The organism is Kitasatospora sp. NPDC088742 (assembly GCF_055584905.1).
Genome location: NZ_JBVJLD010000025.1, coordinates 41,459 through 97,348, shown reverse-complemented (window position 1 = coordinate 97,348; position 55,890 = coordinate 41,459). Strand labels below are relative to the sequence as shown.

The following is a 55,890-nucleotide window of genomic DNA, read 5'->3' as shown; positions in this document are numbered from 1 at the left end:
GTTAGCTGGTCAGGGCGGCCACGTTCACCTCCAGAGCCATCGTCAGGGCGCGATCAGCCGCGCTACGGCCGACCTCCACCGTGTACGTCCCGGGGCGCAGCTCCCACCCCTCGCTCCCCCAGGTCTGCACCGCCCGTTCGGCCAGCGTCACCCGCGCGGTGGCCTTCTCCCCCGCCCCGGCCTCCACCACGGCGAACCCGGCGAGCTGGCGGACGGGCCGGCTGCGGTCCACCCCGTCGGTGGCCAGGTAGACCTGCACCACCTCCCGCCCGGCCCGGGCCCCGGTGTTCCGCAGCCGGACGGTGACCTCGGCCAGCACGCCCGGCTCGGCGCTCAGCCGCGCCGACACGCCCTGGTACTCCCAGCTGGTGTACCCCTGCCCGGCGCCGAACCAGTACGCCGGCTCCGCCCCGGCCCGGCGCTGCCAGGCCCGGTAGCCGATGAACAGGCCCTCCTCGTACGGCAGTCGGCCGTCCACCGGCTCCACCGACCAGACCGGCACCTCGGCCTCCTCGGCCGGCCAGGTGGTGGGCAGCCGCCCGCCCGGCTCGCGCTCGCCGAGCAGCACCTCGGCCAGCGCGGCCCCGGCCTGCTGGCCCGGGAACCAGGCCAGCAGCAGCCCGGCGACCTGCTCGCGCCAGGGCATCAGCACCGGCGAGCCGGCGTTCACCACCACCACGGTGCGCGGGTTGGCGGCCGCCACCCGGGCCACCAGCTCGTCCTGACGGCCCGGCAGCCGCAGGCTGCCGCGGTCCACGCCCTCGCTCTCCACCTCCTCGGTGGTGCCGACCACCACCACGGCCACCTCGGCGGCCCGGGCCGCCGCCACCGCGCGCTCGATCAACTCGTCGGCGGTGCCCGCCGGTTCGGCGTGCCCGAGGGCGAAGGAGACCAGCCCGAAGCCGGCGAAGCCCCCGGCCTCCGGCAGGGTGTGCACCAGGGTCAGCCCGGCCGGTCCCGACAGCTCCACCGGGAAGCGCCGCTCCGGCGGGTTCAGGAAGGCCGCCGCCGGGTCCTCCCCCTCCGGCAGCAGCACGTCGTCGAAGAGCACCCGCCCCTCGCACTCCAGCCGGTACCGGCCGACGCCACGCAGCGCCACCAGGTGCTCGCCCGCGCGGCCCGGCAGCACGGTGGTGCGCAGCACCACCTCGCGCAGCACGTCGAAGCCCACCCCGCCGGGGAGCGCGCCGAGCCATCGCACGCTGCCGTCGGCGGTGGCCGCCGTACCGAGCAACTCACCGCCCACGCCGCGCAGTTCGGCCGCGCCGGGGAAGGCCACCGGCGGCACGAAGGTCCGCGGATCGGCGCCCACCTCGTACACCACCGCCTGCTCGCCGAGCGCGGCCCGCAGCCCCTCCAGCGGGGTGACCACCGAAGTCGGGAAGACCTGGGCGCTGCCCCCGCCGCCGATCCGGGCCTCGGCCGCGGCCGCCCCGATCAGCGCGATCCGGCCGGGCGCCGCGCTCGCCACCCCCGCCCCCTCGGCCGGGGCCAGCGGCAGCACGCCGCCCTCGTTGCGCAGCAGCACGAAGGAGCGGGCGGCCAGCTCGCGGGCCACCTCCTCCCCGTCCAGCTCCTCCGGCAGCCGCTCGGCCGGCACCACCGGCGGCGCCCCCGCCAGCAGCCCCACCCGGGCCGCCAACCGCAGGACCCGGCGGGCCAGTTCGTCCACCGTGGCCTCCGGCACCAGGCCCTCGCGGACCGCCCGCACCAGGTGCTCGCCGTAGACGGTGGCCGGGCCCGGCATGGCGACGTCCATCCCGCCGAGCGCGCAGCCGACCGTGGAGCGCGCCCCGGTCCAGTCCGAGACCAGCACCCCGTCGAAGCCCCACTCCTCGCGCAGCACCCGGAGGTTGAGCTCCTGGTGCTCCGTCATGGTGGTGCCGTTGACGGCGTTGTACGCGGCCATCAGGCCCCAGGGGTGAGCCTTGGCGACGATGGTCTCGAAGGGGGTCAGGTAGAGCTCGCGCAGGGTGCGCTCGTCCACCCGGACGTCCACGGTGTACCGGTCGGTCTCCGAGTCGTTGCCCACCCAGTGCTTGGGCGTGGTGGCCACCCCGCCGTCCTGCACCCCGGCCACCAGCGCGGCGCCCAGCTCCCCGGTCAGCAGCGGGTCCTCGGACCAGCACTCGAAGTGCCGGCCGCCGCGCGGGCTGCGGTGCAGGTTGACGGTGGGCGCCAGCACCACGTGGACGCCCTTGCGGCGGGCCTCCTGGGCCAGCAACCGCCCGGCCCTGCGCACCAGTTCGGGATCCCAGCCGGCCGCCAGCGCGGTCGGCGAGGGGATCGCCACCGAGGGGTCGTCGGCGGTCCAGTGCTCGCCCCGGACCCCGGCCGGGCCGTCCGACATCACCAGCCGTCCGAGGCCTATCGCCTCGTTCGCCGGCAGCGACCACATGTCGGCCCCGGCCAGCAGCGCCACCTTGGCGGTGAGGTCCAGCTTCGCGAGGGCGGCCTCGACGGCCGCCTCCCGGCTCTGCTCGGTCATGTCCCGTTCGGTCATGTCCCGCTCCTCGGTCGTCGTGTCGGTCATCTCAGATCCACCCCTCCAGCGAGCCCAGGAAGCCCGCGAAGTCGTCCCGGTGGATGGTGTGGCCGGCCCCGGCCACGGTGCGCACCTCGAAGCCCCGGCCGCGCAGCTGCTCGGCCTGCTGCTCGCTCACCAGGAAGCTGGGGTCGGCCAGTTGGACCAGCGAGGGCACCACGGGGGCCTCCGGCAGCCCGGCGTACCCGGTGTGCGCGGTGAGGGAGCGGGCGCTGTCCCGGTCCCAGAGCGCCAGGGTCTCCAGCTCGTCCCGGACGTCCTCGGCCTCCCAGCGCGGGTTCATCGCCGCCACCTGCTCGGCGGTCGCGGTCTCGGCGAAGCCCACGAACAGCTCCGGGTCGATGCCCGGCTGGTCGAACAGCCAGGCCGGGTCCGAGTAGACGGCCCGCTCCGGCGCCAGCCGCTCCACCGCCCAGCGCAGCGAGAGCCCGCCGAGCGAGTGGCCGACCGCCAGCTCCGCGCCCACCGGCAGGGTCTCCACCAGGTCGTCGGCGTACTGCCGCGGCCCGTACTTCTCGGCCGGGGTCTCCCCCTCGCCGCGCGGGCTGAGGCCGTGGCCGCGCAGGTCCACCGCGATCACCCGGTAGCCGCGGTCGGCCAGCGCCGGGCCGAACCGGCGCCAGGTGCGGTGGTCCGACATGATCCCGTGCACCAGCAGGGCGACCCGGTCGCCGGTGCCCCATTCATGGGTGTGCAGCTTCATTGCTCCATTGCCTTTCTGATGTGTCGACATGTCGGTACTCAGCGCACGCCCTTGATCGGCCGGACGGCGAGCGCCCCGGCCAGGGCGAGCACGGCGCCGAACACGAAGAGGGGGGTGTAGCCGCCGACGCCGACCACGGCGGAGGCGACGAACGGCGCGAGGATCTGCGGCCCGGCGTTGGCGATGTTCAGCACGCCCATGTCCCGGGCGGCGTCCTCGGCGCGCGGCAGCACCATGGTGACCAGCGCGGTGTCCACCGCCATGAAGCAGCCGAAGGCCAGGCCGTTGACGGCGGAGAAGACCAGCATCCCGCCCCAGGTGGGGCTGGCCACCGGGATCAGCAGCGAGACCCCGGAGAGGGCGGCCGAGAGCCCGACGAACAGCTTGCGCCGGTCCAGCCGGTCGGAGAGCACACCGCCCACCACCGTGGAGACCGCCATGGTGACGGCCGAGACCGGCGTCAGGATCGCCACCGCCTCGGCCGGCTCCAGGCCGGCGGGCAGCGCGATGTGGTCCTGCAGGACGTACAACTGGTAGCCCACCACGGCGAAGTAGCCGAGCACCAGCAGCCAGCGCCCGATGAAGGCCCAGCGGAAGTCGTGCTCGCGCAGCACCCCGAGGAAGGCCGCCACCTGCTCCCGGAACGGGACCGGGGCCTTCGGCTCCATCCGCCGCTCCTTCGCCCCGGCGGTGAAGACCACGGCCGCCACGGCCACGATCAGACCGAGCGTCAGGTAGCCGGTGCGGTAGTGGTCGGCGAAGGCCGAGGCCGTCACCACACCGAGGGTGGAGCCGACCGGCAGGCCGAGCCCGACCGCCGCCGAGGCGGCGCCGCGTCTCGCGGCCGGCACCCGGTCGGGCACCACCGAGGTGAGCGCGGCCTGGTAGGAGTTCATCACCGCCTGGCCGAGGCACCAGGCGACGGCCACCAGCAGCACCGTGTCCACGCTGCCGAGCAGCGCCATCGCGGCGACGGTGGCCAGCCCGCCGCCGAGGATCCACGGATTGCGCCGGCCGGAGCGGTCGGAGAGCGCCCCGGCGAAGGGGTTGAAGAAGGTCGCGAAGACGGCCGCGACCCCGGCCACCAGGCCCAGGTTGGCCACCTTCTCGGCCGGGTCGATCCGCTCGATCTGGATCGGCAGCAGCACCGAACCGACGCCGAGGTAGAGCGCGTACATCGCGGTGTTGCCGGTGAGCAGCAGCGGCAGCAGGCCGCGGGTCGTACGGGTGGGGGTGGGGGTGGGGGTAAGGGCCACAGTGCCCTCCATGACTCTTGTGGGGGAAAGTCGCTTGGCAGGTTACACGTGTAACGCTGACACGTGTAAGCAGCCATGTAACCTGGCTGCGCCTCCCCCGGCCAGCCCCCGGACGTGAAAAGATTCCAACCGTTATGAGCAGCCCCCAGCCCCCGACCAGCGCCGACGTCGCCCGCCTCGCCGGGGTCTCCCGCGCCACCGTCTCCTTCGTGCTCAACGACACCGCCGGCGGCCGGGTCGGCGAGGCCACCCGGCAGAAGGTCCGGGCCGCCGCCGCCGAACTCGGCTACGTCCCGCACGCCGCCGCCCGCTCCCTGCGGGCCGGCCGCACCGGCATCGTCCTGATCGGCGGCTCGGCCGCCCCGATCGGCCCGCTGTTCAGCGGCTTCTACCGCGAGCTCCAGGGAGCGCTGCGCGAGCGCGGCCACACCAGCGTGCTCTACGGGCCGACCGGCGAGGGGGACGAACCCGCCCGCGCCTGGGCCGAGTTGAGGCCCGCTGCGGTGCTCTGCCTGGAGCCGGTGCTCACCCCCGAAGGCGTCGAACTGCTCCGCCGCTCGGGCACCAGGGCGGTGCTCACCCTGGGCACCGCGCCCGTCCCCGGCGCGCACGCGCTGATCATGGACCAGCGCGAGGTCGGCGCCGCCGCCGCGGCCCGCCTGCTGGCCACCGGCCGCCGCCGCCTCGGCGTGGTGGTCCCCACCGACTCCGGGCTCGACCAGTTCAGCGGCCCCCGCCTGGCCGGAGCCCGGGCCGCCGCCGCCTCGGCCGGGCTGCCGGACGCCGTCACCCCGCTCCCGCTGGACTACACCGAGGAGTCCGGGGCCGCCGCCGCCCTGCGCTGCCGCGAGCTCGGCCTGGACGGCGTCTTCGCCTACAACGACGAGTACGCCATGCTGCTGCTGCGCTCCCTCCAGGACCTGGGCGTCCCCGTCCCCGAGCGCACCGCCCTGATCGGCGCCGACGACCTGCTGCTCGGCCGCCTGCTCCGCCCCCGGCTCACCACCGTCCGCCTCACCCTCCCCGAGGGCCGCACCCTGGCGGACCTGATCGACCTGCTGATCGCCGACCCCACCAGCACCCCGGCCGTGGACAACCTCCTGACGGCCCGTCTGGTCCCCCGCGAATCGGCCTGAGCCGGCCCGGCCCGCAGGACAGCGGGGAGCCCGGCGGAGCCGGAGCCCCCGCACGGCGCGGCGACGACCCGGCCGGAGGCCGGGCGGGGTCGGCGTGGAGCACCCACGCGTCCTCCACGGAGAGCCCGGAGCGCGCAGACGGCCCGCACCCCGGTGAAGGGGGTACGGGCCGTCGTCCGTCCTACGGGGCGTCAGAAGCCGAGCTTGCGCAGCTGCTTCGGGTCGCGCTGCCAGTCCTTCGCGACCTTGACGTGCAGGTCGAGGTAGACCGGGGTGCCGAGGAGGGCCTCGATCTGCTTGCGGGCGGTGGTGCCGACGTGCTTCAGGCGGGAGCCCTTGGCGCCGATCACGATGGCCTTCTGGGACTGCCGCTCGATGTAGACGTTGGCGTGGATGTCGAGCAGCGGGCGGTCCGCCGGACGGTCCTCACGCGGGATCATCTCCTCGACCACCACGGCCAGCGAGTGCGGGAGCTCGTCCCGGACACCCTCCAGGGCGGCCTCGCGGATCAGCTCGGCGACCATGATCAGCTCGGGCTCGTCGGTGAGGTCACCGTCCGGGTAGAGCGGCTGGCCCTCGGGGAGCAGCTTGGTGATCAGCTCGCCGACCAGCTCGACCTGCTGGTCGCCGACGGCCGAGACCGGGATGATCTCGGCCCACTCGATGCCCAGCTCGGCGCCGAGCTGCTGAACGGCGATCAGCTGCTCGGCCAGCTTCTTGGAGTCGACCAGGTCGGTCTTGGTGACGATCGCCACCTTGGGGGTCTTCTTGACCTCGGCGAGTTCCTTGGCGATGAACTTGTCGCCGGGGCCGAGCTTCTGGTCGGCCGGCAGGCAGAAGCCGATCACGTCCACCTCGGCCCAGGTCGAACGGACCAGGTCGTTGAGCCGCTCGCCGAGCAGGGTGCGCGGCTTGTGCAGACCCGGGGTGTCGACCAGCACCAGCTGGGCGTCGGGGCGGTGCACGATGCCGCGCACGGTGTGCCGGGTGGTCTGCGGACGGTCGGAGGTGATCGCGACCTTCGTCCCGACCAAGGCGTTGGTCAGGGTCGACTTACCCGCGTTCGGACGGCCGACGAAGCACGCGAACCCGGAGCGGTACGGGGAAGAAGGGCTACTCATGCGCACCATTCTCCCTGATCGTCCGGCCCGACTCGGTCAACGGGCCTTCTTGCCCGTCGCCGCGCCCACCAGGAGCAGCACGAACAGCAGCAGAGACCCGATCAGCCAGTACGGAGATCCGGTCTCGTGCCACCGCCCCAACCCCATCAGGGTCAGCAACACACCGGCGAGGAAAGCACACGCACCCATGCCGGTCAGATTATCGACATGCCGCCTTGTCCAGAAGCCCCGCCCGGTCCGCCCGCGTCAGAACGCCTGCCGGAAGGTCCCGTCCGGGCCGGCCAGCAGGACCGGGGCGGACGGGCCGCCCAGGTCGCGGACGGCGGCCAGGTCACCCGCGGCGGGGGTGTCGGCCGTGGTGACCACGGCAGCGGCCTCCAGGCCCTTGGCGCCGCTGGCCACGGCCATCGCCACGGCGGTCTGGAGCGCCGTCAGACGCAGCGAGGGCAGCTCCACGGTGCCGGCGACGTAGGTCCGCCCGGTCTCGTCGCGGACGGCGGCCCCCTCGGCCACGCCGTTGCGGGCGCGGGCCGAGCGGGCCAGCGTGATGATCTTCTTGTCCTCGGGGTCCAGCTCGGCGGTCTGCTCAGTCTGATCGGTCATGCCGCTGAGCATAGGAGACCCGCCGCGGGCCGCGCTCAGGCGTCCAGCAGGTCGCCCTTCCCGGCCGGTGCGAAGGCGGCCAGCGCCTCGTCCACCCGGGCCAGGTCGGCCGCCGAGAGCCGGACGCCGGCCGCCGCGCAGTTGTCGGCGATGTGCGCCGGGGTGCGGCTGCCCGGGATCGGGACCACGTGGTCGTCCTGGTGCAGCAGCCAGGCCAGCGCCAGCTGGCCCGCACTCAGGCCGAGCTCCCCGGCGATCGCCCGGACCGGCGCGTAGTGGTCGTTGTTGGCCTTGAGGTTGGCCTCGTCGAAGCGCTCCAGGTTCTTCCGGAAGTCACCGTCCCCCAGCTGCTGGACCGTCCCGGTCAGGAAGCCGCCGCCGAGCGGGCTCCAGGCCACCAGGCCGACGCCCAGCTCGCGGGCGGCCGCCAGCAGCTCCGGCTCGGCCGGCTGCCACATCGACCACTGCACCTGCACCGCGGCCACCGGGTGCACCGCGTGCGCCTCGCGCAGCTGGGCCGCGGTGACGTTGGAGAGCCCCAGGTGCCGCACCAGCCCGGCCTCGACCAGCTCGGCCACCGCGCCGACGGTGTCGGCCAGCGGCACCTGCGGGTCCGGGAAGTGCGGGTAGTAGAGGTCGATCACGTCGGTGGCCAGGTTGCGCAGCGACTGCTCCGCGTAGCCCCGGACGTACTCGGGATCGGCGTTGACCGCCAGCTCGCCGAAGGCGTAGCTGACCGGGAAGCGGTGCGCCTCGGCCCCCTCCGGTATCCGGAAGCCGAACTTGGTCGCCAGCACCACCTCGTCCCGCCGCCCGGCCAGCGCCCGGCCGAGCAGCCGCTCGTTGTGGCCCTCGGCGCCGTAGCCGTCGGCGGTGTCGAACATGGTGACCCCGGCGTCCAGGGCGGCCAGCACCGCCCGCTCGCCGCGGTCGTCGTCGGTCTCCCCGTACATGCCGGGCGAGAGCACCATCGCCCCGAAGCCGATCGGGGCGGTGCTGAGCGTACCCAGGGTGCGGGCGGTCATCGGGATCTCCTCGCGCGTGAAGACGTACGTGAAGATCCCTTCCTACCGGCAGAACTGACGGCTCGTCAGGTGAATTCCCGGAACCGCCCCGCCCGTCTCAGTGGCCGGGCACGGCCGGCGGCCCGGCCGGGCCGCGCAGGGCCTCGGTGTAGCGGGCGTGCCGCTCGCGCCAGTACGGGTTGTCGTGCGGCAGGTGCCGGCTGACCCGGCCGTACATGCCGAAGGTGGCGACCACCAGGCCGAAGGCGAAGCTGAAGATCACGTTGCTCATCGTGAAGGCCAGGAAGTTGGCGTCCGAGTCCAGGATCATCAGCCCGACGAAGCCCGCGACGACGAAGACCGCGCCGACCACCATGTTGATCCAGGACGCGAGGTTGCCGCCGATCGCGGCGCCGGCGATCAGCACCAGACCGACCACCACCGAGAGCAGCCCCAGCAGACCGTTGCTGCTCATGCCGGCCACCCGGTCCCCCTGGGTGTCCAGGAAGCCCGGGCGGTCCAACAGCCCGAGGATGCCGAAGAACAGCAGGAAGACCCCGCCGAGCCCGGCGCCGTAGCGGTAGACCTGCGCCAGCCGGTGGTCGACCGGCAGGTCGTCCTTGAGCTTCAACACGGCGTACCTCCCGGTGGGAACGCGGCGGCGGGACCCCGCTGTCCACGCTACTCCTCGGGGCGGTCGCCCTCCTCGGGCCCGTCCTTCTCCCGCAGCGGGGTGGCCAGCACGGTGCCGATCCGGTTGCGCCGTCCGGCCGCGCTCTCGGCGGTGAGCCGGATCGCGGTCAGGTCCGAACCGGAGTCCTCCGGCACCGGGAGGTCGACCGAGGAGCCCGGGATCGGCACCCGGCCGAGGTGCTTGGCCAGCAGACCACCGACCGTCTCCACGTCCTCGTCCTCCAACTGGAGGCCGAACAGCTCGCCGAAGTCCTCCACCAGCAGCCGGGCGGTGATCCGGTACGAGCCGTCGCCGAGGTCCTCGACCGGCGGCAGCTCCCGGTCGTACTCGTCGGTGATCTCGCCGACGATCTCCTCCAGCACGTCCTCGATCGTCACCAGCCCGGCGGTGCCGCCGTACTCGTCGATCACGATCGCCACGTGCGAGCGCATCTGCTGCATCTCCCGCAGCAGGTCCGCGGCCGGCTTGGAGTCCGGGATGAAGACCGCCGGGCGCATCACCGAGGAGACCGGCTCGGACTCCGACTCCCGGTTGATGTGGGTGCGCCGGACCAGGTCCTTGAGGTAGACGATGCCGACCACGTCGTCCTCGTTCTCGCCCACCACCGGGATGCGCGAGAAGCCGGAGCGCAGCGCCAGGGTGAGGGCCTGACGGACCGTCTTGTGACGCTCGATCATCACCAGGTCGGTGCGCGGCACCATCACCTCGCGGACGATGGTGTCGCCCAGCTCGAAGACCGAGTGCACCATCCGGCGCTCCTCGTCCTCGATCAGGTCGTCCTTCTCCGCCAGGTCCACCAGGGCCCGCAGCTCGGCCTCGGAGGCGAACGGCCCCTCCTTGTACCCCTTGCCCGGGGTGAGCGCGTTGCCCAGCAGGATCAGCAGCTTGGGGATCGGCCCGAGCACCCCGGCCAGCGGGAGCAGCACGAAGGAGGCCGCGGTGGAGGTGGTCAGCGGGTGCTGGCGGCCGATCGTGCGGGGCGAGACGCCGACCGCGACGAAGGAGACCAGCACCATCACGGCGAAGGCCAGCAGCACCGCCTGCCAGGCCGGGTGGACGCTGCGCACGCAGACCACGGTGACCAGGACGGCGGCCGCCATCTCGCTGGAGACCCGGATCAGGGTCGCCAGGTTGAGGTAGCGGATCGGGTCGGAGGCCAGCGTCAGCAGCCGGTCCGCCCCGCGCCGCCCGGCCCGGACGGCCTCCTCGGCGCGGAACCGGGAGACCCGCGAGATGCCGGCCTCGGCGCAGGCCGCCAACCAGCCGAGCACCACCAGGAGAAGAGCCCCGATCAGGAGGCTCGTACTGTTGCCACTCACAGGAGGCCGCGCCTCAGTGGGTGGTCGGGGCGGGCGAGATGGCGGAGAGGCCGCGGCCGGCCCGCCAGTCGTCCAGGATCCGCTTCTGGAGGCCGAACATGACCTCCTTCTCCTCCGGCTCCTCGTGGTCGTAGCCGAGCACGTGGAGAACGCCGTGGACGGTGAGCAGCTGCAGCTCGTCGTCCATGGCGTGCTTGGTCGGGGCGTCCAGGCCCTGCTGCTTGGCGACCTCGGGGCAGAGCACGATGTCACCGAGCAGGCCCTGCGGCAGGTCCTCGCCCTCCTTGCCGGGGCGCAGCTCGTCCATCGGGAACGACATCACGTCGGTCGGGCCGGGGAGGTCCATCCACTGGATGTGCAGCTCCTCCATCTGGGCGCTGTCGACCAGGATGACGGAGAGCTCCGCCTGCGGGTGGATCCGCATCTGGTCGAGGGCGTAGCGGGCGACGTCGAGGATGGACTCCTCGTCGACCTCCCAGTCGGACTCGTTGGCGATGTCGATCGACATGACGGGCTGGTTACTCAGCTTTCGGTGCGATGGGACTGGCGGGGGGCACGGGCGCCCTTCCGCTGGACGGGCTTTCGGGGTGCCGGGGCCTCGGCGGCCTCCTGCTGGGCGTCCCAGCGCTCGTAGGCGTCCACGATCCGGCCGACCAGCTTGTGGCGGACCACGTCGGTGCTGGTGAGCACCGAGAAGTGGATGTCCGGCACGTCGACGAGGATCTCCTGGACCACCTTGAGGCCGGAGCGGGTGCTGCCGGGGAGGTCGATCTGGCTGGTGTCACCCGTCACCACGACCCGGGAGTTGAAGCCCAGTCGGGTGAGGAACATCTTCATCTGCTCGGGCGAGGTGTTCTGCGCCTCGTCCAGGATGATGAAGGCGTCGTTCAGGGTCCGGCCGCGCATGTAGGCGAGCGGGGCGACCTCGATGGTGCCCGCGGCCATCAGCCGGGGGATGGAGTCCGGGTCCATCATGTCGTGCAGCGCGTCGTAGAGCGGGCGCAGGTACGGGTCGATCTTCTCGTAGAGGGTGCCGGGCAGGAAGCCCAGCCGCTCCCCCGCCTCGACGGCCGGCCGGGTCAGGATGATCCGGTTGACCTCCTTGGCCTGGAGGGCCTGGACGGCCTTGGCCATCGCGAGGTAGGTCTTGCCGGTACCGGCCGGGCCGAGGCCGAAGACGATGGTGTGCTTGTCGATCGCGTCGACGTAGCGCTGCTGGTTGAGCGTCTTGGGGCGGATGGTGCGGCCCCGGTTGGACAGGATGTTCGCGGTGAAGACCTCGGACGGGACCGGGTGGGCCGGGTCGTCGGCGGCGTTCCGCAGCATGGCGATCGAACGCTCCACGGCGTCCTCCGTCAGCGGTTGGCCGGTGCGCAGCACCAGCATCATCTCGTTGAACAGCTGCTGGACCAAGGCCACCTCGGCGCGGGCGCCGGTCGCGGTCACCTCGTTGCCGCGGACGTGGATGTCGGCGTCCGGGAATCCCTGCTCGATCACCCGGAGCAGCGAGTCGGTCGCCCCGAGCAGGGTGACCATGGGGTGCTTCTCGGGGATGGTGATCCGGGCGGTGGCGGCGGCGTCCCCGTGGGGACGCGACTGTCCATTGGTACGGGTCTGCGGTGTCTCAGTCATGGGTCGGCCGCTCGGGCCTGCCTCATCCCATCCGTCTTCTAGGGGTGCCGCTCGGTTCTCCGGGGTCACCAGGGTACGCCGCGCACCGGGTCACTGCGGTGACGCGGCTTCCGATGGTCCGGGAGGAAGCGTGCGGATGCGAGTGGTTTTCCGTGTGCTTCCGCGGCCCGTCCGGTCACCGGCGCGGCGGTACGGCTACCCGGGCCAGGTCCTGGGCAACCACCAGCTCACCGTCGAAGTGCGCACGGGCCTCGGCGAGATGACCGCTCAGGTCCGGGTAGCGCTGGGAGAAGTGGGTCAGCACCAGCGTGCGCACCCCCGCCTCGGCGGCCGCCCGGGCGGCCTGGGCGGCGGTGAGGTGGCCGTGCTCCTCGGCCAGCCGGGCCTCGGACTCCAGGAAGGTCGCCTCGATCACCAACAGGTCGGCGTCCTGCGCCAGTTCGCCGACCCCGTCGCAGAGCCGGGTGTCCATCACGAAGGCGAACTTCTGCCCCGGGCGGGGTTCGCTGACCTCGGCCAGGGTGACGGTCCGTCCGGCCGCCTCCACCGCGCCGTCCCGCTGGAGACGGCCCACCGCCGGGCCTGCGATGCCCAGTTCCCTGAGCCGGGCCGGGATCAGCCGGGTCGAGTCCGGCTCGGCGAGCCGGTAGCCGAAGGAGTCCACCGGGTGCGAGAGCCGGACGGCGCTCAGCTCGAAGGCGGCGCCCGGGGCGGGCAGCGGGCCGGGCTCCTCGATCGGCCGGGGGCGCAGCTCGGCGGTCTCGTGGAAGGCGGTGGCCTGCCGGAGCCGGTCGAAGTAGACCTGGCCGGTGGCCGGGTAGTAGGCGTCCACCGGGTGCGGCACCCGGTCCAGGTTGATCCGCTGGATCACCCCGGCCAGGCCCAGCGAGTGGTCACCGTGGAAGTGCGTGACGCAGAGCCTGGTCAGCTGGGTGGCGGAGACCCCGGCGTGCAGCATCTGACGCTGCGTGCCCTCGCCGGGGTCGAACAGCAGGCCCTCGCCGTCCCAGCGGAGCAGGTAGCCGTTGTGGTTGCGGTGCCGGGTGGGCACCTGGCTGGCGGTGCCGAGGACGACGAGTTCGCGCTGGGACACCGGATCAGACCAGGCCCTCGTGGAGCTTGCGGCCGCCGAGCACGTGCACGTGGGCGTGGAAGACGGTCTGGCCCGCGCCCGCACCGGTGTTGAAGATCAGGCGGTACGAGTCCAGGCCCTCGTCCCTGGCCACCTCACCGGCCTCGGCGAGCAGCTCGCCGGCGATCTCCGGCTCGGCGGCGGCGAGTTCGGCCGCGTTCGGGTAGTGGGCGTGCGGGATCACCAGGACGTGGGTGGGCGCCTGCGGGCTGATGTCCCGGAAGGCGAGCGTGCGCTCGGTCTTGCGGACCACGGTGGCCGGGATCTCCCCCGCCACGATCTTGCAGAACAGGCAGTCGGGCTGCGGCTCGCCGGCCATCTCGGTCTCCTCGCTGATCGTTCCGGGGTACGGGTCGCAGCCTAGTGCCTTCCGGGCGGGGCACCGTGGTAGGTTTCCGGGCCGTCCACCGCGCCTCGCCCACGGAGCGTCACATGCGCCGCCTGCCCGCCCTGTTGAGCGCCACCGCTCTGGTCGCCGCGGTACTGTCCGGGGCCGTCCTGCCCGCCGAGGCCAAGACCGGGGGCAGCAGCGGCAGCAAGAGCAGCAGCGGGAGCAGCGGAGGGTCGAAGAGCCGGACCACCAGCTCGGGCGGCTCGTCCGGCAGCGGGTCGTCCACCGGCTCGAGTGGTTCGTCCGCCGGCGGTACCAGCGGCGGGGTGTCCAAGCCCTCGACGGGAAGCGGAAGTTCGGACAGCACCCCGCCCACCTCCAACCTGAGCGGCGCCACCACCGGACTCGGCGCGACCCGGCAGCCCGCCCCCGCGTCCTCCTCCGCGTCCCCGTCCCCGCTCCTGGTCAGCAAGCAGCCCGCCAAGGCCGAGAAGAAGAAGTCCTCCTTCGGCGGCCTCGGCGGGCTGTTGGTCCTGCTGCTCCTGCTACCGCTGCTGCTGATCGGCGGCCTGGTGCTGTTCCTGGTCAGGCGCGCCCGGCGCCGCTAGCCGAGCTCGGGCAGCGGCGGGGCGGTGGCGGCCGGGCGTTCGGCCAGTGCCGCGAGTGCGAGCCGGACTCCCTCGGCGAGCTGCGGGTCCTCGCCGTTGGCCCACTGGTGCGGGGCGATCGGGACCTCGACGTCCGGGTCGACGCCGTGGTTCTCCACGCCCCAGCCGTAACCCTCCAGCCAGAACGAGTACTTGGGCTGGGTGACGCCGGTGCCGTCGACCAGGCTGTAGCGGCCGTCGATGCCGATCACGCCGCCCCAGGTGCGGGTGCCGACCACCGGGCCGATGCCGAGCGCCTGGATCGCCGCGTTGACGATGTCGCCGTCCGAGCCGGAGAACTCGTCGGCCAGCGCCACCACCGGGCCGCGCGGGGCGTCCTGCGGGTACGGGGCGGGGGTGGCCAGGTCGCGGGCGTAGTCCCAGCCGACCACCTTGCGGGTGAGCTTCTCGATGATCAGCTGGGAGGTGTGGCCGCCGCGGTTCTCCCGCAGGTCGACGACCACGCCCTCCTTGGACATCTCGACCCGCAGGTCGCGGTGGATCTGGGCCCAGCCGCCCACCTGCATGTCCGGGACGTGCAGGTAGCCGAGCCGCCCGTCGGAGAGCGCGCGGACGGCGGCCCGCCGGCCGGCCACCCAGTCGTGGTAGCGCAGCGCCTCCTCGTCGGCCAGCGGCACCACCACCGGGTGGCGCTCGGTGCCGTCCGGGCCCGCGACGGTGAGCTCGACCGGCTGGCCGGCCGTGCCCGCGAGCAGCGGGGCCGGGCCGGTGACCGGGTCGACCGGGCGGCCGTTCACCGCGAGCAGCGCGTCGCCGGGCCGGACGGCGGCGCCGGGGGCGGCCAGCGGGGAGCGGGCGCGCGGGTCGGAGGACTCACCGGGCAGCACCCGGGCCACCCGCCAGACCTCACCGTCCTTCACCAGGTCGGCGCCGAGCAGGCCCTGACGGCGCGCCGCCTCGGTACCGCGGCCGGGCGGCATCACGTAGGCGTGCGAGGTGCCCAGCTCGCCGACGGTCTCCCAGAGCAGGTCCACCAGGTCGTCGTGGCTGCCGAGGCGGTCCACCAGCGGCCGGTAGCGGGCCAGGACGCCGTCCCAGTCCACCCCGCCCAGGTCTGCGCGCCAGAAGTTGTCGCGCATCAGGCGGCCGTTCTCGTCGAACATCTGCCGCCACTCGGCGGCCGGGTCGACGGTGATCCGCAGCCGGTCCAGATCCACCGTCAGGTCGTCGTCCTCGCCCGCCTTGTGGTCCGCCGGGACCACCCGGACGGTGCCCTGGTCGAGGACCACCACCCGGCCGGCGTCGCCGCTGAGCGTGAAGCCGTCCAGCTCGGAGACCAGCTCCTCGGCCTTGCGCTTCTTGAAGTCGAAGCGCTCCAGGACGGGGCGGGCCTCGTCGTCCTCCAGCGAGGCGGCGTTGTCGCCGAGCATGCCGAGCAGCGGGTACCTGGTCCAGAGCACGCCGTCCTTGACCGCGCGCAGGCCGCCGAACTGGCCGCCCTCGACCGGGAAGGGGATGATCCGGTCGGCGATCCCGTCCAGGTCGACCCTGGTCTCCGGGGCCTTCTCCTTGTCCTTCTCCTTGCCGTCCTCGCCGTCCTTCTTCTCCTCGTCCTTCTTGGCCACCGGCTCCTCGTCCTCGCCGGTCAGCGAGCGCCCGGCCCGCTGCGGGCCGAAGGGTGACGGGGTGTCGGCGGCCAGGGTGACCAGGAACGGGCGGGCACCGGTCGGGAAGGAGAGGTCGAAGACGTGCGCGTCGTAGACCGGGTCGAAGTTGCGGACCGAGAGGAAGGCCAGGTGCTTGCCGTCGGTGGTGAACGCCGGGGCGTAGTCGACGAAGCGCTGCGGGGTGACCTCGGCCACCGAACGGTCCGTCAGGTCGGCCAGCACGATCTGCCGCAGCGACTCGGCGCCCAGGGTCGGCTGCGACCAGGCCAGGTGGCGCGAGTCCGGCGAGAAGGCCAGGCCGGTGACCTCGCCCTGGCCGCTGCGGGCCAGCTCGTGCAGGGTGCCGTCGGCCAGCACCAGTTGGAGCACCCGGCCGTCGTGCACGGCCAGCGCCAGGCTGGCGCCGTCCGGGGAGACCACCATCGAGTGCACCCGGCCGAGCTGCCCGGCGGCCAGCACCCGGCGCTCGGCGCCCAGCACCTCGGGCGCGTGCACCAGGGCGTCGTCGCCCTGGGCATCGGTGATCCACACCGCGCCCTGCGGTCCCCTGACGCCGTCCTCGCCCTCGGCCCCGGGCACCACCCGGGCCAGCCGGTTCCGCACGCCCGGGGTCTCGTCCAGCACCCGGGCCGGGCCCTCCTGGTGGGTCAGCCAGTGCACCGAGCCGCGGACCACCACGGCGCTGGCGCGGCCGGTGCGGTCCGGCGCGACGGTCTCCAACTGCCCGGCGGCGGCGACCGGGTGGGGGCGGCGGCCGGAGCGGGGCCCGGCCGGGCGGACGTCCAGACGGCGCGGCTCGGCACCGTCCAGGCCGTCCAGGATCCACAGCTCACCGGCGCTGTGCCAGACCACCCGGGTGCCGTCGGTGGTGGCGTTGCGGACGTAGAAGCCGCCCTGGTCGGTGGTGTGCCGGCGCAGGTCGGAGCCGTCCGGGAGGCTGGACCAGAGCTGGCCGGTGCCCTCGTGGTCGGAGAGGAAGGCGATCCGGCCGCCGACCCAGAGCGGGGAGTCGATGTTCGCCCGACCGTCCAGCTCGGTGTGCAGGCGGGTGAACTCGCCGCCGCGCTCGCCGATCCAGAGCTTCCCGGCGGTGCCGCCCCGGTAGCGCTTCCAGTAGGCCGGCTCGGTGGTCAGCGGGGCCAGCAGCAGCGTCCGGGGGCCGCCCGGCTCCTCGGCCAGCCCGCCGACCGGCCCGAACGGCAGCCGCTCGGGCTCGCCGCCGTCCAGCGGGATCGCGAAGGCCCAGCTGCGGCGCGTGGTCTCCTGCCCGGCGGAGCTGACCGCGACCGGGCGGCCGTCGGCGGTCCAGCCGCGCAGCCGGGTGCGGGGCGCGCCCCAGTGGGTCAGCCGCCGGGACGGGCCGCCCTCGGTGGGGGCCACGTGGATCTCGGGCGCACCGTCCCGGGTGGAGGTCCAGGCGACGTGCCCGCCGTCCGGCGAGAACCGGGGATGGCTCACCGGCACCTGATCGGCCGTCAGGCGCCAGGCCCGGCCCCCCTCGATCGGGGCCAGCCAGATGTCGTCCTCGGCGACGAAGGTCAGGAGGTCGCCGTGCAGGTGAGGGTGGCGCAGGTAGGCGCCGGCAGAGGTCGTCACGGCGGCCACCCTATGCACGGTGTCGCCCCTGGGCCATGCGTTTCTTTGTCAGCGAACCCTCGTGCGCCGGCAGGCGGGTGGAGGTCAGCTCCAGCGGCCGGTGCGGCCCAGCAGCAGGGCGCCGGCCGCGACGCCCGCAGTGGAGGTGCGCAGCACCGAGGGGCCCAGGCGGTGCGGCTTGGCACCGGCCTCGGCGAAGGCGGCCAGTTCGTCCGGGGAGACCCCGCCCTCCGGGCCGACCACCAGCACCAGGTCACCGGTGGCGGGGAGGGCGGCGGTGGCCAGCGGCTCGGAGCCCTCCTCGTGCAGCACGGCGGCGAAGGCCGCGGCGGAGAGCAGCGGGGCCAGCTGACGGGTGGTCATGAGGTCACGGACCTCCGGGAAGCGCAGCCGGCGGGACTGCTTGCCGGCCTCCCGGGCGCTGGAGCGCCACTTGGCCAGCGCCTTGGCGCCGCGGTCGCCCTTCCACTGGGTGATGCAGCGGGAGGCGGCCCAGGGGATCACCACGTCCACGCCGACCTCGGTCATGGTCTCGACCGCGAGCTCGCCCCGGTCGCCCTTGGGCAGGGCCTGCACCACCACGATCCGGGGCGCCGGCTCGGCCTCCTGACGGACCGCCAGCACCTCGACGTCCAGCGCGTCCTTGCCGTGCACGGCGCGCACCGCACCCTCGACGCCGAGCCCGAGGCCGTCCGCCAGCGTGACGGCCTCGCCCGGCTCCAGCCGCTTCACCGCCGCCGCGTGCCGCCCCTCGGGCCCGTCGAGGCGCACCACCGAACCGGGGGCGGCCCCGGCGAGCAGTGCGGACTCCACGACGAACACGGGGGCGGTCATGCGGTGCTACTCCTGTCAGGTCGCTTCTCAGCGGCCGTTGAACGCGTCCTTGAGGCGGGAGAACAGGCCCTGCTGGCCCGGTGCGAACTGCCCCGACGGCCGCTCCTCACCGCGGAGCACGGCGAGCCGCCGCAGCAGCTCCTCCTGCTCCGGCTCGAGCTTGGTCGGGGTCTGCACCTCGACGTGCACTATCAAGTCGCCCCGGCCGCCGCCGCGCAGGTGGGTGATGCCCCGCCCGTGCAGCGGGATCGACTGGCCGGACTGGGTACCGGGCCGGATGTCGACCTCCTCCATCCCGTCCAGCGTCTGCAGCGGCACCTGGGTGCCGAGCGAGGCCGCCGTCATCGGGATGGTGACGGTGCAGTGCAGGTCGTCCCCACGGCGCTGGAAGGTCGGGTGGGCGGTCTCGGCGATCTCGACGTAGAGGTCACCGGCGGGGCCGCCGCCGGGGCCGACCTCGCCCTCACCGGCCAGCTGGATCCGGGTGCCGTTGTCCACACCGGCCGGGATCTTGACCGTCAGGGTGCGGCGGGCGCGGACCCGGCCGTCGCCGGCGCACTCGGGGCACGGGGTCGGGACGACGGTGCCGAAGCCCTGGCACTGCGGGCAGGGGCGGGAGGTCATGACCTGGCCCAGGAAGGACCGGGTGACCTGGGAGACCTCGCCCTTGCCGCGGCACATGTCACAGGTCTGCGCCGAGGTGCCGGGGGCCGCGCCCTCGCCGTTGCAGGTCGTGCAGGTGACGGCGGTGTCGACCTGGAGTTCCTTGGTGGTGCCGAAAGCGGCCTCCTCCAGGGTGATCTCCAGCCGGATCATCGCGTCCTGGCCGCGCCGGGTGCGCGAGCGCGGGCCGCGCTGGCCCGAGGCCGCGCCGAAGAACGCGTCCATGATGTCGGAGAAGCCGAAGCCCGCCGCCCCGGCGCCGAAGCCGCCGGCCCCGCCGCCGTTGGGCGAGAGCGGGTCACCGCCGAGGTCGTAGACCTGGCGCTTGGCCGGGTCGGACAACACCTCGTAAGCGGCGTTGATCTCCTTGAACCGCTCCTGGGTCTTGGGGTCCGGGTTGACGTCCGGGTGCAGTTCGCGGGCGAGGCGCCGGAACGCCTTCTTGATCTCGTCCTGCCCCGCATCCCGTCGGACGCCGAGTACCGCGTAGTAGTCCGTGGCCACCAAATGCTCCGCTTGTTCCGCCTCTAGAAGTGCTGCGACTGGTCCTGAACAGTGCTGTTCTTCGAGCTGTTCCTACGACTCGCCTACGACTCGGCCAGGATCTGGCCCACGTACCGTGCCACCGCTCGCACCGCCCCCATTGTGCCCGGGTAGTCCATCCGGGTCGGTCCGATCACGCCCAGCTTCGCCACACTCTGATCGCCCGAACCGTAACCGACCGAGACCACCGAGGTGGAATTGAGGCCCTCGTACGCGTTCTCGTGGCCGATCCGGACCGTCATCCCCGCGTCCGCCGTCTCACCCAGGAGGCGGAGCAGGACGACCTGCTCCTCCAACGCCTCCAGCACCGGCTGGATGGTGAGCGGGAAGTCGTGGCCGAAGCGGGTCAGGTTGGCCGTGCCGGCCAGCATGATCCGCTCCTCGTTCTGCTCCGCCAGGGTCTCGAACAGGGTGGCCAGGACGGTGGAGACCGCCGGCCGGTCGGCGGGCTCGAAGGTGGACGGGAGGTCCTCCAACAGGCCCGGGACCTCCGGCAGCGGCCGGCCCACCGCCTGGGCGTTCAGCCGCGAGCGCAGGTCCGCCAGGACCGTCTCGCCGACCGGGCCCGGACAGTCCACCATCCGCTGCTCGACCCGGCCGGTGTTGGTGATCAGGACCAGCATCACCTTGGCCGGGGCCAGTGCCACCAGCTCGACGTGACGGACCGTCGAACGGCTCAGCGAGGGGTACTGGACCACCGCGACCTGCCTGGTCAGCTGCGCCAGCAGCCGGACCGTGCGGGCCACCGTGTCGTCCAGGTCCACCGCGCCGTCCAGGAAGTGCCGGATGGCCCGGCGCTCCGGAGAGCTCATCGGCTTGACCTCGGCCAGCCGGTCCACGAACAGCCGGTACCCCTTGTCGGTGGGGATCCGGCCGGCGCTGGTGTGCGGCTGGTGGATGTAGCCGTCCTCCTCCAGGGCCGCCATGTCGTTGCGCACGGTGGCCGGGGAGACCCCGAGGTTGTGCCGCTCGACCAGGGCCTTGGAGCCGACCGGCTCCTCCGTCCCGACGTAGTCCTGGACGATGGCGCGCAGCACCGCGAGCTTGCGGTCGTCCAACGGCCGCTCGCCGTACATGGCACCCACCTCCCTCTCGGCCAGGTCTGCTGGCACTCAGACGGTCAGAGTGCCAGGGCAGTACCAGCCAGTGTAAGGCCCATGGGTGACGGCAGGAACGGGGCGCTCAGGTGATCCTCGTTGCTCCGTCAGTTGGGCCTCACCCCGGGGGCCGTTCGGTAGTGGCAGCATCGAAAGCGGACACACCGGGACATAGGGAGCAGACATGTCATCAGGACCGCACACCCGCTTCGCCCCGGACCGAGGCCTGACCGGCCGGATGGTCGTGACCATGTTCGTCATCGGGCTGCTCTACGTGGGCTTCACCGGGGTGCTGATCGTGCTGCTCCGCGGGGCCTGGCCGCTGGTGGTGCTGATCTCCGGCGGGCTCTTCGTCGCCCAGTTCTGGTTCAGCGACCGGATCACCCAACGCGCCATGGGGGCCCGCGAGGTCACCCCCGAGGAGTACCCGCAGCTGCACGGCACCGTCGACCGGCTCTGCGCGCTGGCCGACATGCCCAAACCCCGGGTGGCGGTCACCGACACCGACATGCCCAACGCCTTCGCCACCGGCCGCAACCCGCAGAACGCGGTGGTCTGCGTCACCACCGGCCTGCTGCGCCGGCTGGAGCCGGAGGAGCTGGAGGGCGTGCTCGCCCACGAGCTCTCGCACGTCGCCCACCGGGACGTCGCGGTGATGACCATCGCCGGCTTCCTCGGCGTGCTGGCCGGGGTGATCACCCGGGTCGCGCTCTACGGCGGCTTCCTGAACGGGCGCGGCGGCAAGGACAACAACGCCGCCCTCGCGATGATCCTGATCCCGCTGGTCAGCATGGTCGTCTACGCGGCCAGCTTCCTGCTCACCCGGCTGCTCTCCCGCTACCGCGAACTGGCCGCTGACCGCGCGGCCGCCCAACTCACCGGCCGGCCCAGCGCGCTGGCCTCCGCCCTGACCAAGGTCACCGGCCAGATCTCCGCCATCCCGACCGAGGACCTGCGCAAGGCCCAGCCGTACAACGCCTTCTACTTCGCGCCCGCGCTGAGCGCCCGGGAGACGGCGAGTCAGCTGATGTCCACCCACCCGTCGTTGGAGCAGCGGCTCGCCCAGCTCGGGCGGATCTCCGCCGAGCTCGGCCGCTGAGAGGAGCCGCACGCGCCATGGGATTCCTCGACTCGCTCTTCGGCCGCAGCAAGCCCGTCCGACCGGACCTGGACCAGCTGTTCGCCGTCCCCTCCGCCGCCCTCACCCTGGAGGCCGGGGCCGGCTTCCGCCCGACCGGCCTCGGCTCGGTCTGCTTCGCCGCCGTCGAGGGCGGCGCCTTCACCGAGGTGACCCGCCAGGTCACCGCCCTGCTCGACGCCGACACCGGGAGCGGCGGCACCCCGGTCGAGGCCTCCCGGGACTCCTACGGCTACTCCTGGCTGCTGGCCCGGCACACCCCCGAGGAGCTCCCCGAACTGGTCAACGACCTGCACGCGGTCAACAGCGAGCTCGAGGCCAACGGCTTCGGGCCCCAACTGCTCTGCTCCCTGGTCTCCTTCCGCGACCCGGGCGGCCGCCCGCTCGGGCTGGTCTACCTCTACAAGCGCGGCACCTTCTACCCCTTCGCCCCGCTCCCGGGCGGCGGCGAACGGCGGGACAACGCGCTGGAACTCCAGGTCAAGGCCGTGCTCGGCAGCGACCTCAGGGTGGAGCCGGAGCTCAACCGCTGGTTCCCGGTCTGGGGCGCGCCGGGTCTGTGACGGGGCGTCAGGGCTGGTCGTACCAGGAGAACGCGGTGATCCTCCAGCCGTCCTGCGGGGTACGGACGAACTGGATGGTCTTGGTGCCGGCGCCCTCGTACACCTCCCCGTCCAGGAAGCCCGACTTGGCGTACTCCCCGAACCGGCAGGCGACGTCCCCGGCGATGTCGGTCCGCTCACTGGTCTCCCACTCGTGGAACTCGGTGAGCCTCCCGTTGGAGAGCAGCACCTCCCGCGGCGCCACGAACTCCTCGACCGAGTAGACGGTGTACCCCGGCCCGGTCACCACGATCACCCCGCCCGGCACCATCAGCCGCCGGATCCGCCCGACGTCGGCGGGCTTGCCGTCCCGGTTGTCGAAGGCGGAGAAGAACTCGGCGGTCAGGGCATCGATCTCGCGCTTGGCGTCGTCGTTGGAGGACATGCCCAGACGGTAACAGTGCAATGGCACCCAGCGGGAGGGGTCGGCGGGGCACGCTCTACCCTGACGCCCCATGAGATCCGAACTGCCCGAACTGCTGCACGCCCTCCGCTCCCTCGACCCCGCCGTCCGGGACGACCACGCCTACGCCCGGCTGGCGGAGCTGATCCCCGGACTGGACGAGGCGGAGCGGCTCCGGCTCGGGGACGAGCTGGCCGGGTGGTTCGGTGACCCCGAGGTGCACGTGCGGAGCTTCGCCGCGCTGGTGCTGGCGCGGTTGGTGGAGGCGGGTGCCCACCGGGCGGAGTGGGCGGAGGAGTTCGCGCGCTGGTACCCGGCGGAGCGGGATCTGCGCGGGTACGACGCCGAGCTCGGCTGGCTGCACGCCGCCGCGCACGGGGCGGACCTGCTGGCCGCGTTCGGTCGGCATCCGGCGGTGGAGCCCGCTCCGCTGCTGGAGCTGGGGGCACGGCGGCTGCTGGCCCCGACCGGGCAGGTCTTCGACGCGATGGAGGACGACCGGATCGGCTGTGCGCTCGGGGTGGTGCTGACCCGGGCGGAGCTGACGGAGCGTGAGTCGGTGGGGTGGCTCGACCTGGTGACGGAGGAGTTCGGGCGGGCGGAGCCCGGGCCGGTGCCGCCGTTCGCGTCGAACACCATCCGGACGCTGCGGGTGGTCTACCTGCTCGCGGAGCGCGGGGTGCGGCCGCGCGGGCACCGGGACGGGCCGCTGACGTTCCGTCATCAGGTGGCGGTACGGGAGGCGGTGGCCGGCGTGCTGGCGATCGCCGCGCCGTATGCGGGGTGACCGGCGGGGGTGGCTCGTAGACTTCGGGGAATGCGGAGCAAGGAGTACGGACCCGATCTGACCCCGCCGTGGAAGCGGCAGCAGCCGGCGCCGGAGGTGGCGGCGGAGCGGGAGTTGGTGGTGGAGGAGGCGGCCACCGGGTACTGCGGGGCGGTGGTGCGGTGCGAGAAGACCGCGGAGGGCTTCACCGTCACGTTGGAGGACCGGTTCGGGAAGCAGCGGGTGTTCCCGATGGTGCCGCGGGGGTTCCTGCTGGAGGGTCAGGTGGTCACCCTGGTGCGGCCGGTGGCGACCCGGACGGGGCCGCCGCAGGGGCCGGGGCGGACCGCCTCGGGGTCGGTGGCGGTGCCGGGGGCGCGGGCCCGGGTGGCGCGGGAGTCGCGGATCTACGTGGAGGGGCGGCACGACGCCGAACTGGTCGAGCGGGTCTGGGGTGACGACCTGCGGATCGAGGGCGTGGTGGTGGAGTACCTGGAGGGCGTGGACGACCTCCCGGCGATCGTCGCGGAGTTCGGCCCCGGGCCGGGGCGGCGGCTCGGGGTGCTGGTGGACCACCTGCTGCCCGGCACCAAGGAGCACCGGATCGCCCAGCAGGTGACAGGGACGGACGTGCTGGTGGTCGGCCACCCGTACATCGACGTCTGGGCTGCGGTGAAGCCGTCCAGCGTGGGCATCCCCGGTTGGCCGGAGGTGCCGCGCGGGGAGGAGTGGAAGCTCGGGGTCTGCCGCCGGCTGGGCTGGCCGGAGGACACCCCGGCGGCCTGGAAGCGGATCCTCGCCTCGGTGAACTCCTTCCGCGACCTCGACCCGGCGCTGCTGGGCCGGGTCGAGGAGCTGATCGACTTCGTGACGGCGGGTCAGGAGGACTGACCGGACCGGGGCAGGAAGAGCCGGGGCCAGAGGTAGAGCACCACCGGGTAGACCGCGTAGCCGATCCTGGTCGCCGGGGAGAGCAGGATCGCCAGCAGCAGCCCGAGGGCGAGACGGCCCGCGGCGGCGGCCACGTCCCGGGGCGGCCGGACCAGCAGGGAGACCCCGACGGCCGCCGCGCTCAGCCCGATCAGCACCACCACGACCGCCTTGCCGTGCTCGGGCAGCAGCGTGACCAGCAGCTGCCCGAGCAGCGGGCTGGCGGCGGTGGACGTGGTGTCGCTCAGCCCGAAGGGGTACAGCAGCACGCTCTGCCGGAACCCCTCCGGATCGACCAGCAGCACCGGCACCACCGCGACCAGCGCGACCGCCCCGGCCGCCGCCGCGAACCGCAGCACCTCCCGCCGCCCGGAGCGGACCGCGAAGAGCACCAGCAGCACCGGCACCGCCGGCCAGGCGGTCCACTTCAACGCCGCCGCCAGCCCCACCACCAGCCCGGCCCGGCCCGCCTCCCCGCGCTGGGCGAACGCCAGGGCCAGGCAGAGCAGCGCGATCACCGGCGGGTCCACCCCGCCGATGGCCAGCGGCAGCGCGACCACCGGGCAGGCCACCACCCAGAGCAGCCGGGTGAGGCGGTCCGGCCGCGCTGACGGCACGTCAGGGACCAGCCGCACCGACCACACCAGCGCCGCCAGGGTGCCGAGCACCAGCCAGAGCCGGGCCCCGGCCAACGCCCCGCCGCCGAACAGCGCGGCCGGCAGCCCGAACAGCGACATCCCCGGGAGGTACGGATTGAACTCCCGCACGGCCTGCGGCGCGTGCAGGTACGGAGTGCCGGTGTCGAGCAGCAGGCGGGCGCCGCGCTCGATCACCCCCACCTCCATCTGGGCCCGGCCGAGCACCGTGAGCCAGACCAGCGGCAGCACCAGCGATCCGAGGACCGCGACCACCGCCGCGCCCCTCCCCCAGCGGGACCGGGTGACCAGCGTGACCAGAGCGGCCACCCCGTACCCCGGCCCGGCGATCACACCCCACCACCGCTGGGCCGTCCCGGGCGGCGAGGAGAGCCCGACCGCCAGCGCCGCGACCGCGCTCACCAGGAGCAGCGGCAGGCACCAGGCCGGCCACCGGCCGTCCGCCGGGCGCACCGGAACGCGGCCGACCGGCCGTGGGGAGAGCAGACTCATCCGGCCAAGATTACCGGCCCCACAAGGATGCTCCCTGCACGAACCAGAGCGCGGGCGCCCTCAGTCGACCAGGTCGCGGACCACGCCGTCCGCGAGCAGACGGCCCCGCAGGGTCAGGGCGGCCCGGCCGTCGGCGTACGCGGCCGCGTCCAACAGACCGTCAGCCAGCGCCCGTCCGGCGGCGGCCAGCCCGTCGCCGGTCAGCAGCGCGAGCGGACAGCCGTCCCGCAGCCGCAGCTCCAGCAGGATCCGCTCCACCCGCCGGTCCTCGGCCGCGAGCAGCTCGCGCCCCTGCCCGGGGGTGCGCCCCTCGGCGAGCGCCTGGGCGTACGCGGCCGGGTGCTTGACGTTCCACCAGCGGACGCCGCCGACGTGGCTGTGGGCGCCCGGGCCGGCGCCCCACCAGTCGGCGCCGGTCCAGTACAGCTCGTTGTGGCGGCAGCGGCCGGCGTCCGTGGTGGCCCAGTTGGAGACCTCGTACCAGGAGTAGCCGGCGGCGGAGAGCGCCTCCTCGGCGATCAGGTAGCGGTCGGCGTGCACGTCGTCGTCGATCATCGGGAGTTCGCCGCGCTTGACCCGGGCGGCCAGCTTGGTGCCGTCCTCGACGATCAGCGAGTAGGCCGAGACGTGGTCGGGGCCGGCGCCGATGGCGGCGGCCAGCGAGGCGCGCCAGTCGTCGTCGGACTCGCCGGGGGTGCCGTAGATCAGGTCCAGGTTGACGTGCTCGAAGCCCGCCGCGCGCGCCTCGGCCACGCAGGCCTCGGGGCGGCCCGGGGTGTGGTGACGGTCCAACAGCTGGAGCACGTGCGGCCGGGCGCTCTGCATGCCGAAGGAGATCCGGTTGAAGCCGCCCTCGCGCAGCTCGGCCAGGTAGGCCGGGTCGACCGACTCGGGGTTGGCCTCGGTGGTGACCTCCGCCCCCGGGGCGAGGCCGAACTCCTCGCGGATCGCGGCCAGCGCCTTCACCAGGTCGGCGGCGGGCAGCAGGGTCGGGGTGCCGCCGCCCACGAAGACCGTCTCGACCGGGAGGTCGGCGGTGCCGAGCACCTTGCGGGCCAGCCGGATCTCGCTCACCAGGTTGTCCGCGTAGGTGTCCTGGGAGGCCACGGCGCCCGAGGAGCGCAGCTCGGTGGCGGTGTAGGTGTTGAAGTCGCAGTAGCCGCAGCGGCTGGCGCAGTACGGCACGTGCAGGTAGAAGCCGAACGGCCGCCGCCCGAGCTCCGTGAGTGCGGAGTCGGGCAGCGTACCGTCGGACGGCAGCGGTTCGCCGTCGGGGAGTGCGGAGGGCATGACCCCATTGTCCGGTACCACGGGAGTGGTACCGGACCACGGCGGATCAGGCCTCGTTGGACCCCGCGTACATCGCGGTGACCGCGTCGGCGTAGGTCTTCTCGACCACCGGGCGCTTGATCTTGAGGCTCGGGGTCAGCTCGCCGTGCTCGATGTCCAGGTCGCGCGGGAGCAGGCTGAACTTCTTGATGGTCTGCCAGCGCTGGAGCTCGCCGTTGAGGCGCTGCACGAAGCCGTCGATCAGCGCGTTCACCTCGGGGCTGGCCACCACCTCGGCGTAGGACTTGCCGGCCAGGCCGTGCTCGGCCGCCCACGGCATGATGACCGTCTCGTCCAGGCCGATCAGCGCGGTGCAGAAGTTGCGGCCGTTGCCGATCACCAGGATGTTGCTGACGAACGGGCAGACCGCCTTGAACTTGCCCTCCACCTCGCTGGGCGCGACGTACTTGCCGCCCGAGGTCTTGAACATGTCCTTCTTGCGGTCGGTGATCCGCAGGTAGCCGTTGTCGATCTCGCCGATGTCGCCGGTGTGGAACCAGCCGTCGGCCTCCAGCACCTCGGCGGTCTGCTCCGGGAGGTCGTGGTAGCCGCGCATGATGCCCGGGCCCTTGAGCAGGATCTCGCCGTCCTCGGCGATCCGGACCTCGGTGCCGGGCAGCGGGACGCCGACGGTGCCGACCCGGAAGTCCTCGGCCCGGTTGACGGTGGAGCCCGCGCTGGTCTCGGTCAGGCCGTAGCCCTCCAGGACCGGGACGCCGGCGCCCTTGAAGAAGTAGCCGATCTCGGGGGCCAGCGCCGCGCTGCCGGAGACGGCGCCGCGCAGCCGGCCGCCGAAGGCCGCCCGGATCTTGGCGTAGACCAGCTTGTCGGCGACCCTGTGCTGGAGGCCGAGCGCGAACGGGACCGAGTCCCGGCCGGTGGCGATCCGGTTGGCCTGGCTGATCCGGGCGTGGTCGCGGGCGACCTTGGCGGCCCACTGGAAGATCTTGTACTTGGCGCCGCCCTCGGCCCGGGCCTTGCCGGCGATGCCGTTGTAGACCTTCTCGAAGATCCGCGGCGCGCTGGCCATCAGGGTCGGCCGGATCGCCGGGAGGTTGTGGATGATCCGGTCCACCCGGCCGTCCACCGCCATCACGTGGCCGGTGCGGATCTGACCCGAGATCAGGGTCTTGCCGAAGACGTGCGACAGCGGCAGCCACATGAACTGCACGTCGTCGGAGCGGAGCAGGCCGCTCTCCTCCTGGGCCACGCCCTCGTAGGCCCAGCAGTCGTGCACCAGGCGGACGCCCTTGGGGCGGCCGGTGGTGCCGGAGGTGTATATCAAGGTGGCCAGCTGCTCGCGGTCGAGCCCGTCGACCGCCTTGGTCACCGCGTCCGGGTGCTCGGCCAGGTGGGCCTTGCCGCGCTGCTCCAGCTCGTCCAGGGTGAGCACGTCCAGGCCGCCGGTCTCCAGCGCGCCGCCGGGGGCGTCGAAGAGGATCACGGTGCGCAGCTCGGGGAGCTCGGCCTTGCGCTCGACGGCCTTGGCCAGCTGGGCGGTGTTCTCGGCGAACATCGCCTTGCTCGCGGAGTTGGCCAGGATGAAGGCCGTCTCCTCGGCGTTGGTGCTCGGGTAGACGGTGGTGGTCGCGGCGCCGGCGCACATGTTGCCGAGGTCCGCGACGATCCACTCGATCCGGGTGGAGGAGGAGAGCGCGACCCGGTCCTCCGGGCCGATGCCCAGGGTCATCAGGCCGGCCGCCACCGCGTAGACCCGCTCGGCGGTCTGAGCCCAGGTCAGCGACCGCCACTGCTCGGCACCGGGGGCGCCGTCCGCCGCGTGCTCGTCCACCGGTGCGGGGAAGCGGTACGCCTCACCGTTCGGAGTGGCCTCGACGCGGTTCAGGAAGATGTGGGCCACCGACGGCGGCCGCCGGTCGATCGTGGACTGAGCGGAACTCAACGAGGACCTCCGGGGTGGCGGGTGGCCGAGGGTGGGGCTCGGTGGCGGCGTGGGGGCCTGCCGACCGGGCCGACTGGTTAACCAGCGAGTAACAAGCTGGGTTCCAGCAGCCTAGGGGCTGGGACGCAGATCCGTAAGGGGGTACACGGACCTGGCACCCGGCTCTCCACGCCGTGCAAAGACAGTACAAAACCCCTTGGTCGGCACACGGTAAACCCCCCGGCGCCCCGCCGGAAGGCCGAAAATGGGCTGCGACTCCCTCGGCCGACAACGAAAGTGTCACAGTGCTGATCAAACTCCTACGGGCCCGCTTGGGCGCCCACCGCCGGCCGATCGGCTGGCTGGTGCTGCTCCAGCTGGTCGCCACCCTGGCCGCCCTCTACCTACCCACGCTGAACGCCGACATCATCGACTCCGGGGTGGTGAAGGGCGACACCGGGCGCATCATCTCCGTCGGCGGCGTGATGATCGCCGTCACCCTGGTCCAGGCGCTCTGCTCCGTCGGCGCCGTCTACTACGGCGCCCGCACCGCGATGGCGGTCGGACGGGACCTCAGGGCCGAGGTCTTCGACCGGGTGCAGAGCTTCTCCGCGCGCGAGCTGAACTCCTTCGGCGCCCCCTCGCTGATCACCCGGACCACCAACGACGTGCAGCAGGTCCAGATGGTGGTGCTGCTGGGCTTCACCCTGATGGTGGCCGCGCCGATCATGTGCTTCGGCGGCATCCTGATGGCGCTCAACCAGGACGTGCCGCTCTCCGCCCTGCTGCTGGTCGTGGTGCCGGTGCTGGGCGCGGTGGTGCTGCTGCTGATCAGCCGGGTCCGGCCGCTGTTCCGCTCGATGCAGACCCGGATCGACTCGGTCAACCGCATCCTGCGCGAGCAGATCACCGGCATCCGGGTCATCCGGGCCTTCGTGAAGGACCGTCACGAACAGGATCGTTTCGGCGGGGCCAACACCGAGCTGACGGACGTCTCGGTCCGGGTCGGCCGGCTGATGGCCTTCATGTTCCCCAGCGTGATGCTGGTGGTGAACGTCTCCAGCGTCGCGGTGATCTGGTTCGGCGCGCACCGGATCGACTCAGGCGGGATGGAGATCGGCGCGCTGACCGCCTTCATCTCCTACCTGATGCAGATCCTGATGAGCGTCATGATGGCCACCTTCATGTTCATGATGGTGCCGCGCGCCGAGGTCTGCGCCGAACGCATCCAGGAGGTGCTGGAGACCGAGAGCAGCGTGGCCCCGCCCGCCGCCCCGGTCACCGAACTGCTGACCGGCGGTCAGCTGGAGCTGCGGGACGTGGAGTTCCGCTACCCGGGCGCCGAGGCCCCGGTGCTGCGCGGCATCGACCTGCTGGCCGAGCCGGGCCGGACCACCGCCGTGATCGGCTCCACCGGCAGCGGCAAGTCCACCCTGCTGGGCCTGGTGCCGCGGCTGTTCGACGCCACCGGCGGCCAGGTGCTGCTGGGCGGCGTGGACGTCCGCGAGCTGGACCCGGCGGTGATCGCCGCGGCGGTCGGCCTGGTGCCGCAGAAGCCGTACCTGTTCTCCGGCACGGTGGCCTCCAACCTCCGCTACGGCAAGCCCGACGCCACCGACGAGGAGCTCTGGCAGGCCCTGGAGACCGCCCAGGCCAAGGACTTCGTCGAGCGCTTCCCCGAGGGTCTGGACGCCCCGATCTCCCAGGGCGGCTCGAACGTCTCCGGTGGTCAGCGCCAGCGGCTGGCGATCGCCCGCGCCCTGGTCAGCCGTCCGCAGGTGTACCTCTTCGACGACTCCTTCTCCGCCCTCGACTACACCACCGACGCCCGGCTGCGGGCCGCGCTGGCCCGGGAGACCGCCGAGGCGGCGGTGCTGATCGTGGCGCAGCGGGTCTCCACCATCCGGGACGCCGACCGAATCGTGGTGCTGGACGAAGGTGCCGTGGTCGGCACCGGCACCCACCACGAGCTGATGGCCGACAACCCGACGTACCGGGAGATCGTGCTCTCCCAGCTCACCGAGCAGGAGGCAGCATGAGCAGCCCGAAGGGTCCGACGGACCCTCAGAAGCCGGGCGGGAAGCCGGACCTGACCAAGGGCGGGGGCGGCGGCTCCGACTCGCAGACCGCCGCCGCCCGGCGCGGACCGGCCGGGCCGGGCCGCTTCATGGGCGCCCAGGGCGCCGAGAAGTCGATGGACTTCAAGGGCTCCTCCAAGCGCCTGCTGGGCGTCCTCCGGCCCGAACGGGCCCTGCTCACCGGCGTGCTGGCGCTCGGCGTGCTGAGCATCGGCCTGGCCGTGACCGGCCCCAAGGTGCTCGGCCACGCCACCGACCTGATCTTCGCCGGGGTGGTCGGCCGGCAGACCCCGCCCGGGGTGGACAAGGCCCAGGTGCTGGACGGCCTGCGGGCCGGCGGCCAGGGCGGGGTGGCCGACCTGCTCGGCGCGGTGGACTTCGTCCCCGGCCAGGGGATGGACTTCGGCGCGATCGGCACCGTGCTCGGCTGGACCCTGCTGATCTACCTGCTCTCGGCGGTGTTCGGCGTGGTCCAGGGCCGGCTTGCCGCCACCGCGATCAACCGGGGCGTCTACCGGCTGCGCGAGGAGGTCGAGGGCAAGCTCGCCCGGCTGCCGCTCAGCTACTTCGACAAGCAGCCGCGCGGCGAGGTGCTCAGCCGGGCCACCAACGACATCGACAACATCGGCCAGTCCATGCAGCAGACCATGGGCCAGGTGGTGAACTCGCTGCTCACCATCGTCGGCGTGCTGGCCATGATGTTCTGGATCTCGCCGCTGCTGGCGCTGATCGCGCTGATCTCGGTGCCGGTCTCGGTGGTAGTCGCCACCAAGGTCGGCAAGCGGGCCCAGCCGCAGTTCATCGCCCAGTGGAAGAGCACCGGCACGCTCAACGCGCACATCGAGGAGATGTACACCGGGCACGCCCTGGTGAAGGTCTTCGGGCGGCAGGAGCAGGCGGCCGGGGCCTTCCGCGAGGAGAACGAGGCGCTCTACCAGGCCAGCTTCAGGGCCCAGTTCATCTCCGGGATCATCCAGCCCGCGATGATGCTGATCGGCAACCTCAACTACGTGCTGGTGGCCGTGGTCGGCGGTCTGCGGGTGGCCTCCGGCGCGCTCTCCATCGGTGACGTGCAGGCCTTCATCCAGTACTCCCGGCAGTTCAGCCAGCCGCTCACCCAGGTGGCCTCGATGGCCAACCTGGTGCAGTCCGGCGTGGCCTCGGCGGAGCGGGTCTTCGAACTCCTGGACGCCCCCGAGCAGTCCGCCGAGCCGGCCCGGCCGGAGCGCCCCGAGGAGCTGCGCGGCCTGGTCGCCTTCGAGGACGTCTCGTTCCGCTACGACCCGGCCAAGCCGCTGATCGACGGGCTCTCGCTGAAGGTCGAGCCCGGCCACACGGTGGCCATCGTCGGCCCGACCGGGGCGGGCAAGACCACCCTGGTCAACCTGCTGATGCGGTTCTACGACCCGACCGGCGGCCGGATCACCCTGGACGGCGTGGACATCACCGCGATGTCCCGGGAGGAACTCCGCTCCGGGATCGGCATGGTGCTCCAGGACACCTGGCTGTTCGGCGGCACCATCGCGGAGAACATCGCGTACGGGGCTGACGGGGCGTCACGCGAGGCCGTCGTCGAGGCCGCGAAGGCCGCCCACGTCGACCGCTTCGTCCGCACCCTGCCCGACGGGTACGACACCAGGATCGACGACGAGGGCACCGGGGTCAGCGCGGGCGAGAAGCAGCTGATCACCATCGCCCGGGCCTTCCTGGCCCAGCCGTCCATCCTGGTGCTCGACGAGGCCACCTCCTCCGTCGACACCCGCACCGAGGTGCTCATCCAGCGCGCGATGGCCCGGCTGCGCAGCGGCCGGACCAGCTTCGTGATCGCGCACCGGCTCTCCACCATCCGGGACGCCGACGTGATCCTGGTGATGGAGGACGGCTCGATCGTGGAGCAGGGCACCCACGACGAACTGATCGCGGCCGAGGGGGCCTACGCCCGCCTCTACCAGGCCCAGTTCAGCCAGGCGGTGGCCGAGGTCGACTGACCCCGGACGCCTCTCCGCTCCCCTGTGTACCGGGCCCGTCTCAGCTTCCGAGGCGGGCCCGGACCTTTGCGGCCGCCGGGGCGGGCCTGGCCTGTGCGACCACCCGGCCGCCCGCCCGCCGGCCCGCGAACAGCGCGCCCGCCACGGTGCTGCCCAGCGCGACGCCCATGCCCAGGGTCTGAAGGGGGGTCAGCGACTGGTTCAGGAAGACCCAGCCGAGCACGGTGGCCGAGACCGGGCTGAGCAGGCCGAGAAAGGCCACCGAGGAGGCGGGCAGCTTGCCGACGCCGCGGAAGAAGAGCCAGTACGCCACCGCGGTGTTGGGCACCGCGAGGTAGAGGTAGCCGAGCAGGTTGGTGCCGGTCAGCGCGGGCGGGGCGCCCTCCGCCAGCAGGGCGATCGGCACCAGCAGCAGGCCGCCGGCGGTGAGCTGCCAGCCGGTCATGGCCAGCGGGCCGACACCCTCGGGGCGGCCCCAACGCTTCGTCAGCACGGTGCCCAGCGCCATCACTCCGGCACCGGCGAGCCCGGCCAGCACGCCGACGGTGTCCAGCTGCGCGGTGGCCCTGAGCACCACCAGCGCGACCCCGAAGACCCCGGCCACCCCGGCCAGCACGGCCCGCCCGCCGGGGCGCTCGCCGAGCAGCGGGACGGCCAGCCCGGCCGCCACCAGCGGCTGGATCGCGCCCAGGACGCCGGCCACTCCCCCGGGCAGGCGGTAGGCGGCGATGAACAGCAGGGCCAGGAAGAGCGTGATGTTCAGCCCGCCGAGCAGCAGCACCCGCCACCACCAGCCGCCCTTGGGCAGCCGCCGGGCGAAGGCCAGCAGGAGCAGCCCGGCGGGGAGGGCGCGGAGGGTGGCGGTGAGCAGCGGGCGGTCCGGCGGCAGGTACTCGGTGGTGACCAGGTAGGTGGAGCCCCAGGCGAGCGGAGCCAGTGCGGTGAGGGCCAGGGTGCGCGAATTCGGAAGCATGGAAGTAACTTACCATCAAGCTACTTGCCGTCAAGTCACTTTCCTGTGGCAGACTTTCCCCATGAACGAGCAGCCCCCCGCCCCGGACGCCGTGGACGCCATCGCCGCCCAGTGGAACGCGGTCCGCCCGGACCTCTCCACCGAGGCCATGGCGGTCTTCGGCCGGATCTCCCGGATCTCCCGCGCGATCGGCGACAGCGTCGGCCAGGTGCACGCCGCCCACGGCATCGGGCGCGGTGAGTTCGACGTGCTCGCCACCCTGCGCCGCTCCGGCGAGCCGTACACCCTCTCCCCGCGCGAGCTGACCGCCACCCTGATGGTCACCACCGGCGGCATGACGGGCCGTCTGGACAAGCTGGAGCGGGCCGGCCTGATCACCCGCTCCCCCGACCCGAACGACCGCCGGGGCCTGCGGATCACCCTCACCGAGGGGGGCCTGGGCATGGTCGAACGCGCCGTCGGCCCCGGCGTCGAGGTCTACGAGCGGACGGCCTCGGTCCTCACCCCGGAGGAGACCGCCGTCCTCAACGACCTGCTGCGCCGCCTGCTGGCCTCGGCCGGCGGCTGATTGGATACGGTGGCCGGGTGATTGATGACGCGTCAGGGGTGGACGAGTTCGAGGCGCTGCGGCGCTACCTGGGCTCGGTGGCGTACCGGCTGCTGGGGTCGGTGAGCGACGCCGAGGACATCCTCCAGGAGGCCTGGCTGCGCTGGCGGGCCACCGACCGGAGCAAGGTGCAGGAGCCACGGGCCTTCCTGACCACCGTGGTGACCAGGCTCTGCTACGACCAGCTCGGCTCGGCCCGCTCGCGCCGGGAGTCGTACTACGGCGAGTGGCTGCCGGAGCCGGTGGTCTCGGAGGACACCTCCCCCGCGCACCTGGCCGAGCTGGGCGAGGAGGTCTCGATGGCCCTGCTCACCGTGCTGGAGCAGCTCACCCCCGCCGAGCGCACCGCCTTCGTGCTGCACGACGTGTTCTCGATCGGCTTCGACGAGATCGCCGGCTCGCTGGACCGCACCCCCGACGCCACCCGCCAGCTCGCCTCCCGGGCCCGGCGCCGGGTGAGGACCGGCGGCCGGCACGGCACGGTGGACCGCGCGGCGCACCGCGAGGTGGTCTCCGCCTTCGCCTCGGCGGCCACCCGGGGCGACATCCAGGGCCTGGTCGCCCTGCTCGACCCGGAGGTGGTCTGGCACTCCGACGGCGGCGGCATCGTCTCGGCCGGCGTGCGCCCGATCGCCGGCGCGGACAAGGTCTCCCGCCTGGTCGCGGGCCTGTTCGCCAAGTACGTGGTCCCCGAGCCCGGGGTCGGCTGGGCCCCGGTCCTGGTCAACGGAGTCCCCGGCATGGCCTGGCACGACGCCGGGGGCACCGTCTTCGGCGTGGTCGTCTTCGAGCTGGCCGACGGCCGGATCACCGAGGCCCACGTGGTGGTCAACCCGGAGAAGCTCACCCATGTGACCCGGATCACTGTCACACCCTGACCCGCTGTCCCGTCCTCCTGCCGTACGCAAGCAGACGCGCTCCGCAGGAGGACGGGATGACCACCCAGCAGCAGCACATCGTCGTGATCGGCGCCGGCTACGCGGGCCTGTCGGCGGCGACCAGGGCCGGCACCAAGCACCGTGTGACCCTGGTCGCCCCCGAGGCCCGGTTCCTCCACCGGATCCGGCAGCACGAGACCGGCGCCGGCCTGCCCGAGCACCGGCCCGCCCTGGCCGAGCTGCTGGCGGACCGTCAGGTGACCCACAAGCAGGCCCTCGCCACCGAACTGGACCTGAACGGCCGCAAGGTCTTCCTGGACTCCGGCGAGGCCCTCCCGTACGACACCCTGGTGTACGCGCTCGGCAGCCGCACCGCCTGGCTCGGCGTCCCCGGCGCCGCCGAGCACGCCTACCCGGCCGAGCGGGCCGCCGAGCTGGCGGCCCGGATGAGGGCGGCCGCGAAGCCCGGCACCGTCGCGGTGGTCGGCGGCGGCCTCACCGCCGTCGAGCTGGCCGCCGAACTGGCCGAGGCCCACCCGGCCTGGAAGGTGCGGATCGTCTCGGCCGACCCGGTCGGCGCACGGCTCTCGGCCAAGGGCCGGGCGCACCTGCTGCGCACCTTCGACCGGCTGGGCGTCCAGCTGCACGAGGGCCTGCCTGTGACCGCGGTGACCGCCGCCGGGGTGCGCACCGACGAGGGCGCGATCGACGCCGACCTGGTCGCCTGGGCCGCCTCGCTCGAGGTCCCCGAGCTGGCCGCCGAGGCCGGGCTGGCCGTCACTCCCGACGGCCGGGCGGTGGTGGACGAGTACCTGCGCTCGGTCTCGCACCCCGAGGTGCACGTGATCGGCGACGCCGCCCAGGTCCGGCTGGAGGGCGTCGGCGAGCTGCGGATGGCCTGCGCCACCGCCCTGCCGCAGGGCAACTACCTGGGCGACCTGCTGAGCGGGAAGACCGCCAAGCCCTTCGCCTTCAAGTACCAGCTCCAGTGCATCAGCCTGGGCCGCCGGGACGGCCTGGTGCAGCTGGTCCACCCCGACGACTCGATGAAGAACTCGGTGCTGACCGGCGCGCTCGGCCGCTGGACCAAGAGCCTGATCCTCAAGGTGGTCGTCAAGCACCTGCGCTGAACGCCGAAGGGGCCCCCTCCGGGTGGAGGGGGCCCCTTCGCATGCTCCGGCGCGGGCTACTTCTTCTCGCCCTTGGGGGCGTCCGCGTCGGTGGAGAGCGCGGCGATGAAGGCCTCCTGGGGGACCTCCACCCGGCCGACCATCTTCATCCGCTTCTTGCCCTCCTTCTGCTTCTCGAGCAGCTTCCGCTTACGGGAGATGTCACCGCCGTAGCACTTGGCGAGGACGTCCTTGCGGATGGCGCGGACCGTCTCACGGGCGATCACCCGGGAGCCGATGGCGGCCTGGATCGGCACCTCGAACTGCTGACGCGGGATCAGCTTCTGGAGCTTGCCGGCCATCATGACGCCGTAGTTGTAGGCCTTGTCCTTGTGCACGATGGCGGAGAACGCGTCGACCGCGTCGCCGTGCAGCAGGATGTCGACCTTCACCAGGTCGGCGGTCTGCTCGCCGATCGGCTCGTAGTCGAAGGAGCCGTAGCCGCGGGTCTTGGACTTCAGGTGGTCGAAGAAGTCGAAGACGATCTCGGCCAGCGGCAGGGTGTAGCGCAGCTCCACCCGGTCCTCGGACAGGTAGTCCATGCCCTGGAGGTTGCCGCGGCGGCCCTGGCAGAGCTCCATGATCGCGCCGACGAACTCGTTCGGCGCCAGGATGGTGCCCTTGACGACCGGCTCGTGCACCTCGGAGATCTTCCCGGTGGGGAACTCGCTCGGGTTGGTGACGATGTGCTCGGTGCCGTCCTCCATCACCACGCGGTAGACCACGTTCGGCGCGGTGGAGATCAGGTCGAGGTTGAACTCGCGCTCCAGCCGCTCCCGGATGATCTCCAGGTGCAGCAGGCCGAGGAAGCCGCAGCGGTAGCCGAAGCCGAGCGCGACCGAGGTCTCCGGCTCGTAGACCAGCGCGGCGTCGTTGAGGCGCAGCTTGTCCAGCGCGTCGCGGAGCAGCGGGTAGTCCGATCCGTCCAGCGGGTAGAGGCCGGAGAACACCATCGGGCGCGGGTCCTTGTAGCCGCCCAGCGCCTCGGTCGCACCCTTGTGCATCGAGGTGATCGTGTCACCGACCTTGGACTGCCGGACGTCCTTCACACCGGTGATGATGTAGCCCACCTCGCCGACGCCGAGGCCGTCGGCCACCTTCGGCTCGGGCGAGATGACGCCGATCTCCAGCAGCTCGTGGGTCGCGCCGGTGGACATCATGGCGATCCGCTCACGCTTGGTGAGCTGGCCGTCGACCACTCGGACGTAGGTGACCACGCCGCGGTAGGAGTCGTAGACCGAGTCGAAGATCATGGCGCGGGCCGGGGCGTCCTTGACGCCGACCGGGGCCGGGATCTTCGCGACCACGTGGTCGAGCAGCTCCGGCACGCCGAGGCCGCTCTTGGCGCTGACCTTGAGGACGTCCTCCGGGTCGCAGCCGATGATGTGCGCCAGCTCGGCGGCGTACTTCTCGGGCTGGGCGGCCGGGAGGTCGATCTTGTTCAGCACCGGGATGATCGTGAGGTCGTTCTCCAGCGCCAGGTACAGGTTGGCGAGGGTCTGCGCCTCGATGCCCTGGGCGGCGTCCACCACGAGGATGGTGCCCTCGCAGGCCGCCAGCGAACGGGACACCTCGTAGGTGAAGTCCACGTGGCCCGGGGTGTCGATCATGTTCAGGATGTGCGTCGTCCCGACGTCGTCCCCCGTCTTCGGGGCCCACGGCAGGCGGACGGCCTGCGACTTGATGGTGATTCCGCGCTCGCGCTCGATGTCCATCCGGTCGAGGTACTGGGCGCGCATCTGCCGGGGGTCGACCACGCCGGTGATCTGCAGCATCCGGTCGGCGAGCGTCGACTTGCCGTGGTCGATGTGGGCGATGATGCAGAAGTTGCGGATCAGCGCCGGGTCGGTACGGCTGGGCTCTGGCACGTTGCTCGGGATCGCGGGCACCTTGGTCCTCGGGGCGGTCGGTGTGATTCCGTCCATCCTCCCACGGCCGCGGTGCGGCCCGCCGTTCAGCTCTTCCGCAACTCTTCCGCGACTCCTCCCGGTGGGGCAGGATCAGCGCCCATGATCTTGGAGAGTGCCCTGCTCGACGTCCGCCCCGGCCAGGAGGAGGCCTTCCTGGCCGCCTTCGCCGAGGCCCTCCCGCTGATCGCCGTACAGCGCGGCTTCCACTCGCTGGAGCTGCGACGCTGCCTGGACGAGGGGCGCGGCTCGCGCTTCCTGCTCCAGGTGGAGTGGGAGACCCTGGAGGACCACACCGAGGGGTTCCGCGGCTCGGCCGAGTACCAGGAGTGGCGCCGGCTGCTGCACCACTTCTACGAGCCGTTCCCCGTGGTGGAGCACTACGGTGAGGCGGTGCTCACGGCGTAGCCGGTTTGGGGCGCGCGCGGGGGCTTTGGTAGCGTTGGCCGCTGCACTCGGCACAGGTATGCCCTCTCAGCTGCCCGCCGGGTGCGACCCGTTCAACTTCCAGACAAAGCTGAGGCACTTTCGTGGCGAACATCAAGTCCCAGATCAAGCGCAACAAGACCAACGAGAAGGCGCGCCTGCGCAACAAGGCCGTCAAGTCCTCCCTCAAGACCGCCCTGCGCAAGGCCCGCGAGGCCGCTGTCGCCGGCGAGACCGAGAAGGCCGTCGAGCTGGCCAAGGTCGCCTCCAAGGCGCTCGACAAGGCCGCCAGCAAGGGCGTCATCCACAAGAACCAGGCCGCCAACAAGAAGTCCGCGATCACCAAGCTCGTCGCGGCCTGATCTGACGGCACCCCCCAGGGTGGCGTGACCGGCGGCCCTCTACCCGCCTCCGCCGCCCGACCTCCCTCGCGTCAACTTCCGGCCCTCTACCCGGGACACGTGAGGTGTAGTGACTCCGTACCGCACGCGGCCTGCGTTCGCCACGCGGGTGCGGTACAGCGACAGGCGTCGCGGCTCCGGCCGCGGCGCCTGTCGGCGTTCCCGGGGTGCTCCCGGGGGTGGACCTGATGCTCCCTCACGTTCTGCCATGCCCTGGTCACCGATATGGTTCGTGCGACGCGCTCCGTGCGGATCCCGGTTTGGGGGCTCTTCAGATGACGCATCAGGTACCGATCCGGACGGACCACGACCGGCCCTACGCACCGCCGCCGCCCTACCGGCGCCCGCCGCGCCGCAGCCGCCGGCACCTGGCCTGGGGCGCCGCGAGCGCCGCGCTGACCTCGGCGATCTGGGCCGCCGCCGTGCTCACCGTGCCGGGCCTGGTCGCCCTGCCGGAGGGGTCGCCGGCGGACCTCAAGGGCTACCGGGTGGTGGACGACCTGTGCACCACCGCGAAGCTCAACCGCTTCTCCCAGCTCTACCCCGCGCAGTCCGGCACGCCGTACCACTACTCGACCCGGCACGCGGCGCTGGACGACATGTACTGCAGCAAGTACCTGAAGAAGAGCGCCGGGGAGACGGAGTACTCCTCCCTCTACATGCAGGCCCAGCTGCACCGGCGGGTCGACCCGCGGGCCGAGTTCGAGGCCCAGCAGTCCGGGCTGCGGCAGCGTCATTACCAGATCACCGACGTGCCGGGGCTCGGCGACCAGGCCTACCTCGGCTACCTGGACGACCTCAGCAGCTCGGACCGGAGCTGGCACTACCTCACCCAGGTGCTCTACGTCCGGGACGGGGCGCTGACGTACTACCTCAGCTGGTCCGGCTCCTACCAGGAGGGCAAGGGCGTCGAACCGGACCGGGAGACCATCCGGCAGGCGCTGCTGATGGACAGCCGGGACCTGCTGCGCGCCCTCGGGCAGAGCAGCACCTGAGGTCCCGTCACCTCCGCTCAGCGCAGGCGGAAGACCGGGCCGCGCGGGGTGAAGGGCAGGCCGGCGCCCTGCGGGATCAGGAAGGCGTGCTCGCGGCGGATCCGCAGCACGTCGCACTCGCCGTCGGTGATCAGCAGCACGGGCGCGGAGGGCGGGAAGTCCTCGGCCCGCTCCAGCAGGTCGACGCCGGGCTGGAGCACGGTGCCGCCGCGGCCGCGCACCCGGACCTTGCCGGCGATCTCGTCGGTGGGCAGGAAGCCGGCGTCGTGCGCGGCCGCGTCGCAGAACACCACCCGGGCCGCGGGCACCTCCCGGGCCGCCGCGTAGGAGGCGATGGCGCCGAGTGCCTTGCCGAGCAGCTGACGGCTCATCGAACCGGAGGTGTCGAGCACCACGCCGAAGGTGCAGCGGGCCAGCTCCTCCGGCGGGTGGTGGTGCCCGGCGCGGGGGATGCCGGGGGTGGAGGCCTGCCGCCGGGAGGGGCGGGCGTAGCTGCGCACCGCCTGCGGGGACGGCACGAACTCGTCGAACCAGCGCGCCAGTCGGGCGTCCCAGGGCAGTGGCGGCTGGGACAGCGCGCGGATCTCCTCGACCAGACCGGCCGGAAGGTACCCGCGCCCGCGCCGGTGCAGCTCGAAGCCCTGCTGGAGGCCGCGCCGGTAGAAGTCGTCCAGGTCGACGTAGTCGCGCGGGCGGCCGAGCGGCTCGCCCAGCACGTCGCCCCGGCCCTTGCCCGCCAGGGTGGCCAGCCGGCGCAGCCGGCGCTGGTCCTTGGCGATCCGGTCGTAGACCTCCTCGGCCGAGAGGCCCTTCAACTGCGGGTCGTGGAGCAGCCCTTCGGGCATCTCGCCGACGCCCATCTCCAGCAGCCAGCCGTTGATCACGTAGTCGGCGGCGACGTTGAACAGGTACGGGTCCCGCCCGCCGCAGCGGTCGCCGTGCCGGAGCGCGGCGTGCAGCATCTCGTGGGCCAGGATGAAGCGCCACTCCTCCTCGGTGTGGCGGCGCAGCGGGTTGAGGTAGATCTCGCCCGCCTCGGCGTTCACCGCGGCGATCGCGATGCCCTGGGCGCGGGCCAGTTCGGCGTCGGCGACCAGGGTGATCCCGGCGGCCAGACCGCCGAGCAGCGGGTAGCTGGAGACGAACCAGTTGAGCGCCTTGGTCCACGGCCGCTCGGGGACGCGAGCGCCGGTCAGCTCGTCCCGGCGGCCGCCGGCCACGTCCATCGCGGCGGACATGGTGCGGGTCAGCGCGGCGGCGAAGGCCGACGGCCAGTCCTCCGGGGCCCCGTGGCCGGACCAGGGGACCAGTAGCTGGTCGGGGTGGCTGCCTGCGGTGCCGGGGATCCTGGGCAGCCCCTCCTCGCGCCAGCGGGCGGCCAGCTGCTCCTCGTCGCCGGGCGGGATCCGGGCCGGGACCTCGAACGGGGCGCCGCCGACCGGGAAGGTGGCCTGGAAGCGGTGCACCACCGCGCAGTTGGCGGCCTGCCGGTGGGCGTCGGGCTGGGCGCGGCGGCCGCGCTCGGCGGGCAGGTGGCCGAAGCCGAGGTGGAGCAGGCAGTGCGCCAGCACCCAGGCCCACTCGGCGGGGTCGGCCCGGCGCATCCGGGGGTGGGTGAGGTTGGGGTGCAGGGTGCCGTCGGAGTCGACCACCAGCCAGCCGTCCTCGGGCTCGTCCGGGCACTCCTCGGCGTAGCAGACGTCCACCGGGATGGCGGCCAGCGCATGGTTCTCCCCGACCCTGCGCCATCCCTCCAGGTAGGCCTCCCGTGCCAGGTCGCGGGGCTGGGTGCCCTTCTCGGTGGTGCCGTTCGCGGAGCTCCGCGCGGAACTCCTCGCCGAGCTCTTCACGGTGCCTCCCGCGCGGCGGCTCACCGGCGGGCCTCGACCAGGCGTGGCATGTCGCGGGCGGCCTCGATCAGGAACCAGGAGGGCAGCACCGGATTGCCGTCCGGTCCGTCGGCGATCACCGTCTGGGCCACCTCGACCGAGATCTCGGCCAGCTGGACCAGCAGCGACTTGGCCCGGTAGGCGGTCTGCCGCAGGGACTCGGAGACCTGCTCCTTGCGGGCCGGGAGCTCCTTGACCAGCCGGCCCCGGAAGGAGTCGGCCAGGTAGTAGAGCAGGTCGCGGTCCTCCAGGCGGTGCGGCCAGCGGGCGTCGCCCTTGAGGATCGCGTCCAGGCCGTAGGAGTTGCGGACGATCTTGACGTAGCCGCCGAAGGCCACCGCGTGCTGCGGGGTGAGCAGGCCGTGCGCCAGGACCTTGAGGGTCGGCTCCTCCAGGGTCGGGCCGAAGGAGTGCAGGGCGTCCGAGAGCATGTGCCAGGCGCGCGGGGTGGAGAAGGGCTCCTCGGTCTTGGGCGGAGCGGACCAGAGGTGGTCCGGACGGTCCGTCAGGTAGTCCAGCACCCAGGGGTGGATGCCGTTGCCGGCGGCCCAGGCCAGCCAGTCGGTGGAGCTGGCGCGGAGGTGGACGTGGACCAGGCGGTTCACCAGGGCGGAGGCCATCGGGCGGGCCAGGGCGCCGTCGGTGGCGCGGTTCCCCGCGCCGATCACGATCGAGCCGGGCGGCAGCTCGTAGGAGCCGATCCGGCGGTCCAGGATGAGGGAGTAGAAGGCCTTCTGCACGTCCGGGGTGGCGGCGTTGAGCTCGTCCAGGAAGAGGCAGTAGGGCTCGGTGCGGGCGATCGACTCCGGCGGGCAGAACCGCGAGCGCCCGTCCTCGGTGATCTGCGGCACCCCGATCAGGTCCTCGGGCGCCAGCTGAGTGCCGATCAGGCTGACGCACTCCAGCCCGAGCGACTCGGCGAACTCCCGCACCAGCGAGGACTTCCCGATGCCCGGAGCCCCCCAGAGGAAGACCGGCCGGACGGTGGCCAGCCCCAGCAGCAGCTCGGGGACCTGGGACGGCGACACGGTGACGGCAGCCTGCAACGCGGGGACTCCTCGGGAGAGTTGGGGATTCCGCGCCAGTGTGCGGGACGGCCGGGCGGGCCGCACCTGCTTTTCGGGGAGCTGCTGTCGGGGTCTAGAGCGGGGTGGGGTGAGGGAGCCTCAGCAGCAGCCGTCAGTACGGGCGGGCGCCCGCGCGGGCGGCCCGGGCCACCGCGACCACGGCGCGCTCCAGGGCATAGGCCGGGTCGTCGGAGCCGCCCTTGACGGCCGCGTCGGCCTGGGCGACGGCGGTCAGGGCGGCGGCCACGCCGTCCCCCGTCCAGCCGCGCATCTGCTGGCGGACCCGGTCCACCTTCCACGGCGGCATGCCGAGCTCACGGGCCAGGTCGGCCGGGCGCATGTTCCGCCCGGCGGTGGCGAGGCGGCCGATCGAGCGGACGCCCGAGGCCAGCGCGTAGGTGATGCCGGTGGGCGGCTGGCCGACCGCGAGGGCCCAGCGCAGCCGCTCCAGGGCCTCGGCGGCCCGGCCGGTGACGGCCAGGTCGGCCACCTCGAAGCCGGTGGCCTCGGCCCGGCCGCTGTAGTACTTGGCGACCACCGTCTCGTCGATCGCGCCCTCCACGTCGGAGGTCAACTGGCTGCAAGCGGCGGCCAGTTCGCGCAGGTCGCTGCCGAGCGAGTCGAGCAGCGCCTGGCAGGCCTCGGGAGTGGCCGAGCGGCCCAGGGTGCGGAACTCGTTCTTGATGAAGGCCAGCTTCTCGCCCGCCTTGGTGAGCTTGGCGCAGGCCACCTCGCGGCCGCCGGCCTTGCGCCCCGCGTCCAGCAGGCCCTTGCCCTTGGCCCCGCCGGCGTGCACCAGCACCACGATGACCTCCTCGATGGGGGCCTCCAGGTACGCCTTGACCTCCTTGACCGAGTCGGCGGAGAGGTCCTGGGCGGCCCGGACCACGATTACCTTGCGCTCGGCGAAGAGCGAAGGGGTGGTCAACTCGGCCAGGCTGCCGGGCTGGAGACCACCCGGGGCGATGTCCCGCACGTCCGTGTCCGGATCGGCCTCCCTGGCCGCGGCCACCACCGCCGCGACCACGCGGTCGAGCAACAGCTCCTCCTGGCCGACCGCGAGGGTCAGCGGGGCGAGCAGGTCATCGGGTGCACTCTTCCTGGCCATCGCCTACCAGGATCGCATGCGCCGCCGACAGCATCCCGACGGCTGTGCACAATGGTCCCCGTGACCATGAACGACACCCGACAGTTGCTTGTGTTCCCCGACCGTGACGCCGCCGAGGAGGTGGCCGAGGAACTCTCCGCCCGCTGGCCCGACCTGGGCGAGATCGAGGTGGCCCGGGACGCCCTGGCCGGCGAGGACGACGCCGAGGACGCCCAGTGGGTCGTGGCCGTGGAGGCCCCCGAGGACGGCTGGGCCCCGGCCCAGCTGACTGCCCTGGACGAGCTCGCCACCGACCAGGACGGCTGGCGCGAAGAGGCCTGAGCCTCGGCACCGCCCGCCACCCGGACCCCCGCCGCTCCGCCCCCACCCGCTCCGGCCCCACCCGCTCCGGCCCCCGCCCCCTGGCGGGGGCCGTCAGGGTGGCCACCGGATCACCTGCCGAAGGGGCCGCCGCGCCGGAAGGGCCGCCGGAAGGGCCGCCGGAGGAACCGGTACCGGGCCAACGAGGGTGGGACCGGGAATCCCTGGCACCGCGTCAGCCGAGCCGCGATCATGGACCGCATGGACATGGACCGCCGCGAACTCGCCGACTTCCTCCGCCGCTGCCGGGAACGGATCAGCCCGCAGGACGTCGGCCTCCCGGCCGGCTCCCGGCGGCGCACCCCGGGGCTGCGGCGCGAGGAGGTCGTCCAGCTCGCCGGCATGTCGGCCGACTACTACATCCGCCTGGAGCAGGGCCGCAGCCCGCAGCCCTCGCCGCAGATCCTCGCCTCGCTGAGCCGGGCGCTGCGGCTGAGCGAGGACGAGCGCGACCACCTCTACCTGCTGGCCGGCCACCGGCCGCCGGCCGGGCTCCAGTGCGGCACCTTCATCCAGCCCGGGCTGCTCTACCTGCTCGACCAGCTCAAGGAGACCCCGGCCCAGCTGCTCAGCGACCTGGGTGACGTGCTGGCCCAGAACGACATGGCCAGTGCCCTGTTCGGCACCGTCTGCTCGGTGCGGGAGGACGAACGGAACGTCATCTGGCGCTGGTTCACCGACCCCGCCGTCCGGGCCGCCTACCCCGCCGAGGAGCACGACCGGCTCGGCCGGGTGCACGTCGCCGACCTGCGGGCCGCGGTGGCCCGGCGCTCCGGTGACGCCGCCTCGACCGCGCTGGTGCGGCGGCTGACCGAGGCCAGCGAGGAGTTCCGCGAGTTCTGGGAGCTGCACGAGGTGGCCGTCCGGCGCACCAGCCGGATGCGGGTCGACCACCCGGCCATCGGTCCGATCAACCTCGACTGCCAGACCCTGCTCGCCCCGGTCGAGGACCAGCGGCTGCTGATCTTCACGCCGCCGCCCGGCACGGCGGACATCAACCACCTGGAACTGCTGCGGGTGGTGGGGACGGAACGGTTCAGCCCCGCCGGGTGACGCCTCGGTGCGCCCTGCGCCCCGAGTGACGGCGCCTCGGGCCGCGCTGCCCCGGGAGACTCCCCGGGTGACGGCGTGCAGGGTGGCCGGGGTGCCGAGGACGGCGATCGCTCCGGCCCGGTCGGTGCGCAGGACGGTGGCCCCCAGCGCGGAGAGCCGGGCCACCGTACCGGCCGAGGGGTGACCGTAGGGGTTGCCCTCGCCGCAGGAGATCAGGGCCAGGCGGGGGTGCAGCGCGGCGGTCAACTCCCAGTCCTGGTGGGCCGATCCGTGGTGCGCCACCTTGAGGACGTCCACCTGGGGCGGCTCGGCCCGGGCCAGCAGCGCGGCCTGGGCGGGTGGTTCGAGGTCGCCGAGCAGGGCGATCCGCAGGGCGTCGGGCGGTTCTCCGACGGTGGCGAGCAGGGCGATGCTGGCGTTGTTCGCCCCAGGGGTGGCCGGGGTCAACGGCTCGACGGGCCAGAGCAGTTGCCAGGAGAGGCCGGGCTCGGCGGTGCGCCGCTCGTCCTGCCGGGCGGTCAGCACCGGCACCTGCGCGGCGGCCGCCCAGGCCAGCACCCGGGCCCGCTCCCCCGGCGGCGAGTCCAGCGTGGTGACCTGGAGCGCGCCCACCGAGCGCCCGCGCAGCACGCCCGGGAGCCCCTCGGCGTGGTCCGCGTGGTAGTGGCTGAGGATCAGCAACGGGACGGCCTTGACGTCGAGTTGACGCAGGCAGCGGTCGGCGGCCGCCGGGTCGGGCCCGGCGTCGACCACCACCGCGCTCCCGGGCCGCCCGGGCACCGGAAGCACCGTCATGTCCCCCTGTCCGACGTCGCACATGACGAAGCGCCAGCCGTCCGGAGGCCAACCGGTGGCCAGCCGGACCAGGGCCGGCGGCCGGAGCAGGGCGAGCAGCAGAGCGGGGAGCAGCACGGCCGCGAGCAGTGTGCGGGGGCGGCTGCGGCGGCCGAACGGGCGGGCCGCCCAGACCAGGGCCAGCGTCGCCACCGCCAGCAACACGGACCCGAACAGGCCACCGGGCCAGTCGAGTTGGGCACCGGGAAGGGCGGCGCCGCGCCGGGCCACGGCGGCCAGCCAGCCCGTCGGCACGGCGGCGAGGTCGGCCAGGAAGCGGGCCGGGGCCGGGGCGAGCGGCGCGACGGCGAGGGTCGCGAAACCGAGCAGGGTGGCCGGGGCCACCGCCGCCTCGGCGAGCAGGTTGCACGGGACCGCGACCAGGCTGATCCGGGGCGCCAGCAGGATGGTGGCGGGGGCGCAGAGCGCCTGTGCGGCGGCGGTGGCACCGACGGCTCCCGCCAGGTGCTCGGGCCAGCCCCGGGCCCGGAGCGCGGCCGTCCAGCGCGGGCCGAGGGTGAGCAGGCCGGTGGTGGCGAGCACCGAGAACAGGAACCCGAAGGAGCGGGCCAGGTACGGGTCGACCAGCAGCAGGACCAGGACGGCGGTGGCGAGCGCGGGCAGCGCCTGCCGGGGACGGCCGGTGGCCAGGGCGAGCAGGCCGACCAGACCGGTGGCGGCGGCCCGCAGGACGCTCGGCTCGGGGCGGCAGACCGTGACGAAGGCCACCGTCAGGGCGGCGCCGAGAAGCGCGGTGGTGCGCAGCGGCAGACCGAGCAGCCCGGCCAGCCCGCCCCGGCCGGAGGTGCTCGCGCGGGCCGAGGCCCCGGTCAGGACGGCCAGCACGATCGCCAGGTTGGCACCCGAGACGGCGGTGAGGTGGCCGAGGTCCGTGGCCCGGAACGCGTCGGCCAGCTCCGGCGGGAGCCGGGTGGTGTCGCCGACCACCAGGCCGGGGAGCAGGCCCCGGGCGTCGGTGGCCAGGTGGTCGGTGGCGTCCCGCAGCCCGGCCCGCAGCCGGGCTGCCACCCGCTGGGCGAGGTCGGGCCCGGCCAGCAGCCGGGGCCGGCCCTGCGCCACCAGGGCGGCGGCCGTGCTGCGGTACTCCTCGGCGGCGGGCAGCACCCGGGCCTGGACACGCAGCCGGGTGGACGGGACCATCGCCTGCCAGGCCCTGGCGTCCTGGGCACGGACGATCAGGGTGACGGGGGTGCGGGTGCGGATGCCGTCGGCCCGGTCGACGGTGGCCTCGACGACCAGCAAGGACTGGCCGGGCGTCGTGCCCCGGGCGTGCGAGGAACGGGGCTCGGGGTCGCCGGTCACGGTGAGCTCGACCGTGACCAGGACGGGCGGGGCAGCAGCCGGCGCGGCGCCCGGGGCCGGGACTGGGGCCGAGGCACCGGGAGTTGACGGGGCGTCGGCCACCGGGGGCACCGCGGCCCGGGCCAGGGCGGGGATCGGGCCGCGCTGGAGGTCCGCGGTGTGCAGGGTGGTGACGGCAGCGGCGGCCCCGGCCGCGAGCAGGACGGCCGCCAGCAGGGCACCTGCCCGGCGCGGGCTGCGCAGGGCGAGGACGGCGGCCCCGGTGAGGAGGAGCGCTCCCCAGAGCAGGTACGGCCGGCACTGCGGGCCGAGGCCCAGCACGGTGGCGGTGACCGCCCAGACCACGGCGGTGGGGAGCAGCAGCCGGAGGTCGGGTGTCGCGGCGGAGTCGGTGGCGACAGGGACAGTGGCGGCGGGCATCGGGTTCACCTCCCCGGCTGGGTGACGGTCGGTCAACTGGTGGCGGGCGGGGCCTCAGAGCGTGAGCAGTGCGCGCAGGTCGGCGAACTTCCGCTCGCCGATCCCGCTGACCTCGCGCAGCTGGTCGAGGGAGCGGAACGGCCCGTGCTCCTGACGGTGCTGCAGGATCCGCTGGGCCAGCGTCGGGCCGACCCCGGGCAGGGCGTCCAACTGCTCGCGGGTGGCCTGGTTGATGCTGAGCGGCCCGGCGGCCGGGACGGCTCCCCCGCCGGGGGCACCGCCGTTGGACGGGGCGCCGCCGACCAGGATCTGCTCGCCGTCGGTGAGCACCCGGGCCAGGTTGAGCCCGTCGGTCACGGTGTCCGGCAGCGGGCCGCCGGCCGAGGTCAGGGCGTCCGCCACCCGGGCCCCGCCGGGCAGCGTCCGAAGGCCGGGGTGGCGGACCTTGCCCGCGACGTCGACCACCACCGTCGGCCCCGTCGGCGGGACGGGCGACCCCGGCGGCCCGGCTCCCGCCCTGGCCGAGGGCGCTGCGGAGGTGGCGACGACCGTCGCCACCGCGGGCACGGCCACCCGGCCGGGCCGGCCCAGCCAGAAGTGCTGCACGGCGTACCCGACGGCCAGCAGGAGCAGCACGGCCATCCCGGCCACCGCCCGCCGGTCGAACAGCAGACCCCCCGGAAGCCGACGCCCCGCCACGGCACCGGCCTCGGGCACAGGCACGGCACCCTCCGGCCCGGCGCGCGACCGCCCCTGACGCCCCGTCGGCTCTCCCTCCCCCACCGGTGCACCACCCACCGACAGCGGCGGCGACGTGCCCCAGGCCTCGGACCACACGGCCGTCGGCGCGTCCCCCCGGTGCTCGTCCAAGGGCTCGTCCGGGGGCTCGTCCGGGTGCGGCCCCGGGGGCAGGAAGAGGTGGGCCACCCGCCCACGGACGGTCTCGGTGGTCTCGCGTCGGCGGGCCGCGCCCGGCGTCATCGTTCTCATGGCCAGGACCGTAGGCCGAGCCGCCGACCCCGCCGAGGCACCGTCACCAGCCTGTGGAAAACCCGGGGTTGTGGATAACCCAACTCCCTCGAACGAGGCAGTTTCAGTGCGGAGCGACCACCACCGCGAGCAGTCCGGGCCCGACGTGGGCACCGATCACCGCCCCGACCTCCAGCACCGTCAGTTCCCGCAGCCCGGGCACCCGGGCCCGGAGCCGCTCCGCCAGCGGCTCGGCCCGGTCGGCGGCGGCCAGGTGGTGCACGGTGATGTCCACCTCGTCCCCACCCGCCCGCTCCACCGCGATCTCCTCCAGCCGGGCGATCGCCCGCGAGGCCGTGCGGACCTTCTCCAGGGGCTCGATCCGACCGCCCGACAGGTGCAGCAGCGGCTTGACCGAGAGCGCGGAGCCGAGCAGCGCCTGTGCCGCACCGATCCGGCCGCCCCGGCGCAGGTACTCCAGGGTGTCCACGTAGAAGAAGCCGCTGGTCCGGGCCGCTCGTCCGGAGGCCGCCGCCACCACCGCCGCGAGGTCGGCGCCCCCGCCCTCGACCGCCTCGGCGGCCGCCAGCACCGCGTGCCCGAGCGCCATCCCGACCAGCCTGCTGTCCACCACCTCCACCGGCAGCGGCGCCTCGGCGGCCGCCAGCCTGGCCGCCTCGACGGTGCCGGAGAGTTCGGCGGAGATGTGCACGGAGACGACGGCCTCGAAGCCGGCCTCGGCCGCCGCCCGGTAGGCCTCGGCGAAGGTCTCGGGGCTGGGCCGGGAGGTGGTGACGCGCTGCTTGGACCGCAGGGCCTCGGCGACGTCCTTCGGAGAGATCTCGACGCCCTCGGCGAGCGCCTCGTCCCCGACCACCACGCTCAGCGGGACCACCGCGATCCGGTGCCGGTCGACCGCCCCCTCGGGGAGGTAGGCCGTGGAGTCGGTCAGGAGGGCGATGCGGCGGGACATGAGGCGGAGGTTACTCCCCCCTCCCCACCGCGGACACCCGGGGGACGCGCCGGACCCCCACCAGGGCCGGGAGCACCGCCGCCGTGGAGGTCAGGACTTCCGCAGACGCTGCGTCAGGTCGACCGCCAGACCGAGCAGCTGCTCGGCCGTGGCCGGCCGGTCGTTGCTGATCGCCTTCCGCTCGGCCCGAGGCGCGGAGGCCGAAGCAGCGGAAGCCGAAGCAGCGGAAGCCCGAGGAGCGGAAGCCGGAGCTGCGGAGGCCGCGGAAGGCCCCGCCGTGTCCCAGTGCCGCAGCGCGCCGGCCTCGGTCTCGCACTCCTCCGTGAGCCGCGCCAGCTCGTCGTCGGCGAACCGCTGCATCCGGTCCTGGGCCGCCCAGCGCATCGACTCGGCGGCGTGCGTGATCCGCTCGGCCCGCTCCCGCAGTGCGGGCAGCTTGTCGGCCACCCGCCCTGCGTCGGGCTCCAGCTCCAGCGCCCGCAACTCGCCGTCCAGCTCCGCCGCGTGGGCGTCCAGCCTGCTCAACAGCTGCAGGGAATCGGCGAGTTGGGAGTCCTCGGCGACACCGGCCGCGAGCACCTTGCGGGTGGAGTCGAGGGCGGTGCGGAGCGAGAGCCGGACGGCCGAGATCCGGCCCTGGGCACCCGGCTTGGCGTAGGTCTTCGCCTTCAGGGTGGCGTTCTCGATCGCCCTCCGGGCGTTGGCCTCCTGCCGGGAGATCTTCCGGGCGGCGGCCTTCCCGGCCTTCACCGCACCGACCGTGATCATGATCAGCAACGCCACCACGAACAGCACACCGAGGCCGACCACCACGCCGAGCGCGTCCATCACGAGCCACCTTCCGGGAGACCGACCGAGGGCTCCACAGTAACCGCACGGGTTACCGCGGAGCCCTCGGTGTAGGGGTCCAGAAGGAGAGATCAGGGGCAGCTCAGGGAAACCCCGAGAGCCCGGCCGGACAGTACGTCAGGCCGCGCGGGTCAGCCCGTGACGATGTTGACCAGCTTCGGCGCCCGCGCGATCACCTTGCGGACCGGAGCGTCCCCGATCGCCGCGACCACGGCCGGGTCGGCCAGCGCCAGCGCCTCCAGCTCGGCGTCGGAGATGCCCGGCGCCACCTCCAGGCGGGCCCTGACCTTGCCCTTGATCTGCACCACGCAGGTGACGGTCTCGTCCACCACGTAGGCCGGGTCGGCCACCGGGTAGTCGACGTACGTCAGCGAGCCCTGGTGGCCCAGGCGGCGCCACAGCTCCTCGGCGATGTGCGGGGCCAGTGGAGCGATCATCAGTACCTGCTGCTCGGCCACCTGACGCGGCGTCGAACCGCGCTTGACCAAGTGGTTGTTCAGCTCGATGGCCTTGGCCACGGCGGTGTTGAAGCGCAGGCCCGCCATGTCGCCGCGGATGCCGTCGATGGTCTTGTGCAGCACCCGCAGGGTGGCCTCGTCCGGCTCCTCCTCGGTGACCACCAGCTCGCCGCTGGTCTCCGAGACGATGTTGCGCCACAGCCGCTGCAGGAACCGGTACGAGCCGATCACCGCGCGGGTGTCCCAGGGGCGGGAGACGTCCAGCGGGCCCATCGACATCTCGTACAGGCGCAGGGTGTCCGCGCCGTACTCGTCGGCGAAGTCGTCCGGGGCGATGGCGTTCTTCAGGGACTTGCCCATCTTGCCCGCCTCGCGGCGGACCTTCTCGCCCTGCCAGAAGTACTCGCCGTCGATCTCCTCGACCTCGGCCGCGGGCACCGGGAAGTCCCGGGCGTCGCGGTAGACGTCGGCGGTGATCATGCCCTGGTTGTACAGCTTGTGGAACGGCTCGACCGAGGAGACGTGGCCCAGGTCGTGCAGCACCTTGTGCCAGAAGCGGGCGTACAGCAGGTGCAGCACCGCGTGCTCGGCACCGCCGACGTACAGGTCGGCGCCGCCGCCCGGCTTCTGCTCGGTCGGGCCCAGCCAGTAGCCCTCGTTGGCCGGGTCGACCACCTTCTCGCTGTTGGACGGGTCGATGTAGCGCAGCTCGTACCAGCAGGAACCGGCCCAGTTGGGCATGGTGTTGGTCTCGCGGCGGTACTTCTTCGGGCCGTCGCCCAGGTCCAGCTCGACGTTGACCCAGTCCTCGTTCCGCGACAGCGGGGTCTTCGGGGAGGAGGTCGAGTCGTACGGGTCGTAGGTGTGCGGCGAGTAGTCCTCCACCTCGGGGACCTCGACCGGCAGCATCGAGTCGGGCAGCGCGTGCATCACGCCGTCCTCGTCGTAGACGATCGGGAAGGGCTCGCCCCAGTACCGCTGACGGCTGAACAGCCAGTCCCGCAGGCGGTAGTTGACGGTGCCCTCGCCGATGCCGCGCTCGGTCAGCCAGGCGGTGACGGCGGCCTTGGCCTCGACCACCGACAGGCCGTCCAGCGACAGGTCGTCGTGGGCGGAGTTGACGATCACCGAGTCGTAGCTGTCGAAGGACTCGTCCCACTCCGACGGGTCCTCGGAGCGGCCGTCGGTGGGGCGCACCACGCAGCGCATCGGCAGGTCGAAGGCGCGGGCGAAGGCGAAGTCGCGGCTGTCGTGCGCCGGGACGGCCATGATCGCGCCGGTGCCGTAGCCCATCAGCACGTAGTCGGCGATGAAGACCGGGACCAGCGCGCCGCTGACCGGGTTGGTCGCGTAGGCGCCGGTGAAGACGCCGGTCTTCACCTTGGCGTCCACCTGGCGCTCGACGTCGGACTTGGCGGCGGCCTCGGCCCGGTACTTGGCGACGGCCTCGGCCGGGGTGGCCGCGCCGCCCTTCCAGTCCTCGTGGGTGCCGGCCGGCCAGGCGTCCGGGACGATGCCGTCGACCAGCTCGTGCTCGGGCGCCAGCACCATGTAGGTGGCGCCGAACAGGGTGTCGGGGCGGGTGGTGAAGACGGTGATCTTGTCGCCGTCGACGCCGAAGCCGACCCGGGCGCCCTCGGAGCGGCCGATCCAGTTGCGCTGCTGCAGCTTGATCGCCTCGGGCCAGTCCAGCAGGTCCAGGTCGGCGATCAGGCGGTCGGAGTACGCGGTGATCCGCATCATCCACTGGCGCAGGTTCGACTTGAAGACCGGGAAGTTGCCGCGCTCGGACTTGCCGTCGGCGGTGACCTCCTCGTTGGCCAGCACGGTGCCCAGGCCGGGGCACCAGTTGACCGGCACCTCCTTGGAGTACGCCAGCCGGTACTCGCCCAGCAGCTCGTCCCGCTCCGCACCGGACAGCGACGCCCAGGCGCGGCCGCCCGGCACCTCGCGCTCGCCGGACTCGAACTGCGCGACCAGCTCGGTGATCGGACGGGCCTTCTGCGCCGCCTCGTCGTACCAGGAGTTGAAGATCTGCAGGAAGATCCACTGGGTCCAGCGGTAGTACTCCGGGTCGATGGTGGCGATCGACCGGCGGGAGTCGTGGCCCAGGCCCAGGCGGCGCAGCTGGCGCCGCATGTTGTCCATGGCCGCCTCGGTGGTGATCCGGGGGTGCTGGCCGGTGGCGACGGCGTGCTGCTCCGCGGGCAGGCCGAAGGCGTCGTACCCCAGGGTGTGCAGCACGTTGTGTCCGGTCATCCGCTGGTAGCGGGCGAACACGTCGGTGGCGATGTAACCCAGCGGGTGGCCCACGTGCAGACCCGCGCCCGAGGGGTACGGGAACATGTCCATGATGAAGCTGTGCGGCTTGGCGACCACGTCGCCGGCCGAGGGGTCGGCCAGGGTACCGGCCGGGTTGGGGGCGTCGAACGTCCCCTCCTTCTCCCAGACGTCCTGCCAGCGCGACTCGATCTCGGCGGCCAGCGCCGCGCCGTAGCGGTAGGGCTCGGTGGCGGCGGCCTCGGCCGCGGCGGGGGTCGTCTCGCTCATGGTCCTTCGGGCTCCATCTGGGTCTCAGTGCGCGAACAGCGGCTTCGGAAAACAAAAAAGCCCCTCGCAGGAGGGGACGCCACGCCGACTCCGGCCCTCGGGCCGGTCCTGGTCAGCGCGGCCGGCTAAGAAGCAGGCGCACGGTTCGCATGGCCAACAGGGTACCGCACCGTCCTCGGGCGGCTGTCAAGGTATTCACCGCCCGGACCGAGCCGGAGCCGGAGCCGGAGCCGGAGCCGACGGAGCGTCAGGGTCAGGACCGCTGGTCGAACTCCCGCAGCGCCCGCGCCACCCGGGCCGACTGCATCCCCGCCGCCAGCCGCCGGGCCTCGTCCGCGGTGCGGGCCGCCTCCTCGTGGTCCCCGGTCCGGCGGTAGGACCCGGCCAGACGGACCATCAGCAGCGCCTTCGCCCGGGCCCGTTCGGGCGCCAGCACCGCCACCGCCCCGGCCAGCAGCCGCTGGGCCTGCTCGTGGTCGCCGAGGAAGAGGTACGCCTCGCCGACCATCCCCTCCAGGTCGGCCCGCTCCTGGACCTGCCCCGGCTCCTCCTCCAGTGCCCGGAAGGCCCGCTCGGCCACCGCCTCGGCGCTGATCTGCTCGCCCTTGCGACCGTGCGCGCGGGCGATCCGGCCCAGCTGGAGCGCCCGCTCACGGGGCGTCAGCACCTCGTCGGCGGCGCGAAGCGCGGTGGAGAGCATGGCGACCGGGTCCAGGCCGCGCCCGCCGGAGGCGTAGGTGGCCTGCACCGCCAGGCAACCGACCACGCTGACGCCGAGCCGCGGGTCCCCGCAGACGTGCGCGGCGCGCAGCGCGGCGACGAAGGCCCGCTGGGCGGCCGCGTCGTTGCCCAGGTCGTAGCTGGCCCAGCCGACCAGCCGGGCGGTGCGGCTGGCCGCCCCGTACAGCTCCCGGCCGAGCGCCTCGTCGTACGCGCCGAGCTCCAACAGCTTGCCGATCACGTCCAGTTCGGCCCTGGCCAGGCCGAGGATCAGGCCGCCGCCGTAGGCCCGCTCCAGGCGCTGCTGGCTGTCGTAGCCCATCCGCAGGTCGGCCAGCTGCTCGGCGGCTATCCGCAGCGCGCCCTCGCCACCGGTCAGTTCGGGCGGCGGGGAGGCCCAGTCCTTGGCGGCCTGGAGGAGCTCGTCGCCGCGGAACAGGTCGGTCAGCCGGACCGGGCCGGTGTCGGCACCGGCCTCGCGCAGCGCGGTCTGGGCGGTGTCGGCGGTCCACGGGTCGGTGAGCAGCCGGGGCGAGAGCGTCTTGGCGCCCCGGCCGCTGCCCATCCGGCCCCAGAGCTGTTCGTAGGTGACCGCGATGCCGAGCGCCCCGCCGAGCACCTCGCAGACCGTCTGGTCGTGCGGACTGCGCGGCACCATGCCGCGGTCCCGCCACTTGTAGGGAGCGGTGGAGCTGATCGCCAGGCCGGCCGGGAGCACCGCGCTGACCTCGCGGGCCAGCCGCTCCGGGTTCCAGCCGAGCTGGTGCAGGACGCGGGCCAGCTCCTCGTTGCGTCTGCGCTCCAGGTCGGCCATGGCCCAGACGGTACCGGGCTCCCGTGGAGGTCGCGCCGCGATCGGGTAAACGGAAGAAGGCCCCTCCCGTTCCCGGGAGGGGCCTTCTTCCTTCTGTGGAGCTACGGAGAATTGAACTCCGGACCTCTTGCATGCCATGCAAGCGCTCTACCAACTGAGCTACAGCCCCGCGTCTTTCCGGCGTTTCCCCCGGCGACATCCGTAACTTTACACGCTCCCCGGCCCACGCCCCAAATCGTTTGCCGGACCGGTCTCGGAGCACGCAGAAGGCCGCCTCCCGGAGGGAGACGGCCTTCGTGTCGTTGTGGAGCTACGGAGAATTGAACTCCGGACCTCTTGCATGCCATGCAAGCGCTCTACCAACTGAGCTACAGCCCCGCGTGCCCACGGACCTGACGG

The 55,890-nt window shown here is 73.1% G+C and carries 47 protein-coding genes, 2 tRNA genes and 1 pseudogene; 16 read left to right on the top strand and 34 right to left on the bottom strand.

The genetic code is table 11. The annotated features are described in order from the left end of the window. Position 1: 1 nt before the first annotated feature. The 3 genes from ACZ6ZR_RS20675 to ACZ6ZR_RS20665 are packed head-to-tail and all read right to left on the bottom strand — an operon-like array spanning position 2 to position 4,504. Entirely contained in the window at positions 2–2,533 is a 2,532-nt protein-coding gene (locus ACZ6ZR_RS20675) for a beta-glucosidase (RefSeq protein WP_465644267.1), read from the bottom strand. A 1-nt stretch (position 2,534) separates the two neighbouring features. After that, on the bottom strand, positions 2,535–3,248 hold the full coding sequence (locus ACZ6ZR_RS20670) for an alpha/beta fold hydrolase (protein WP_465644266.1): 714 nt from the start codon (positions 3,246–3,248) through the stop codon (positions 2,535–2,537). A 38-nt stretch (positions 3,249–3,286) separates the two neighbouring features. After that, the gene (locus ACZ6ZR_RS20665) at positions 3,287–4,504 is read right to left on the bottom strand and encodes an MFS transporter (RefSeq protein ID WP_465644265.1); all 1,218 of its coding nucleotides are present in this window, start codon (positions 4,502–4,504) and stop codon (positions 3,287–3,289) included. A 134-nt stretch (positions 4,505–4,638) separates the two neighbouring features. Between ACZ6ZR_RS20665 and ACZ6ZR_RS20660 the strand changes: the two genes are divergently transcribed. Continuing rightward, a complete protein-coding gene (locus ACZ6ZR_RS20660) occupies positions 4,639–5,640 on the top strand; it encodes a LacI family DNA-binding transcriptional regulator (RefSeq protein WP_465644264.1) in 1,002 nt (333 codons plus the stop codon). Positions 5,641–5,831: 191 nt separating this feature from the next. Here ACZ6ZR_RS20660 and era read toward each other — a convergent pair whose 3' ends face one another. The 10 genes from era to ACZ6ZR_RS20610 form a co-directional block, all read right to left on the bottom strand. Continuing rightward, positions 5,832–6,761: a GTPase Era gene (gene era / locus ACZ6ZR_RS20655; protein ID WP_465644263.1), complete on the bottom strand. Its 930-nt coding sequence runs from the start codon at positions 6,759–6,761 to the stop codon at positions 5,832–5,834. 36 nt (positions 6,762–6,797) lie between these two features. Next, a complete protein-coding gene (locus ACZ6ZR_RS20650; RefSeq protein ID WP_465644262.1) occupies positions 6,798–6,950 on the bottom strand; it encodes a hypothetical protein in 153 nt (50 codons plus the stop codon). A 57-nt stretch (positions 6,951–7,007) separates the two neighbouring features. Next, positions 7,008–7,364: a cytidine deaminase gene (locus ACZ6ZR_RS20645; protein WP_465644260.1), complete on the bottom strand. Its 357-nt coding sequence runs from the start codon at positions 7,362–7,364 to the stop codon at positions 7,008–7,010. Between the two features lie 35 nt (positions 7,365–7,399). Next, positions 7,400–8,389, bottom strand: coding sequence for an aldo/keto reductase (locus ACZ6ZR_RS20640; protein ID WP_465644258.1), 990 nt, complete (start codon positions 8,387–8,389; stop codon positions 7,400–7,402). A gap of 97 nt (positions 8,390–8,486) precedes the next feature. After that, positions 8,487–8,999 carry a DUF4383 domain-containing protein gene (locus tag ACZ6ZR_RS20635; protein ID WP_465644292.1) on the bottom strand — a complete coding sequence of 171 codons (513 nt, stop codon included), beginning with the start codon at positions 8,997–8,999 and terminating at the stop codon, positions 8,487–8,489. Positions 9,000–9,049: 50 nt separating this feature from the next. Then, on the bottom strand, positions 9,050–10,381 hold the full coding sequence (locus tag ACZ6ZR_RS20630; protein ID WP_465644256.1) for a hemolysin family protein: 1,332 nt from the start codon (positions 10,379–10,381) through the stop codon (positions 9,050–9,052). A gap of 13 nt (positions 10,382–10,394) precedes the next feature. After that, the gene (ybeY, locus tag ACZ6ZR_RS20625; protein ID WP_449795492.1) at positions 10,395–10,889 is read right to left on the bottom strand and encodes an rRNA maturation RNase YbeY; all 495 of its coding nucleotides are present in this window, start codon (positions 10,887–10,889) and stop codon (positions 10,395–10,397) included. 14 nt (positions 10,890–10,903) lie between these two features. Continuing rightward, positions 10,904–12,013 carry a PhoH family protein gene (locus tag ACZ6ZR_RS20620; protein ID WP_465644254.1) on the bottom strand — a complete coding sequence of 370 codons (1,110 nt, stop codon included), beginning with the start codon at positions 12,011–12,013 and terminating at the stop codon, positions 10,904–10,906. A 175-nt stretch (positions 12,014–12,188) separates the two neighbouring features. Then, positions 12,189–13,106 carry a ribonuclease Z gene (locus ACZ6ZR_RS20615; RefSeq protein ID WP_465644253.1) on the bottom strand — a complete coding sequence of 306 codons (918 nt, stop codon included), beginning with the start codon at positions 13,104–13,106 and terminating at the stop codon, positions 12,189–12,191. A 4-nt stretch (positions 13,107–13,110) separates the two neighbouring features. Then, complete coding sequence (locus ACZ6ZR_RS20610; protein WP_465644251.1) at positions 13,111–13,464, bottom strand: histidine triad nucleotide-binding protein; 354 nt, start codon at positions 13,462–13,464, stop codon at positions 13,111–13,113. A 113-nt stretch (positions 13,465–13,577) separates the two neighbouring features. Between ACZ6ZR_RS20610 and ACZ6ZR_RS20605 the strand changes: the two genes are divergently transcribed. Further along, positions 13,578–14,084 carry a hypothetical protein gene (locus ACZ6ZR_RS20605; RefSeq protein WP_465644249.1) on the top strand — a complete coding sequence of 169 codons (507 nt, stop codon included), beginning with the start codon at positions 13,578–13,580 and terminating at the stop codon, positions 14,082–14,084. Here the strand turns inward: ACZ6ZR_RS20605 and ACZ6ZR_RS20600 are convergent. The 4 genes from ACZ6ZR_RS20600 to hrcA form a co-directional block, all read right to left on the bottom strand. Then, the gene (locus ACZ6ZR_RS20600; protein ID WP_465644247.1) at positions 14,081–17,356 is read right to left on the bottom strand and encodes a S41 family peptidase; all 3,276 of its coding nucleotides are present in this window, start codon (positions 17,354–17,356) and stop codon (positions 14,081–14,083) included. The two genes, ACZ6ZR_RS20605 and ACZ6ZR_RS20600, sit on opposite strands and share 4 nt — an antisense overlap. A 75-nt stretch (positions 17,357–17,431) precedes the next feature. Further along, positions 17,432–18,181 carry a 16S rRNA (uracil(1498)-N(3))-methyltransferase gene (locus tag ACZ6ZR_RS20595; RefSeq protein ID WP_465644245.1) on the bottom strand — a complete coding sequence of 250 codons (750 nt, stop codon included), beginning with the start codon at positions 18,179–18,181 and terminating at the stop codon, positions 17,432–17,434. Between the two features lie 27 nt (positions 18,182–18,208). Beyond that, a complete protein-coding gene (gene dnaJ / locus ACZ6ZR_RS20590; protein WP_465644243.1) occupies positions 18,209–19,348 on the bottom strand; it encodes a molecular chaperone DnaJ in 1,140 nt (379 codons plus the stop codon). Positions 19,349–19,431: 83 nt separating this feature from the next. Next, positions 19,432–20,463: a heat-inducible transcriptional repressor HrcA gene (gene hrcA, locus ACZ6ZR_RS20585; protein ID WP_465644241.1), complete on the bottom strand. Its 1,032-nt coding sequence runs from the start codon at positions 20,461–20,463 to the stop codon at positions 19,432–19,434. Positions 20,464–20,668: 205 nt separating this feature from the next. Here hrcA and htpX point away from each other — a divergent pair, with 205 nt between their 5' ends. Further along, the gene (htpX, locus tag ACZ6ZR_RS20580) at positions 20,669–21,583 is read left to right on the top strand and encodes a zinc metalloprotease HtpX (RefSeq protein ID WP_465644239.1); all 915 of its coding nucleotides are present in this window, start codon (positions 20,669–20,671) and stop codon (positions 21,581–21,583) included. Between the two features lie 17 nt (positions 21,584–21,600). Then, on the top strand, positions 21,601–22,185 hold the full coding sequence (pspAB, locus tag ACZ6ZR_RS20575; RefSeq protein ID WP_465644238.1) for a PspA-associated protein PspAB: 585 nt from the start codon (positions 21,601–21,603) through the stop codon (positions 22,183–22,185). Between the two features lie 7 nt (positions 22,186–22,192). On the opposite strand, the gene ACZ6ZR_RS20570 is transcribed toward pspAB, so the two are convergent. Continuing rightward, entirely contained in the window at positions 22,193–22,609 is a 417-nt protein-coding gene (locus ACZ6ZR_RS20570; protein ID WP_465644237.1) for a YybH family protein, read from the bottom strand. Between the two features lie 70 nt (positions 22,610–22,679). Between ACZ6ZR_RS20570 and ACZ6ZR_RS20565 the strand changes: the two genes are divergently transcribed. Both ACZ6ZR_RS20565 and ACZ6ZR_RS20560 read left to right on the top strand, forming a co-directional pair. After that, positions 22,680–23,414 carry a DUF2785 domain-containing protein gene (locus ACZ6ZR_RS20565; RefSeq protein ID WP_465644235.1) on the top strand — a complete coding sequence of 245 codons (735 nt, stop codon included), beginning with the start codon at positions 22,680–22,682 and terminating at the stop codon, positions 23,412–23,414. Positions 23,415–23,444: 30 nt separating this feature from the next. Next, positions 23,445–24,284 carry a DUF3097 domain-containing protein gene (locus tag ACZ6ZR_RS20560; protein WP_465644233.1) on the top strand — a complete coding sequence of 280 codons (840 nt, stop codon included), beginning with the start codon at positions 23,445–23,447 and terminating at the stop codon, positions 24,282–24,284. Here the strand turns inward: ACZ6ZR_RS20560 and ACZ6ZR_RS20555 are convergent. Genes ACZ6ZR_RS20555 through ACZ6ZR_RS20545 form a run of 3 tightly spaced genes read right to left on the bottom strand, consistent with a single transcriptional unit; the run spans position 24,272 to position 28,703 of the window. Continuing rightward, positions 24,272–25,471, bottom strand: coding sequence for a glycosyltransferase 87 family protein (locus tag ACZ6ZR_RS20555; RefSeq protein WP_465644231.1), 1,200 nt, complete (start codon positions 25,469–25,471; stop codon positions 24,272–24,274). The genes ACZ6ZR_RS20560 and ACZ6ZR_RS20555 overlap by 13 nt on opposite strands. A gap of 60 nt (positions 25,472–25,531) precedes the next feature. Beyond that, positions 25,532–26,761: a radical SAM family heme chaperone HemW gene (gene hemW / locus ACZ6ZR_RS20550; protein WP_465644230.1), complete on the bottom strand. Its 1,230-nt coding sequence runs from the start codon at positions 26,759–26,761 to the stop codon at positions 25,532–25,534. 46 nt (positions 26,762–26,807) lie between these two features. Further along, on the bottom strand, positions 26,808–28,703 hold the full coding sequence (locus tag ACZ6ZR_RS20545) for an AMP-dependent synthetase/ligase (protein WP_465644229.1): 1,896 nt from the start codon (positions 28,701–28,703) through the stop codon (positions 26,808–26,810). Positions 28,704–28,987: 284 nt separating this feature from the next. Here ACZ6ZR_RS20545 and ACZ6ZR_RS20540 point away from each other — a divergent pair, with 284 nt between their 5' ends. Then, positions 28,988–30,721 carry an ABC transporter ATP-binding protein gene (locus ACZ6ZR_RS20540; protein ID WP_465644227.1) on the top strand — a complete coding sequence of 578 codons (1,734 nt, stop codon included), beginning with the start codon at positions 28,988–28,990 and terminating at the stop codon, positions 30,719–30,721. After that, complete coding sequence (locus ACZ6ZR_RS20535; protein ID WP_465644225.1) at positions 30,718–32,748, top strand: ABC transporter ATP-binding protein; 2,031 nt, start codon at positions 30,718–30,720, stop codon at positions 32,746–32,748. Before ACZ6ZR_RS20540 ends, ACZ6ZR_RS20535 begins: the two co-directional genes overlap by 4 nt. A gap of 40 nt (positions 32,749–32,788) precedes the next feature. Here ACZ6ZR_RS20535 and ACZ6ZR_RS20530 read toward each other — a convergent pair whose 3' ends face one another. Continuing rightward, positions 32,789–33,721, bottom strand: coding sequence for an EamA family transporter (locus tag ACZ6ZR_RS20530; protein WP_465644223.1), 933 nt, complete (start codon positions 33,719–33,721; stop codon positions 32,789–32,791). 61 nt (positions 33,722–33,782) lie between these two features. Between ACZ6ZR_RS20530 and ACZ6ZR_RS20525 the strand changes: the two genes are divergently transcribed. From ACZ6ZR_RS20525 to ACZ6ZR_RS20515, 3 genes are read left to right on the top strand one after another with little or no spacing between them, the layout of a single operon-like run. Beyond that, complete coding sequence (locus ACZ6ZR_RS20525) at positions 33,783–34,289, top strand: MarR family winged helix-turn-helix transcriptional regulator (protein WP_465644221.1); 507 nt, start codon at positions 33,783–33,785, stop codon at positions 34,287–34,289. 17 nt (positions 34,290–34,306) lie between these two features. After that, positions 34,307–35,206, top strand: coding sequence for a sigma-70 family RNA polymerase sigma factor (locus ACZ6ZR_RS20520; protein ID WP_465644220.1), 900 nt, complete (start codon positions 34,307–34,309; stop codon positions 35,204–35,206). A gap of 56 nt (positions 35,207–35,262) precedes the next feature. After that, a complete protein-coding gene (locus tag ACZ6ZR_RS20515) occupies positions 35,263–36,336 on the top strand; it encodes an NAD(P)/FAD-dependent oxidoreductase (protein ID WP_465644218.1) in 1,074 nt (357 codons plus the stop codon). Between the two features lie 56 nt (positions 36,337–36,392). Here ACZ6ZR_RS20515 and lepA read toward each other — a convergent pair whose 3' ends face one another. Continuing rightward, positions 36,393–38,264, bottom strand: coding sequence for a translation elongation factor 4 (lepA, locus tag ACZ6ZR_RS20510; protein WP_465644290.1), 1,872 nt, complete (start codon positions 38,262–38,264; stop codon positions 36,393–36,395). Positions 38,265–38,384: 120 nt separating this feature from the next. Between lepA and ACZ6ZR_RS20505 the strand changes: the two genes are divergently transcribed. From ACZ6ZR_RS20505 to ACZ6ZR_RS20495, 3 genes are all read left to right on the top strand, one after another. After that, complete coding sequence (locus tag ACZ6ZR_RS20505; RefSeq protein WP_465644216.1) at positions 38,385–38,690, top strand: antibiotic biosynthesis monooxygenase family protein; 306 nt, start codon at positions 38,385–38,387, stop codon at positions 38,688–38,690. 122 nt (positions 38,691–38,812) lie between these two features. Continuing rightward, positions 38,813–39,070 carry a 30S ribosomal protein S20 gene (rpsT, locus tag ACZ6ZR_RS20500; RefSeq protein WP_465644215.1) on the top strand — a complete coding sequence of 86 codons (258 nt, stop codon included), beginning with the start codon at positions 38,813–38,815 and terminating at the stop codon, positions 39,068–39,070. A gap of 314 nt (positions 39,071–39,384) precedes the next feature. Further along, the gene (locus ACZ6ZR_RS20495; RefSeq protein WP_465644214.1) at positions 39,385–40,104 is read left to right on the top strand and encodes a hypothetical protein; all 720 of its coding nucleotides are present in this window, start codon (positions 39,385–39,387) and stop codon (positions 40,102–40,104) included. Positions 40,105–40,121: 17 nt separating this feature from the next. Here ACZ6ZR_RS20495 and ACZ6ZR_RS20490 read toward each other — a convergent pair whose 3' ends face one another. The 3 genes from ACZ6ZR_RS20490 to holA form a co-directional block, all read right to left on the bottom strand. After that, on the bottom strand, positions 40,122–41,954 hold the full coding sequence (locus ACZ6ZR_RS20490; RefSeq protein WP_465644212.1) for a vWA domain-containing protein: 1,833 nt from the start codon (positions 41,952–41,954) through the stop codon (positions 40,122–40,124). Between the two features lie 20 nt (positions 41,955–41,974). Next, positions 41,975–43,039 (bottom strand): AAA family ATPase, encoded by a 1,065-nt coding sequence (locus tag ACZ6ZR_RS20485; protein ID WP_465644210.1) that lies wholly within the window; start codon positions 43,037–43,039, stop codon positions 41,975–41,977. A gap of 133 nt (positions 43,040–43,172) precedes the next feature. Next, complete coding sequence (gene holA / locus ACZ6ZR_RS20480; protein ID WP_465644209.1) at positions 43,173–44,168, bottom strand: DNA polymerase III subunit delta; 996 nt, start codon at positions 44,166–44,168, stop codon at positions 43,173–43,175. 66 nt (positions 44,169–44,234) lie between these two features. On the opposite strand from holA, the gene ACZ6ZR_RS20475 reads away from it, so the two are divergent. Both ACZ6ZR_RS20475 and ACZ6ZR_RS20470 read left to right on the top strand, forming a co-directional pair. Further along, positions 44,235–44,489: a hypothetical protein gene (locus ACZ6ZR_RS20475; protein ID WP_465644207.1), complete on the top strand. Its 255-nt coding sequence runs from the start codon at positions 44,235–44,237 to the stop codon at positions 44,487–44,489. 231 nt (positions 44,490–44,720) lie between these two features. After that, positions 44,721–45,581, top strand: a complete 861-nt coding sequence (locus tag ACZ6ZR_RS20470) for a helix-turn-helix transcriptional regulator (RefSeq protein WP_465644289.1) — start codon at positions 44,721–44,723, stop codon at positions 45,579–45,581. Between the two features lie 600 nt (positions 45,582–46,181). On the opposite strand, the pseudogene ACZ6ZR_RS20465 reads toward ACZ6ZR_RS20470, so the two are convergent. The 8 genes and pseudogenes from ACZ6ZR_RS20465 to ACZ6ZR_RS20430 form a co-directional block, all read right to left on the bottom strand. Next, positions 46,182–47,576, bottom strand: a pseudogene (locus ACZ6ZR_RS20465) (ComEC/Rec2 family competence protein); the annotation flags it as partial. Between the two features lie 636 nt (positions 47,577–48,212). Beyond that, positions 48,213–49,148: a ComEA family DNA-binding protein gene (locus ACZ6ZR_RS20460; protein ID WP_465644205.1), complete on the bottom strand. Its 936-nt coding sequence runs from the start codon at positions 49,146–49,148 to the stop codon at positions 48,213–48,215. 103 nt (positions 49,149–49,251) lie between these two features. Further along, positions 49,252–50,100 carry a DegV family protein gene (locus ACZ6ZR_RS20455; protein ID WP_465644204.1) on the bottom strand — a complete coding sequence of 283 codons (849 nt, stop codon included), beginning with the start codon at positions 50,098–50,100 and terminating at the stop codon, positions 49,252–49,254. 90 nt (positions 50,101–50,190) lie between these two features. Next, positions 50,191–50,928: a hypothetical protein gene (locus ACZ6ZR_RS20450; RefSeq protein WP_465644202.1), complete on the bottom strand. Its 738-nt coding sequence runs from the start codon at positions 50,926–50,928 to the stop codon at positions 50,191–50,193. A 152-nt stretch (positions 50,929–51,080) separates the two neighbouring features. Next, positions 51,081–53,957: a leucine--tRNA ligase gene (leuS, locus tag ACZ6ZR_RS20445; protein WP_465644200.1), complete on the bottom strand. Its 2,877-nt coding sequence runs from the start codon at positions 53,955–53,957 to the stop codon at positions 51,081–51,083. 253 nt (positions 53,958–54,210) lie between these two features. Beyond that, positions 54,211–55,491, bottom strand: coding sequence for a hypothetical protein (locus ACZ6ZR_RS20440; RefSeq protein WP_465644198.1), 1,281 nt, complete (start codon positions 55,489–55,491; stop codon positions 54,211–54,213). Between the two features lie 96 nt (positions 55,492–55,587). After that, positions 55,588–55,660 (bottom strand) — tRNA-Ala (locus ACZ6ZR_RS20435). A gap of 136 nt (positions 55,661–55,796) precedes the next feature. Continuing rightward, positions 55,797–55,869 (bottom strand) — tRNA-Ala (locus tag ACZ6ZR_RS20430). Between the last annotated feature and the right edge of the window lie 21 nt (positions 55,870–55,890).

Bases quoted from the DNA above. Each gene is read 5' to 3' on its own strand.
- ACZ6ZR_RS20675 (WP_465644267.1), bottom strand. From the start codon at position 2,533: ATGACCGACACGACGACCGAGGAGCGGGACATGACCGAACGGGACATG.
- ACZ6ZR_RS20670 (WP_465644266.1), bottom strand. From the start codon at position 3,248: ATGAAGCTGCACACCCATGAATGGGGCACCGGCGACCGGGTCGCCCTG.
- ACZ6ZR_RS20660 (WP_465644264.1), top strand. From the start codon at position 4,639: ATGAGCAGCCCCCAGCCCCCGACCAGCGCCGACGTCGCCCGCCTCGCC.
- era (WP_465644263.1), bottom strand. From the start codon at position 6,761: ATGAGTAGCCCTTCTTCCCCGTACCGCTCCGGGTTCGCGTGCTTCGTC.
- ACZ6ZR_RS20650 (WP_465644262.1), bottom strand. From the start codon at position 6,950: ATGGGTGCGTGTGCTTTCCTCGCCGGTGTGTTGCTGACCCTGATGGGG.
- ACZ6ZR_RS20645 (WP_465644260.1), bottom strand. From the start codon at position 7,364: ATGACCGATCAGACTGAGCAGACCGCCGAGCTGGACCCCGAGGACAAG.
- ACZ6ZR_RS20640 (WP_465644258.1), bottom strand. From the start codon at position 8,389: ATGACCGCCCGCACCCTGGGTACGCTCAGCACCGCCCCGATCGGCTTC.
- ybeY (WP_449795492.1), bottom strand. From the start codon at position 10,889: ATGTCGATCGACATCGCCAACGAGTCCGACTGGGAGGTCGACGAGGAG.
- ACZ6ZR_RS20620 (WP_465644254.1), bottom strand. From the start codon at position 12,013: ATGACTGAGACACCGCAGACCCGTACCAATGGACAGTCGCGTCCCCAC.
- ACZ6ZR_RS20610 (WP_465644251.1), bottom strand. From the start codon at position 13,464: ATGGCCGGCGAGCCGCAGCCCGACTGCCTGTTCTGCAAGATCGTGGCG.
- ACZ6ZR_RS20605 (WP_465644249.1), top strand. From the start codon at position 13,578: ATGCGCCGCCTGCCCGCCCTGTTGAGCGCCACCGCTCTGGTCGCCGCG.
- ACZ6ZR_RS20595 (WP_465644245.1), bottom strand. From the start codon at position 18,181: ATGACCGCCCCCGTGTTCGTCGTGGAGTCCGCACTGCTCGCCGGGGCC.
- hrcA (WP_465644241.1), bottom strand. From the start codon at position 20,463: ATGTACGGCGAGCGGCCGTTGGACGACCGCAAGCTCGCGGTGCTGCGC.
- htpX (WP_465644239.1), top strand. From the start codon at position 20,669: ATGTCATCAGGACCGCACACCCGCTTCGCCCCGGACCGAGGCCTGACC.
- pspAB (WP_465644238.1), top strand. From the start codon at position 21,601: ATGGGATTCCTCGACTCGCTCTTCGGCCGCAGCAAGCCCGTCCGACCG.
- ACZ6ZR_RS20570 (WP_465644237.1), bottom strand. From the start codon at position 22,609: ATGTCCTCCAACGACGACGCCAAGCGCGAGATCGATGCCCTGACCGCC.
- ACZ6ZR_RS20565 (WP_465644235.1), top strand. From the start codon at position 22,680: ATGAGATCCGAACTGCCCGAACTGCTGCACGCCCTCCGCTCCCTCGAC.
- ACZ6ZR_RS20560 (WP_465644233.1), top strand. From the start codon at position 23,445: ATGCGGAGCAAGGAGTACGGACCCGATCTGACCCCGCCGTGGAAGCGG.
- ACZ6ZR_RS20555 (WP_465644231.1), bottom strand. From the start codon at position 25,471: ATGAGTCTGCTCTCCCCACGGCCGGTCGGCCGCGTTCCGGTGCGCCCG.
- hemW (WP_465644230.1), bottom strand. From the start codon at position 26,761: ATGCCCTCCGCACTCCCCGACGGCGAACCGCTGCCGTCCGACGGTACG.
- ACZ6ZR_RS20535 (WP_465644225.1), top strand. From the start codon at position 30,718: ATGAGCAGCCCGAAGGGTCCGACGGACCCTCAGAAGCCGGGCGGGAAG.
- ACZ6ZR_RS20530 (WP_465644223.1), bottom strand. From the start codon at position 33,721: ATGCTTCCGAATTCGCGCACCCTGGCCCTCACCGCACTGGCTCCGCTC.
- ACZ6ZR_RS20525 (WP_465644221.1), top strand. From the start codon at position 33,783: ATGAACGAGCAGCCCCCCGCCCCGGACGCCGTGGACGCCATCGCCGCC.
- ACZ6ZR_RS20515 (WP_465644218.1), top strand. From the start codon at position 35,263: ATGACCACCCAGCAGCAGCACATCGTCGTGATCGGCGCCGGCTACGCG.
- ACZ6ZR_RS20505 (WP_465644216.1), top strand. From the start codon at position 38,385: ATGATCTTGGAGAGTGCCCTGCTCGACGTCCGCCCCGGCCAGGAGGAG.
- ACZ6ZR_RS20495 (WP_465644214.1), top strand. From the start codon at position 39,385: ATGACGCATCAGGTACCGATCCGGACGGACCACGACCGGCCCTACGCA.
- holA (WP_465644209.1), bottom strand. From the start codon at position 44,168: ATGGCCAGGAAGAGTGCACCCGATGACCTGCTCGCCCCGCTGACCCTC.
- ACZ6ZR_RS20475 (WP_465644207.1), top strand. From the start codon at position 44,235: ATGAACGACACCCGACAGTTGCTTGTGTTCCCCGACCGTGACGCCGCC.
- ACZ6ZR_RS20470 (WP_465644289.1), top strand. From the start codon at position 44,721: ATGGACCGCATGGACATGGACCGCCGCGAACTCGCCGACTTCCTCCGC.
- ACZ6ZR_RS20460 (WP_465644205.1), bottom strand. From the start codon at position 49,148: ATGAGAACGATGACGCCGGGCGCGGCCCGCCGACGCGAGACCACCGAG.
- ACZ6ZR_RS20455 (WP_465644204.1), bottom strand. From the start codon at position 50,100: ATGTCCCGCCGCATCGCCCTCCTGACCGACTCCACGGCCTACCTCCCC.
- ACZ6ZR_RS20450 (WP_465644202.1), bottom strand. From the start codon at position 50,928: ATGGACGCGCTCGGCGTGGTGGTCGGCCTCGGTGTGCTGTTCGTGGTG.
- leuS (WP_465644200.1), bottom strand. From the start codon at position 53,957: ATGAGCGAGACGACCCCCGCCGCGGCCGAGGCCGCCGCCACCGAGCCC.
- ACZ6ZR_RS20440 (WP_465644198.1), bottom strand. From the start codon at position 55,491: ATGGCCGACCTGGAGCGCAGACGCAACGAGGAGCTGGCCCGCGTCCTG.